Raw genomic sequence first — 57446 nt, forward strand, 5'->3', positions numbered from 1 at the left:
TCTTCAACCACTCAACATTCACTACTTTTTTGTACTCTCTATCATTTACCAAAACCGTTAGATGAGCGATATCATCAGTGCTTCCTCCAGCAAGATGCATGATCTCTCGAATATAGTGAAAGAGATTGGCCACCTCTTCCTGCACGGTTTCCGGCATCTCACCTGTTTCTGGATTGGAACCAATGAGAGCTGATGTATAAACCATGTTGCCTGTTTTGACTGCAGTTGGAATCGGATTTTGATGTTCGGAACCTTTCACGTGCAACACTTCCCGCTTAGCCAAGTTGCGCACATCCCTTGTGATAAATTGTCAAGACACAACTGAAAGTCTGAATGAAATTCACATACCCTTTTGTTGATAGTACTCCTTGGCACCTGCGGCTAGTGGTACACCTGCCAATCCTTTCGTAGCATTGGCTAGTTTGCTGTTTTTGGCTGCTGACACTGTCTGCCCAATAGGTCCGATGTTTTGCCACAGAGCCTTGGTCAGTTCATAGGCTTCTTGTTTCGGCATACTGGCAGGAACTACCAGCATAATGTTCTGTGCTACTGTATGGACCGGGGAAGTCTGTTTGTCGTAGGCCCCAGCTTTGATCGTATAGGGATAGAGCCAGGGATAATTCTTCTGCAGACTGGAAATCTGACCCGAGCCAAGGCTCAACAGTTGACCGTTGGCAGTCGTGAGCATTTGCGTCACAGCCGATGTTGGAATACCAGCGGTAATAAACGCACCGTCCGCCTGGTGGTTCTTCATTAAATTCACAGCGGATGTGAACCCAACAAATTGCGGTTTTACATCTGTCAGTTTCAAGCCGTAGGCCTTGAGAATGGATTGTGCAAGCACCTTGGTTGAGCTGCCAGGTGCGCCGGGGACGAAACTCTTTCCTTTTAAGTCACTGACAGACTTGATATTCAGCCCCTTTCGAACAATCATTTGTGCGACCGACGGATATAGGCCTGCAAGAACCCGTACATCCTTGTAAGGCTTGCCTTTGAAAGCACCAGTTCCAGTATAGGCCTCGTGAAGGACGCCAATCGTCGTAAAGGCAACATTAATCTTTCCTTGTTCCAGTAAATTCAAGTTTTCAACACTGCCATTCGTTACCTGAGAAGCCGCGTGAACATGGGACAGCTTTTGACTCCAGATTTTCGCCAGTTCTGCACCAAAAGGATAGAATACACCGGTGGTTGTAGCCGTACCGATATTCACTTTGTATGTGGCCGTCCCACTCCCTGTACCATTGCTGTGACCGCCGCCATTGGTAGTTGTGTTGTTGCTTTGACCACACCCCGCCAGAGAAACTCCCAAAGCAATAGTTGCCATTGGCACTGCAAAATACTTGATTTTCATCACATAGACCCTCCCACAGAATTTAGTTTGGAATTTTCTGAAAAATCATCCTGATGCTTACGTCATCTATCACATCCTTAAATGGCTGTGATGGAACGAAGAGTCAGCTTCTGCCACAGTATGACCGCAGCAAACAGAACTAGCCCCACCACACCCGTTTGATAGCCAGGAAAGATTAACAAAACCCCTGCAGCGAGAAGCATTAGCCGTTGCGTAATATTCAAGCGCTTGAACAGGTAGTTGGAGAACGATGAGGCAAAAGCCGTCACGGCAATGACTCCGAGAATGGCGGATATAAAGCCCGCTGCAATGCTCCCGCCGTGAAACAGGAGAGCCGGATTATAGAGAAAGAAGTACGGAATAACCAAACCGATGAATCCAAGTCGCATGGCTGCGAAAGAAACCTTGGAAAAAGGTTCTTGAGCAATGCCCGAAGCCACCATTACTGCTAAGGCTACAGGGGGAATAATGTCTGACAACGCAGCGTAGAAAAAGGCAAACATATGTGCGACCAAAATTGGAACTCCCATTTTCACTAACAGGGGAGCCGCCACTGTTGCGGTAATAATATAGGAAGCGGTAATCGGTACGCCCATCCCGAGGAGGATGCTTATCAGCATGGTTAGCAAAGCCACAAGGAACAGGTGGTTGCCAGAAAGCATCAGAATATTGTTTCCCAAGGTCAACCCCAGACTCGTCAGTGCAATGGTTCCTACAACCACACCAACAATGGCACACGCGGCGCTAATCGTAAGAACGCCTTTTACGCCGTCTTCCACCGCTTCCACAATCTCACGAAATCCCAAGCGGGTTTCCTTGCGGAACCAACTGGCAACAATAATCGCCAGCATCGCCCATGGCGCCGCGTAGAGTGGCGTCATACCATCCACTAGCAACACAACTATCAGTAACACCGGAAGGAGCAGGTGGCCTCGTCGTTTGAGAACATGAATGACGTTCGGAATCTCTTCTTTGGAGAGTCCGGAAAGCCCCAGTTTCTTGGCCTCAAAGTGCACTGACATAAAGGTCATGCTGTAGTAAAGGATAGCCGGGACGATGGCGGCCAGCATGATTTCTCGGTACGGTACTCCAATGAACTCTGCCATGACAAAACTGGCTGCACCCATAATTGGAGGTGCAATTGTGCCCCCCGTGCCGGCAACAGCTTCCACGGCTGCTGCCACGTGTCCCGGCAAACCGTTTCTTTTCATCAGCGGAATGGTCACCGTCCCTACAGACGCCGCATTGGCGACGCCGCTGCCATTAATCATACCCATCAAGCCGCTGCCGATGACTGCTACTTTTGCCGGGCCCCCAGATGAACGTCCCGTCAGGGCGACAGCCAGTTCATTGATAAAATCAATGAATCCACTCTTCCGAAGAAAAGCACCAAAGAGGATAAAGAGAAAGATGTAAGTACTCGCTACTCCGAGAATGACACCAAATATGCCCTGCGTGCCCCACCACATGACGTCGATGACCCGCGACAATCCAAAAGACGACGTCTGCAGGATGCCGGGAACATACTGTCCCAAGAAGTTGTAGAGCAGAAAGACCAAGGCGAGAATGGTTAACACTGTTCCTGCCGCGCGTCGAGCGGCTTCAAAAGTAATCACGACACCCAGTGTGCCAAACACGTAATCCAAGTGGTTGTGCATACCGCTTGCTGCATAGATATCATAGCGATAAAGGAAATACACAACGGTCACGATAGATGCGGCGATGAGCAGCATATCCCACCATGTCGGAAGTCTCCTGTCGCTCCTTTCTTTTTTGGAAGCGGGGAACAGAAGGAAAATCATCACCACGAGAAAACCGAAAAACCAAACCCGGGTCTTGATGGTCTCCATGACACCGACACTTGAGACATAAACCTGAAACAGTGCCCAAATCACAGACAGCACAGTTATGATGCGAACCATGGGACCTGCGTATTTACGCAGATGGAACACAGATTGCGCCTCGTCCGCAGCGTCATTCTCATGATGCTCGGTGGTGGCAGGCGGGGTTTCCTTTTGCAAAGGGATCTCCTCCTTCTTTTTCAGCCTTGTTGATGGCCAAGACTAGAACGCTTTCATGAACCTTTATCTGAGACAGGGAGGTTTCAGCCTCACATCCCTTTTTCATCCTGTCTCATTGCCGCCAGCACCTCTCGGAAATCTGCGGGGGTCTGACAGTGAAAAAACTCCTGTAAATCAGAATCAGCAATGTGCTTTAATTTAGCCTGGGTACCCTCTGACATAACAGTGTCAAGTCCTAGACTCTGCAGTGTTTTCTGAACTTCACCCATTTCTGCAACGCGCCGCTCTGCATGGTTAACAGTACGAGTCATCAGCAAGTTCACCGTTTCCTCCAAGTCGCTGGCAGTCATCGTCTCGCTCAGTGAACTCATCACGATATCCACCGCATCGTACTCCCGAGCCAAAGCGAATGTTTCGAAAAACAGCATCGTTATGCCTTTCATAAAAATGGATCTCGCCATCTTTATGGCGGATGCCCTTCCCGGCATCGTTCCGACACTTGTCATGTTCATTCCGTACGGCGCACCAAACGCCTCAAACTGAGAAACCCCGCTGCCGCTGAGAAGCATCGGAACCTTATGACCGTGCTTTGGTACCGCATCCATGACTGCCGCATCTACTGACGAAATCTCTTTCGTTTTGAGAACTGCTGCAATCTCTTCCTTCGCCATGGGTGAGGTTGCGTTCATATCCACATACACGTGATTTCGCGTTAGGTACGCCGAGGTCTCTTCGGCGATTGACCTTGCATATTTGGCACTGGTAGCGCAGACAATCAAATTCGCTTCGCGACACAGTGTGTCTAGGCCCGGCAACAGTTTGACAGACAATTCTTGGGCCCGTTGTCGGATAAGCAGGCCATGCTCTGGATGATTCGCATTGACATCAAAGGCGCATACCTCGTCCAGCCCTTCAGCTATCAATCCCTTGGAAATCAGGTAGGCCGCCTCACCAAAACCAATAAATCCTATTTTCATGGAGAGTCACCTCAATGGCGTCATATTGTGTCCTGTGCATCAGTCATCCACATAGCGGACGTTTTCCTTTTCCAGGACACCACGCAGGTTGTAGAAATCGATGCTCAATTGCCCGTTTTCTATTTTCTCCTTGGTCTTGTCTTCTTTCTCAAGGCGGTTCAAAGTCAATTTCTCAGTTTCTTCAATATCTTCTTTCCGAATTACCACAACGCCATCTTCGTCTGCCATGACCAGGTCTCCGGGACCGACGGTGACGTCGCCACAGATAGTTTCGGCATTGACCCATCCGCCGCGGACCTTAGTGGTCCCCTCGGAACAAATAGCTCTGGACCACACCGGGAATCCTAGCTCGCGAATGCGGGCCGCATCCCGTATCCCCGCGTCAATGACCAGTCCCTTGACCCCCCGTTTCATGAGGGCACGAACAATCAGTTCACCAACCATACCGCAGTTACTGGGCGAGCCGATGGTGGTCACCACCAGAATGTCCCCCGGCTGACAGGCTTCAACAGCCGCGTGAATCATGAGATTATCTCCCGCATAGCAGGTGGCCGTTACCGCAGGACCGCAAACCAGAGTATTGTCTATGAGCGGACGCAAGTCATGGGCCATGAGCCCCTGTTTGCGCTGAGCCTCATAGACTGTAGAAACATCATAGATCTCATAGCGTTTGACGACGGCCTTACTGGGCCTGTCAATGTTGAGTCGAACGAATTTCTCCATTAGACAAACTCCCCTCCTACGTATGGATAGAAGCGCGTAAAGGTTTCAGCATACTTGTAGGTCTGGTTTCCAGAGATTCGACGAGCGTGATTCCCCCGCATTTTGGCTCTGTCCTTGTAGTAGTCAATCAAATGAGGCTGCGCCTCAAAACACTCCATGGCCCGTTTTTTCTGTTCGTAAGCGTCTGTGATGTCGATAATCATGTCATGCTTGTAATCACTCAGTTCCGTCTGGTGCGGTTCGTAGCCAAAAATCTGAGGTTGCCGTAAATGCGGAAGGCCTTCCATCCTGACGCCCGCGGACGTTGCCAGTACGCTGGCTTCAAAGACGTACTGAGAGACCGTGTTGTGGTCGGGATTTAGCACATCGTTTTTTGGATGAGTCACAATGAACTGCGGCTTGACCTCTCGCATCTTCCGCACAAGACGCTCCATTCTATTGTTGTCGATAAACATGTGATAGTCTTGATAGTCCCAAATTTCGAGATTCGTAACACCCAGGTGTTTGGCTGCGCCTTCAATTTCGCCGCGGCGAATCTGCTTCACGTTCTGCTCGGTCTGGCCTTCCAGTTTCCACAGTGCTCCAGACTCACCCCTTGCACCATAACTGAGTACGACCAAGTGCACATTGGCACCGCCATTGACGTAGGTTGCAATTGTTCCACCGCACCTCCACACAAAATCTGCTGCGTGGGCGCTCACAACAAGTAAATTGGTGTGTTTGTTCATTCAAATTCCTCCAGTTGGATCAGTCTTCGACAAGTTGTGTTGGATTGTGAACGGACATAGTCCGAATTTCCTCTTCAGAAAAGCCGTTGTCCAGCAGTCTTTGGGCGAAGTCCATCAAGCCTTCGTCAGGGAAGGGTGCTGTCGGTTGTCCTAGATCGGTGGACAAAATGCAGTGCTGCGGTCCCACGTAGCGAATTTGTTCATAAACGGTTTCCCATGCCACCTTGTTGGTGTTTGGCGTGGTGAAACAGTGTTCCATATACGCTCCCATGTCTGCCAACTGTTTCTGCTCTTCTTTGGTATAGAAAGTAGACGGGAAATTCGGGTGGGTAATAACTGTTTTTACGTTCTGTTCACGAGCGGCTTTCACTAAGGTGAACACTTCCTCTTTGCCCAAGTGGCCCGATGCCAGAATCATATGGTGTTCCTTGACCGCATCGATGATGTCGTGCAATTCGGCTTTCAAGTTCCCGTCCTCTAGTATCGAAATACTGGCGGTCACTTTACCTTTGGCAATAAGTTCCTCCTGCAGTTTGGCCCAGAATGGTTTTTTCGTGTAGTTTCCACCACGGAAGAAGGCTTGTTCGTTGGCGGAATCGAACGTAGGCATCCACACCACTTTCGCACCATCTCGTCCAGCCATGTCGACAGCCGTGGCATTAAGCCCTCCGACCGCATTGTTCAAGGTGATGGCTCCAATCGGATTGACCTTTGGATACGATTTCTGTGCCAACCGAGCCCTTTCAGCGGTACAAAAGTAGTGTGACTTGATGGCAAATCCCTTCATACCTGCCATTGACATCCGCTCGGCCATGTCTAAGTCGTCCAGTTTACGATTCATGACATCCGGCCCCGTATGTACGTGCAGGTCATAAGCCCCTTCCAGTAATTTGCGAATCTCCATAATTGCTGTCCACTCCTTCAGATAAGGTAATGATAAAATTCCTTGATGGTATTGCGGACATTGCCAATGTGCACCTGGATTGCCTGTTCCGCCGCATCCTTGTCTCCGCGTTCCAGGGTTTCATAGATGGCCGTGTGCTCTGCCATCGAACTGTCGTTACGCCCTGGAATGAGAATAGTGCGGAAGTGGTACCGAAGCAGTTGCGTCTTAATGCTCACCACAAACTCCACTGCCTGTTTGTTCGTGGATGCCTCATAAATAATGTTGTGAAATTCCTTGTTTAAATCTGAATAGTGGTCCAGGTCATTTTCATCCACACACCGTTGCATCTTATCTAACGTTGCTTTAAGCGCTTTCAACTCTGCTGCAGTAATATGTTCTGCAGCGGAAAGTACAATGAGGCGCTCGAGATAAATGCGAATCTCAAAGTAATTCAGAACCTCTTCCAGAGTGAAGGACCGAACCACCGCACCCTTGTTTTTCTCAATCTCTACCAGACGTTCCCGCTCCAGGTGCAACAGCGCAAGGCGAATTGTGTTCCTGCTTACACCGAGGTCCTGAGAAAGCGTCGTCTCCACCAACTTCTGAGCCGGTTTGTACACATTGCTCAGGATTCTCTCCCTAATCATTGCGTATGTCGACTGTACCTGATCGCTCATGTGCTCCTCCCCATTGCGGTCAATATTGTTGAACAATTTCGTCCGCATTATTGAATGCAATAGTGATTGTAATATTACTATTCAAAGTTGTCAAACTGTTCAACAAAATGGGTTCTCAAGGCGAATACTGTATTGTGCTTCACAAGGATGGACGTTTGAGGTTATTGCTAATCTAGGCTTGGAATGAAGGGGCACAAGCAGTGGAAATGGTCATTCACGGTGGACACGGTCCGGGGGATCGCAGTCATCTCTAACCGCCCGCGGTCTCCTAGCAAGAGAGTTTCCTTAAACGGACGGCAGCAGAGAGTATCGATGGGAATATGTTCCCTACCAGTTCGAATGATGAAAAGTCTTCTTATCCAATCTAAGCAGCACCGACGAACTTCCGGCACTCATGGGCGCATTTGAGACACATACGACCACATCGTTGTGAGTGTGAATCACGAAAATGTAAACATTCGTTACTGCATGACTCACAAACCTTCGCGCATAGCTTCACCTTTTTTCTAGCAAACGGGCTGTTGGATGACAGGGATTGAGCTGTATCTTTACAGGTTTTTGCACACTCCCTGAGGAGTTGTATCTGTCGAAGACGCTTGGAGGTGTCAGTTGCCTCCAGAAGAATAGTAATGGTTCTATGACACATATGTTCGCATTCGTGAAGTGTTTTAAGAAGCCTCTCACTGTAGTGGGTTGCCCCATCTTGAAGGTTAAATGAGTGACTGGGTTGAGCAGCCGAGTGAGCCATCAAATCCTCAGACGAGAGAGGGTGTTGCATCGAAGACTTGTGCATGTGATCTGCACGGTGTGCCGGTTGCTGACTGTTGTCGTTCATATTCTTCTCCTCCTGACTTAGTCTCGAAAATCTATACGATAGGTATGCCCTGTGTCTTTGTCCGTGTGCGAGTCTGAAGGAAAATTGGGTGTTTGCCGTCAGTGAACCCTAGAATTAAAGGAATTCGTCCCGTCTCAGTCTAATAACCTTTAATAATGCTCCAGTAGATAAATAGACACACAGTCTTCAGCGGCCGTCAAGGACACCTCATAGCTGTGGTAAGACAAAACTGAATTGTTATGTACATAGATATACAATAAGGGGTTTTTCAATTGTGCGTAATTGGCAATGGAGGTCAGCAAGGAGGTAATCGCTCTGATAAAAAATATCCTATGTGGATTTATTGCGCTTGCTGTTATCGTTTTCACGGTCTATGCAAATTATAAGAGGCGACATAAACAAGGCAACAAGCCTCCTCGAGGTCTAACCAAGGAACAGGAGCAGCAACTGGAGATTGAAAGAAGTCGGCATGCTCCCCCGGGATTATAAGGAACTTCTCTTCGTGACTGATAGAACTGCATACGTATCCAGCCTCCCGTGACGAGTGAACTTCAGGAAAAGGGCAGGCTAGCGGCGTGCGCCATGAAACGTTATCCCGTGGTCGCCGATAGATACGCTTTGGCAATCGTCTCTAAGTTCTCCTTGGAGGTGGTTCCCCAAACGTAGATACCAACTACCAGGCTCCCTGTCGAATCGTACACATGAAGAAAGTTTTCATTCGGAATATAAACTCCAAAATTCTGTCCCAAGTTGATTTTCTCACTGTTTGACGGGTCTTTGATGGTTGGATGCATCCAAGGCGTTTGGTTTGATGCCGTCATCACTGAGTCTTGTTCCTGCATAACAACAACTTTTTTATTTGAACCATTCGTGTATTCATCGAGATACACCACCAAGGGCGGGCTGTCATTCGAATTTGGTACGTTGCTTTTCGATGATTTGTTGGCTTGTAACTCCGTTCCCGAACTAAATACCCTGTGCCAGCCCGGAATATCCTCTGGCTCGGCAATTGGGAACGTGGCGATTGTCCGTGCCTGGGGTAAGGTTAACTTTTGGACGGTTGTATTTTTGGGATGAGGGAACTTCGAGGGATGCATAAAGAATTGTACAGTTGTGCTGATATCTGGTGCTTGGGAAGTTGTCGGTGATTGGTCAAATCGAAACGTACCATTGTGCCAGTTAAATGAAAAATACGAGAACCCAACCAGAACTGGAATGGCTGTTGCAGCGATTCCAATCAAAACAGACTTTCTTTTTGGCAAGAATCTTGTTTTCAAAGGCTTGGGTTCCTTGGAGCAAGCCCTTCGAAGGACGTTGTCTCTGAACTCACCTTGATTGTATTTGGGATCAAAATGATGCTTTGCGTTTTTCATTTCTTGTTCTATTTGCACCTGCACCCTCTCCTTCTAAGATTGTTTCGAGTTGTTTGCGAGCCCGTGATAATCGTGACTTAACAGTGCCTTCTCGGACTCCTATGATGGACGAGATGTCGTGGACTGAGAACTCGTTAAACTAATACAGGATAATCGGAACTCGAAATTTCTCTGGCGGCATGAGAATGCTATCATGAACCCTTCTTGAGTCATGATTCTTCATCGCAGTGTCTTCAGCGCTACGGACCGGGGCTACCTCCGGCATTGAGGAAAAACTAATTTCTCTCCATGTTCGCCTTTGTGCTGATACGCACTCATTAATGACAATACGGGATAGCCAGGGTAATGGGTTATTTTTGTCTCTCAAATTGGCTCTCGACTGATAAGCCTTTACAAATGCATTCTGTACCATGTCTTGTGCAGTCACCCAATTCCGGGTATAGGCATATGCGAGACGAAGGAGTTTCTTGTCGTACTCGTTCATCCATAACTGGAGTGTTTCTGTAGGGTCCAAATCCCGTTTCACCTCCCCCAGCTACGTGTATGACGCACTTAAGTGATTTCTGGTTCCCTGAAAAGTAAAGATTAACACCTAGTATGAACCACAGAACAAAATGGCCGCCTCCCCATCGTTGGTTGGCGACCTATTTGCTTTCTTCAATTGTCATACTAACATGCTGTGATGAGCGGCATTTCACCGGGTAAACTCAAATGTCCAAGGCCGAACGTCATGACCTAAAACACCTTCTGCTCCTCCTGATGTTCTTTCAGCATCTCCACCGCCTCGCGGAAGCGAATGGCATGAATCACTTCCCGCTCCCGCAAAAACTTCAGACTGTCCTGAATGTCTACGTCATCTGTGAGGTCAATAATGTGTTCATATGTGGCCCGCGCCTTTTCTTCTGCGGCAATATCTTCGTACAGGTCTGCAATCGGATCTCCCTTAGAAGCAATGTAGGTAATCGTAAAAGGATTCCCTGCTGCATTATGGTAGAACAAGGACATACCGTGGTTTGCGTAGTGTTCGCCGAGGCCGGCTGCCTTCAATTGATCCGGTGTCGCATCCTTCGTCAGTTTGTAGACCATGGTGGCAATCATTTCGAGGTGGGCAAATTCTTCCGTACCAATGTCTGTTAAGAGGCCAATGACTTTGTCGGGGATGGTGTAGCGTTGATTCAAATAACGCAAAGCGGCGGCCAGTTCTCCGTCTGAGCCGCCGTACTGTTCAATGAGATACTTCGCCAGTGTTGGGTCACACTTGCTGACCTTCACTGGATATTGAAGCTTTTTTTCGTACATCCACATTGCACAATCCTCCGTTTCGTGCCCTGCGGGCGCCATCACCAACGGCAACCAGCTGGCATGCTCACTATCCTCATCTATATTCCGACAGGACAAAGAACAGACGTACCTCTGCGAAACGGTTTGGCGGATAGGGACAAGAATAAGCCCTCACCCTTGTGCTTTAAGCTTACATTTCTTCAAGCTGTCTATTGCTCGAATTGCCAACGACGTTGCGGGCCAGCTTCTGGTACTGGGCAAACATCGCGACACGCCATGGTAAAATCATGCCAAATGCTAGGATGAAGAAGAGTGATCCCGTTTGTTCCAACGTCATATACTGCTCAATATACTGGTGCAGCACCATGCGAATCACCAGCAGACCCAGCAGAATGAAAATAAACGCCTTGGAGCGCTTCATACAGACTTCGCCATTTTCCACATACATTTTGGACGTTGCAATCAATGGACCGCTGAAAAAGACGCCTACCAAGAAGGCGATGATGGCATATTGAACAGGATCGCGGGTGATTGGCGCCAAAAACATCAAAAACCCCGTGCTCATTCCAAGCGGCGGTATCAGGATTTTGCGAGCATTAGTAGGCTTGCCGCTCCCGCGCATCCGAACCACGATGATTGTTAATGCTCCTATGATAGTAACGATGGTTGCTAGTAATTCAGCCATGGAGTTTGACATGACATCCCATCTCCCAGTTGTCAAAAATATAGCGTATAAGCAGAACGGACTGCTTAACGTAAATTGTATCTCGACAATTTGTACTATCTCAGTGTAGTCCTTCTGTTCATGAAGTCAAACACAGCAGGGACCTTGTAAGAAAAAGTTCACACTCTCACATTGCTTCACGTTCCCGAAGAGCTTGTACATGTTAAGTTTGAACAGAGGCCATGCATCATCGGCTGGCTGCAACAATCAGAAAGGTCTCTCGATTGCTTTTCGAGAGACCTCTTAGACGCCACTCGGCAGCGCGGTATGCAAGCTCAGCGCTCCTGTCGCTCAACCTACACCTGCCAGGGCCACGGGCTCTCCGTCCACGCCCATCTTTGCCCCGTATGATGTGCTCCTGAGCCCGAGAGGATACCGAAACTTGCTTCAAACTGCTGTGCCAGTGTTTGCTTGCGCCTTTGAAACTGGTTGAACTGTGACAGGGCCTGTTGGTCTTCGGGGTGTGTATCCAGGTACAGCACCAAGTCGTTGACCACAAAGTCAACAGCCTGTAGTTCATGCAGTATTTGGTAAAATTCCCTAGGCATTGCTTCAGCCATGATGACCACCCCCTGTATGAGGCGGTCTGTAAGGACTGTATAAATCCGGCCAGAGTGTTCCTCTTTTCAAGGCCTCCCGGGGCGGGAACTGCCGCAATCCCGTGGGTTGAACTGTAATGTATTGGTTGGGAGGAACAATGTAAGCTTTAGGGTCTCTCTGCGGGCACGGGTCAAGTGGACTGTGGTAAGCGCGATAGGTTCGCCATTGACGATCCACAACACATCCTCCTCTAGTGAGAGTGTAAATATCAAGGAAATCTCTCACATGAGTCTATGCTGCGGAAGAGCGCGGCAGAACGAAAAGCCAGTGGTTTGGTTAGACAGTTGCTGCACAGTCAGTTCAAAATCAGTGCAACGACAATTCCGACGACACATCCGCCCAAGACCTCAACCGGCTTATGCCCGACGTGTTCGTTGAGTACCGGCCAATCAACCAGCCACCACGGGGATTTTGCTACTTTCAGAGGGTGCATTCCATCTACAATTTCCTGTTTTGCACGTTCCATTTGTTCCTGTACAGGACCTCTGATATGCCTGCCTTGAAGGTCGTTCAGAAGTCGATTCAACACAGCAGCGTGGCGGCCAGTCTGCCAGCGAACTCCAGCTGCATCATACATCACGATGAACGCGATGAAAATCGCAAGTGCAAGTGCAGGATTACGGCCGCCTTCTCTCAACCAGAGTTCAGTAACCAGAGCAACCACCAAAGCTGTATGTGAACTCGGCATCCCGCCTGACTGACGCATGCGCTGCCAGTCAATCCGGCGCAGACGGGCGATAATCAAGAGCGGCTTTAAAATTTGGGCGACAAGCATAGCAATGAGCGGACCTATCCATATATAGGGTGAAGACTCCAGCACACTTACTGCTCCTTTCCTGCTGAGATTCTACCATCTCAAAGCTATTATACCGCGATGGACAAGTATTCGCTCAAGGTCCAGTACTATCCGATGCGCCCTTTATTTAAATCTACCTTTTCTTCAACTTCACGCTGCCGAAACAAACGCTGCAACGGAGCGAAACCGTAAAAAAACGACATAAAGATGAGAATGAACGCGGCCAGGTAGAACGGTGCAGAGGGAGCGAGCCAGGTCCACAGCTGTCCGCCGAGAAACGGTCCGAGAGCCATTCCAAGGCCCTCAACAGTCATAAAAATACCCCACATCACTGCACGCCTTCGCTGTGACACACTGTTGGCAATGACGGAATTCCAGCTAGGTAAAATGAGCGCGTACGCAGCACCTAGTACAATAACAGCAAGGGCCACATGTATCAACGTATGCAAATGTACAAGAACGAGTATGGTGCAGGCGGCTAGGACAAAACCTGACAGAAGAAATGCCTTGTACCCAAGTCTGTCAATCATTCGACCAAGAGGAATCTGCAACAATACCGTCGCAGTTCCCCCCAGGAGCAGGAGATAGCTGTAGGTTTGCCCAGACAACCCCAATTGATATCGTACGTACAGGACAAACACAGGCAAGAGCAATCCGAGAGCAAAAGTCTGAACGAACATCCCGGGAAATAAGAGCCGCAAATCGCGGGCTTCTGCAACAATTGTATGTATACTCAGTCGATTGGCAGTGCTGCTGCCTTCACCTGCTTTTTCTTCACGACTTCTGATTTTTGGTCGGCTCATTGTAATCATCGCAATCAGGGCTGCTGCCACCCACACCAAGAGAAGAACCGTAAACCCGGCTCGGACATGGTTTCCCAACAACCAGGCCATACTGACTGTGCCGATGCCGACACCGACAAGCCAGGCCGAAAACACAGACCCCATGGCCGTTGCATGAGAACCCTGAGGAAGACCTGACGTAACCCGAGAGATAACAACGGGCCACACGGTTGCCATGCCTGTACCGAACAGAGCGGAACCTATAATTAACGGCATTGCAGCCTGTGCGCGTACGACTGACCACAGGCCAATCCAGCCGAGTCCTAAAGCAATCAGCAGCACATTGCGTTGCCCGAATTTGTCAGTCAGCCAACCTGCTGGACCGCGAAGAGCAGTATCAACCGCGTAGTGAGCTGCCAAAGCGTAACCAACAATGGAAGGAGAAAGACCTAGCACACCACGGACGTAAATTGGTAAGATAAAAAAGAGCAGTGCTCCTCGGACGAATTCTGAAAGTCCAAGGATGAACAAGGACGATAGCCGCATTGGTGTAAAGATCTTTGCACTACTGTGCGCTGTGCTGATTCTTCCCGTCACTGTCTGCCTCCTAACTACAATTACAAAGGAGTACGAGCCGTGCACTTGATTAATCATCTGATTCAAAACTGGGGATACTGGGGACTCGTCGGGGGCATGGCGCTGGAATACTCCATTATTATTCCTGTACCTGCCGAAACAACCCTCACCGCAACCGGTATACTGTATCAACAACATACTTACCACTTCAAACTGATATGGCTCGTAACTGCCGCTTCCATGGGCACCTTCTCAGGTGCCATGATAGCATATTTTATTGGTCGAGCCTTAGGTCGACCGTTTTTGGAGCGTTTTGGCAAGTATGTTCGTTTGACACCAGCACGAATTGACAAAGCCGAACAGACATTCCAGAAATATACGATTCCCACATTGGCAATTTCGCGTTACATCGCATTTGTTCGAATTTTTGTGCCTTATATTGCCGGCATCAATCGCATTCGATTAAGAATTTTTGCGCCAGTGATTTTAATTGCGTCCATCTTCTGGACTACCACTTTCATTCTTGCTGGTTCCGTCATTGACAGAGCGATTATGCAAGTCATTCACCATTGGAAGTCAGAAGTGATTCCTGCCGTTCTAATTCTTATCGTGCTTGGCGGTACATATTGGTGGTTCCACCGCTGGATGCACCACAAAATGAACGCTCAACTGGATGGCCAAGACGACAGCAGCCAAAACGACAGCAGCAAAGACGACAGCATCAGCAGCGCTAACATCAGCGACGACGACGGCAACAGCAATGTCCCTGAATCCGACAAGGATACGTCCGAGCTAAAAGCTGAATCTCAGGACCTTCCATAAACACAAAAAATCGGCAAAGACGCGCGGCACAGCGGACCTCATGCATGTTCAGTTTCTGCTGAACAGGAAGGAGCTTCCGGCTGGGCCGCTGTGTCCACCCGGTTGTCCGCAATGCCCGCAACTTATCCGTTATCGGTTTAGCCTTTGACGGAGCATTTCATACATCAGGATGGAGCCGGCCATGGCTGCATTCAGGCTTTCTGCCTGACCTGCCATAGGGATTTGAACTGTGTCGTCTGAAGCCTCAATCAGCTTCTCCGATACCCCAGTTGCCTCACTCCCGATAATCAGCAGTGTGGGCTTCGTAAAATCCGCCACATAACAGTGATTGGCTCCTACCGCCTGGGTGCTGATAACCTGTCCGTCAGGCCATGTCTCAGACCAAGTATGAATATACGGCAGAGCATCGATAGCCTGGACACGTAAGTGAAACAGTCCTCCCATCGTAGAGCGAACCACCTTGGGTGCAAAGGGATCGACCGTTCCAGTAGTGCACACAACTTCTTCCAAGCCAAAGGCTTCGGCCGCGCGCAGCAGTGTACCTGCGTTCCCGGGGTCTTGGACTTCATCCAAAAGAAGTACATGTTCCGGGTAAGCGGGCGAGGTTGGCGGCAAAGCCGCAATCACGATAACACCTTGAGGAGTCACAGTGTCTGATACCGCAGCAAAGGCTGCCGGGGACATCTCCACTATTACAGTATTTCTTTCTTTGGCTCGTGTCAAAATCCTCTCGGGCACTTCATCCGTCCCGACATCCCACAACAGATACACCGGTTCCCAGCTTGACTGAAGCAGTTCCTCCACGAGGCGCAATCCCTCTACCAGAAACAGCTGCTGTTCCTTGCGACCCTTCTTATTCTTCAACTTACGCCATTTTCTGACCTTCTCGTTGGCAGGCGATTCGATAAACATGGTTCACCTCAGGAAAAGTCCCGGCCGCCTGTGGCGACCGGGACACCCATTTATATTGTTGTTATGCTTCAAGCTTTTGTTTTGCAACAGAAGCCAGTTCACTAAACGCTTTTCCGTCTGCAACTGCCAAGTCCGCCAACATCTTACGGTTTACCTCAACTCCCGCAAGCTTCAGTCCATGCATGAACTTGCTGTATGACAAGCCGTTCATCCGTGCAGCTGCATTGATTCGTTGAATCCACAGTCTGCGGAAATCGCGCTTGCGAACGCGCCTGTCTCGGTATGCGTATTGGTAGGACTTCATAACCTGCTGCTTCGCTGTTCTAAACAGACGATGCTTTGATCCGCGGTAACCTCTTGCAAGCTTTAATATCTTTTTATGTCGACGGCGAGTCACCATGCCGCTTTTCACACGTGCCATGTCTAAGTTCCTCCTTTATTACATCAAGCCATTGTTGCATCAAATCATGTGTTTAATGCGGCGATAATCGCTAGCCGAAATTACTGTGGTACCGCTCAAGCGGCGCTTACGCTTGGAGCTCTTGTGTTCTGATTTATGATAAGCGAAAGCATGTGCGCGCTTTAATTTCCCTGAAGCGGTTTTCTTCAAACGCTTCTTCGTACCGCTGTGCGTCTTCATTTTCGACATTTTGGCATCCTCCATTTCTATAGTTGCGCGTCTCCTCAATAACCTGGATGCACAGGCGAACTAGGCGCAAACCGTACAAACAGGTCACAGTGACTGGGTCAAGGTGCAGCCGGAATCAGGACGTCGTCTGTTTTGGCGCCAAAATCATAATCATCTGTCGGCCTTCCAACTTTGGCATCCGCTCAACAATGGCATCTTCTTTCAAAGCCACGGCGAGCTTCATCAGCAACTGCTGTCCGAGGGAGGAGTGCGTGATTTCACGACCGCGGAACCGGACTGAAACTTTCACTTTACTCCCTTCACCGAGGAACTTTATCACGTTTTTCATTTTCACGTTGTAGTCGTGTTCCTCGATATTCGGTGTCATCCGCACTTCCTTGAGTGTGATGACTTTTTGATTCTTGCGCGCTTCCTTCTCTTTCTTGCTCTGTTCATACTTGAATTTTCCGTAGTCCATAATGCGGCACACAGGCGGTTTCGCATTTGGAGCTACATTGACCAAGTCGAGATTTTGCTCTTCGGCTTTCCTGCGCGCGTCACGAATATTCATGATTCCCAACTGACCACCGTCTTCATCGATGACACGGACTTCGCGAGCGCGAATCGTATCATTGACTTGAAACCCGTCCTTGCTAATATGCTGTCACCTCCGAAAGATTCTCTCACTGACGCTTATCGTTACTTGACAGAAACGAAGAGGCGCGGGCAAATCCCGCGCCTCCACAACCATTTCAAGTACGGTCCCAAAATGGTGAATGGTCTATAATACGATAACCCGTCGGCATGAGCCCACAAGGTGAGAAGCGGGATGCTTCTTCTTGCACCGATCTAAAATTTGTGAGTGAGTCATAGATAAGTTTAGATCAAAAGTCATGCTGCAGTCAACCTTGACTTACTGCACTAATAACTCCTTGTTCACCACTTCTCGATGCAACACCTCGCTGAACTGCTGCAGAGACATCTGCCCCAGGTCTCCTTTTCCGTACTTGCGAGCACTGACCAAACCGCCTTCGCGCTCGCGTTGGCCTACAACCAACGTATAAGGTACCTTGTGAACTTGCGCATCGCGAATCTTGTACCCGATTTTTTCCGGGCGAATGTCCGCTTCAGCACGAAATCCGGACTCACGAAGCCGGTCGACTACTTCCTCTGCGTAGGCTTCAAACTCTTCTGCCACAGTTGCTACGCGGACTTGGGTAGGAGCGAGCCACGCCGGAAACGCCCCCTTGTACTGTTCCAAGAGGAAGGCAACAAACCGCTCCATGGTACCCACTACCCCGCGGTGAATGACAACCGGGCGGTGGGGCTTGCCGTCTTCGCCAATGTAGGTCAGGTCAAAGCGGTTTGGCAAATGGAAGTCCAGTTGAACAGTCGACAAAGTTTCGTCTTTGCCCAGTGCCGTGCGCACCTGCACATCAAGCTTTGGTCCGTAGAAGGCCGCTTCCCCGGGTGCTTCGACGTACTCGAGTCCCATCTCATCCATGGTTTCTTTCAGCATCTTCTGCGCAAGTTCCCACATTTCATCGTTTTGCACATACTTCTCTTTATCCGTTTTGTCACGGTACGACAACCGGTGGTAGTAATCATCAATGCCGAAGTCCTTGTACACCTGCTCAATCAGCTGCACAACTTTGCGAAACTCGCTTTTAATCTGATCGGGACGCAAAAATAGGTGAGCATCGTTCAAAGTCATGGCACGCACCCGTTGCAGCCCGGCCAAAGCACCAGACATTTCATAGCGGTGCATCATGCCAAGTTCGGCAATCCGCAGCGGCAAATCACGGTAACTGTGCATCTCATTGCCGTAAATCATCATATGGTGCGGACAGTTCATTGGACGCAGGACCAGTTCCTCGTTATCCATCTGCATCGGAGGATACATGTCTTCATGGTAGTGCTCCCAGTGCCCGGAAATCTTGTACAACTCAACGTTGGCTAGGTGGGGAGTGTACACGTGATGGTACCCCCGCTTCTCCTCCAAGTCCACGATGTAGCGCTCAATGGTTCTGCGAATCTTTGCTCCGTTTGGCAGCCACAACGGGAGTCCTTGTCCAACTTCTGGCGACAACATGAAAATGCCCAGTTCCTTGCCAAGCTTCCGGTGATCCCGTTCCTTAGCCTCTTCCAGCAACCGCAGATACTCATCAAGTTGCGGGGACTTGGCAAATGCCACCGCATACACCCGGGTCAGCATCTCTCGGTCGGAATCCCCGCGCCAATAGGCACCTGCCAGAGACATCAGCTTAAACACCTTGATTCTGCCTGTGGACGGTAAGTGCGGTCCTCGGCACAGGTCGATAAATTCGCCCTGTTGATACACAGTAATGGTTTCGGACGCAGGCAGATCGTTGATGATTTCCACTTTGAAGCGGTCATCCCGTTCGCGGAACATTTCCAGAGCCTCGTCCCGTGTCAGCACCCGCCGCTCCACAGGGTAGTCTTCCTTCACAATCTTCTTCATCTCAGCCTCAATGGCGGGGAAGTCTTCCGAGGAAAAATCGTGATCGGCGAAATCGTAATAAAAGCCGTTATCAATGACAGGACCAATGGCAAACTTGGTTCCAGGATACAGCCGTGCTACAGCCTGGGCCATGACATGCGCACAGGTGTGGCGCATCACATCGACGCCTTCTGGGTCCTTCAAGGTGAGCAGTTCAAGTTCAACGTCTGATTCCAGAACGCGGTTCAAATCCACCACCTTGCCGTCTGCTTTTGCCGCCACTGCATCCTTAGCCAATCTCGGGCCAATCGCTGCTGCTACATCGTAAAAAGTAGTGCCTTCAGGAAAACTCTTTACGGTTCCGTCTTTGAGTCGAACACTTCTATTCTCAGCCACTCTTCATCACTCCTGTATTTGTGTATCTGTCAGTCCGCAGCACAAGGTCTACTCCCGCGGTTACAGCCAAGAACAAATAAAAAAACGCCCCCGCCCCGATGTTGTTCATCAGGACGAGAACGTTGTTCCCGTGGTTCCACCCAACTTCGACTGTGACTGCTGTCCGGCTGTTGTTGTTGTTCCGCTTACGCGTCAGCCGTCAGCTTACAGTCCTCATTTTGCGTATAACGTACGCCCCGAGACTCGTTTCACAGCGCTCTGCTGATTCCCGGTCCAGCTTGGAAAGTGGTGTCCGATACGTTAGAGGATGGGGAGGCTTTCAGCCAAGGCACTCCTTCTCTTGTCACCGTGAACGTTCGGCGCATCTTTCCGCATTGCCAAGTATGTCGAAATTTTGTATAAGATTCTACCCATCCGCCCCGCGAAAGTCAAGGCCAACTCTAGGTCAATTCATTGCCGGCAATCGTCTTGCAGGTCGAGCAGTTATGGCACCGCTCCACCCGACCCAAAAAGACTCTTTCACATGTCTCTGCAAAACTCGGCCACGCGGCATACTGAGTCAAATCGTGCAGAACAATCCGACACGGCGATCTCGTCACCAAAATACTCATCGCCAAATCCTCAGCATTGACCTCTTCGTCGGGACACGCCTTGGCTGCCGCCTCAACAACAGCCTCATCTTGGTACAACTGACCTGCTTCATCGGAAATCCAGACTCGTTCGTCTGTGCAAAATACGTGCAGTGTCTGTGCTGAAGGAGGGTTGGATTCAAGGACATAGCGAAGCGTTGCGACAAACTCTTCGTACTCCGCATCTGATAAAAACTGCTCTACCATCTCCTCCATACCCTGTTCCAGGAGTTTCACATACCCCTGAACGCGAAAATGGACAATGCCTTGAATGTCAATCCAGTTTGAGGCCGCGGCCTGGCGAAAAGAACGGACCAGCTCAGCCTCAATGTCTGTCAGTACGCTTGCCAAATCAGGTGATTGTACCCGATTCTGCGTTAACGCATGGGCTACCAGCAAGCTTAAATACTCGCGCTGATCACCTTTCAGAAACGGATGCTGTTGAACCAAGTATTCCTCCAGGTAAGACCTTTTCCAGTCATCTAACATAAACTGCGTTAGACACTTTACAAACGTATCAATATCATTCTCCATTACTGTTACTTGTAAAATCGTTTCCGCTCGCAAGACGTCCGTTTGCATGACGTCAGTGTCATGCTCATCAGTCTGTAACGGAAAGCCACATCCCGCCAACTTGCTCTTCAGGGCATTTGTCCCCCGTTTAGATTGAATGTGTATTTTCGCCACACCCATCAGTCCTTCCGATATGCATCTAACTGACAGTATTGAGCGGCGCAGTGAAAAGATATTCCTCTAAGCGGTGAAAAATTGATAAATCCCGACAATATTTTTAAGACGTAAAACCGCCGACACAAATCTGTGTCGGCGGTTCACTCTGGTGCGACTGACAGGACTTGAACCTGTGGCCCCCACCGTGTCAAGGTGGTGCTCTCCCTCTGAGCTACAGTCGCTCAATTGGACAGAGCTAATCTTAGCACACACCGTAAAATGAAGTCAATCGAGAATGAACCCGTGCTTTGCCAAACTATTACGGCAAGACTAGCAACACACATCATCCAATTTACTGACCAGAAATCAATCATGCAGCACGCCGCTTGCATCCGCCTGTTTTATACCGTATGAACGGACAATCTGGCGAAGTGAAGGCTGATGCCGCAAATGTAGAGATAAAAGCCGAAAGCGCCGAAAAACAGGCGTAAATCCCGTTCACAAATATTCTGAACCTAGTCCTGGAGACGGGATTGCATCAAATTCCACACCTCAGGCAACTTCTTTGCCACATTTACCGCTCGGTTGCGTTCGTCCACGTAGGCATGCTCAGTCTTGCCTTCTGTGCACAGCTCTCCCGCGGCATTTACTACGCGGTAGGCCATTTCAATTCTGGTTCTCGTCAGTTTTTCCATTCTGGCTTCTACTTTGACTTGGTCTTCAGCTCTCAGTGTTTTAAAGTATCGGCTCTGAACTCCAAGCACTACCAAGACAATGCCATTATCGTGAAATGACTCCATGTAGGAAATTCCGTTTTCTTTGAGAAAATGCATTCTGGCAACCGAAAACCAATCTATGTAGACCGGGTGGTACACAATCCCAGCGGGATCACATTCGCCCCATCGCACTTCAAAGTCTGTTGTCACAACTTTTTTCACGCAGATTCCTCCTCCAGATGGTTGACGTTGACGGGGATTTTACAGCGCAGCCACCGTACGACAGCAAAATCTTCAAATCTCCGAATCTGTGAATCCCGGTTTCAAGTATAGCATGTCCCAGGAAATGTTTCGTACCCCGAAGAACACCCCGCCTAAAGCAAATCGACGCCAATGCCACGGACAGAATTCGATTGAAACCTATGGAAACCCAAGGGAATTAAGACCAGGCCTTTTCGCCGTTCAAGAAGTAGCGTATAATCTTTGTCTGTGTCCACAGTTTGTTCAACAAGAGACGGCATACGAAACCGCAAAACTGTGATACTGTAATTGCGGTGAAGAAAGGAAGTGTCTTCGCGTGATTCGTACACTCATGAAATCCAAAATTCATCGTGCTGTGCTGACGGAAGCTAATTTGAACTATATGGGAAGTATTACTATAGATGAAGACTTAGCGAATGCAGCGGGACTCGTTGAGAATGAACGGGTTCAGATTGTAAACATTAATAATGGGGCACGGCTTGAAACCTACGTCATTCTTGGCCAGGCGAAATCTGGTGTGATTGGTCTCAACGGCGCCGCAGCCCGTCTCGGTGCTCCCGGAGACTTGGTTATCATCATTTCTTACGCCATGTACGACGAAGCAGAAACAAAGCAACACAAACCTGTCGTCGTCATGGTAGACGAGCATAATCAACCTGTGCAAACAGACCATAAGGAAACCAACCCTTTGTCGTAAGTACAGACAGTTCACGGATTGGCAACGCAGACATTGACTTGTTTACCCGCAACGTGATAAACTCACGTTGCTAACTTGCCGGGGTGGCGGAATCGGCAGACGCAGCAGACTTAAAATCTGCCGGGCCAAAAGCCCGTACCGGTTCAAGTCCGGTCCTCGGCACCATATAGAGCAAGGGATTCAGCAAGTTGCTGAATCCCTTTTTGTAACTTCAAAACCAACGTCGTCACGTGGACCAATGCTTGTTCATTCAGACAACCCTTCTAGTCTACTGACGCTTTAACACCTGTGTCCAAACCTTGCGTTCTTCCAAGAATGGGTCTTCCACGACACGGCTTTGCGTATCCAGTAACAACGTTGGCCGCGTCGATGCATTGGACTGGGGCCAATCAGGAATGTATTCGTTACCTGGAGTCCCATGGTGTGCAAATGCAATCCAAGTATAGTGCATTTGTGATGCCATGTTACGAATGTCCTCCGGTGTCCCCTCAATTTGAGACAGGGGATAGTCCACATTGTTAAATACAAACGGAAGTTCAAAGGCATGGGAAGCCTTCCAGGGCCGCGTTCCCCAATCAAATCGATAGACCCACAACGGGGACTGGTTGGTATTTTCGCCTATGAACTGTTGCAGAGGTCCTGCAAATGCCAGGAATGTAGTGAGTTGAATTAAGCTGTCCTCTAGTTCACCCTTCTCCCGCCCTTCTACGTACAACCGCTGTATTTCAGGGGGAAACGGGCCCAGTGGCGGGAATGGACCAAAAGGAGCGTTAAACCGTGCGATGCGGGAAGCGTCGTCTAGGTTTCGCCAATTTAAATCACGATTAAAATAGAAGGCAATCTCCCTCAAGTTCGTGCCGACAATCATCGGTACGTCATGCAAACTACCCATTCTCATGTTTTCCTCGAAAGAAGCCGGAATCACGACTCCGTCAACCATAGGTTTCCACAGTCCGATGGCTTGCGTCGCTTCAATCAGTTGCGATGCGGGCATATCCAGTAGAGCGACCCAGTTGTCGGGACTGATACCCGCAGATGACAACACATGATGTGTGAGCTTCGCTGCAGAGGCTTTATCGTACATGCCCAAGCCGCCGAGCATAATTCCACTTTCCAGAATCGCTTGTTGAAATAGTCCCTTTGCCTCCGGCATGCAGAGGAGGGCACTGATGCTCATCGCGCCGGCAGATTCGCCAAATACGGTGACGCGGTTGGGATTGCCGCCAAAACCGGTAATATTATCACGAACCCATTTTAGGGCAGCCACTTGGTCAAGCAATCCCGAGTTTCCTGAAGAAGCATACTCTTCGCCGGCAATGCCGCCCAGGTATAGAAATCCCAAAGGCCCCAATCGGTAATTGACTGTGACTAGAACAACATCGCCATTTGCGGCAAAAGACGTTCCATCATAGACTCGCTGTTGACCGCTTCCCCCACGAAATGCACCGCCATGCAGAAACACCATGACGGGCCGCATTTTATGGTCCGCTGCAGGTGACCAGATGTTCAGTCGCAAGCAGTCCTCGTCAAGCGTTTCTGTTTCCGTTTCAAACAAAGGCATTCGGGTCTGATGAGCAACGGGTCCAAACACAGACGCGTCGTAAACGTCACTCCAAGTCTCAGGAGGCTGTGGCGGATGAAAACGAAGCTTTCCAACAGGTGCCTTGGCGTACCGTATTCCACGCCATACTATGACTGGTCCTTCCTCTATCCCCTTTACTTTCCCGTATTCAGTATCAACGACAGTCAAAGCCATAGCTGACCTCTCCTTGTACTCAAACCGGTGCTCAATCCACGGTTTTGTGCTATGTTAAAGTTAGCACAACCTACGGAAATATCAAACAATTCTAAAGTAATGGAGCCATAGTCTCCGTCTGCCAAACGGATTGAACACCATCAAGGACAATGTGTGCCTTGGATTATAGGATGTGTACTTTTGATTGTATTTTGATAGAAGTCATATAAACCATGGATGATATGGATTGGATTTGAAATTTTTTGCTTACATATCCATCTGTAAAGCGCTAAGCTTTCGGAATTTCCACAGTAAAATTGTTCCTTACTTACGAATATAATGTACATAAACTGTGTCGCTTGCGGTGTTTGCTTGAGTTGCTCGTTTGGGTTGGTTGTTTTGCTGGAAAGGGGTTTAGGTGCGTCATCATGCTTGCTGCTAAAATTCAACAGGTGACCGGAGAACGGCCGCCATCAGTCTCATCAGTCCGACAGAAGTTTCTTAGAAAACCGACATTTTGGATTGGTGCGCTCATTGTCCTTGGGTTTCTATTGTTTTGCTTTCTTGGTCCGATTCTGGACCCGTCAAGTCCATTGACTTCTCATCCGGGTGCTTTCGGGCAACCGCCGTCTTTGAAGTGGCCGTTGGGAACAGACGATATCGGTCGCAACGAAATGATACGGCTGATGTATGGAGGACGCCTGATGCTTTTAATTGGCTTGCTGTCGGCAATCATCTCCACCACGTTGGGGTTCTGGGTCGGCGTGTTATCCGGATTTTACGGCGGGTTGGTGGACCGGCTCCTCTCGTGGACCATGGACATCGTCACCAGCGTTCCCCAACTTGTGCCGTTACTGCTATTCGAAGTTCTGGTAGGGGCTTCGCCCACAACCATGATTGTGGTCGTGTCATTAACCTCCTGGCCCTTCGTCGGCCGCCCGGTTCGAGCCGAGGTGATGTCACTTTCTACGCGTGAGTTCATTATGGCAGCAGGGTCGCTGGGAGCAAGTCGTCGTCGCATCATCGTGCGTCATCTCCTGCCTAATCTCTGGTCTACCTTACTGACAACAGTCACTTCTTCCTTCGGAACGGCAATTCTTGTGATTGCCACTGCAAGCTTTCTCGGATTCAGTCTGCCGGCCCCCAACCCTAATTGGGGATCTATGATTGCCCATGGCATACATGTAATCTACGACGGGTATTGGTGGCTCTGGGTTCTTCCTACGGCCTTTTTAATCCTGCTACAGTTAGCAGTCCACTTCATGGCTGTCGCCGCCCGTGAAAGCTTGAACTCTCAGTCGGAGGTGGCATCGTGATTCGTTTCGTTCCCCGCCGCACCTTAGAAGCGGTCCTTGCATTGTTCGGATTCAGTCTCATCATGTTTTTCGCTCTGCACATCGACCACGTCAATCCAGCCCGGGCTATGTTGGGACAAAACTGGACGCCAAGCCGCGGTGCTGCATTGAACCGGGAACTGGGGCTGGACAAGCCTGTGTTCGTCCAGTACCTTCTGTGGGTACGAGCTCTCTTTCACGTGGGAGGATTGGGAGCCGTCGTGAAACGCTATTTGGTCCCTAGTTTAGTACTGCTCAGCGTGAGTATTGTAGTGGCTTTTCTGGCTTCAATCGCCATTGCTCAGTGGCAGATCCGTACCAATGGCAGTGTGATAGACCGAGGACTTTCAGTACTGACAGGAATGCTGAGTGCGGTGCCCGGTTTTGTCATTGGAAGCTTACTGGTGGTTGTTTTCGCGATTGATGTCCCCTGGTTTCCTGCCAGTTCCTTCACCCCGCCTGGAAGCAGCCTGTTTCATAGGGTGTACTACCATGTACTGCCTACGACGGCATTGGCTCTCAGTGTCATTGGTCCTTGGACTCAGCAACTCCGGGCATCGTTAGGCGGCGAGGCAAAAAGCGATTACGTCCGGATGGCGCGATCGAAAGGTGTGTCACAGTCCCGAGTGATTGCCCGTCACATGAGACGCAATGCCTTGCTGCCGTTTGTCAGTCTGGTCGGCTTATCACTGCCAACGATGTTGAACACTTTGATTGCTATCGAAATCATATACGGAGTACAAGGCGCCGGGTACGCGCTGATTGGCTCGCTGAACGCGTCCCTTTTCGCCAATGCCACAACTATTGCCCTGGTCTTCGCATTTCTAAATATATTGGGCAGTATGGTGACCGATTTCGTGTACGGGTTAATTGATCCTCGCATTCAATACCATTAGACGACAGGAAATGGACAGCAGGAAATAGACAACAGGAAAAAATCCTACTGGAATTCAAATCACTCAGCTTGAAGCGGCCGCAGATTATCTAGAAGAAACTTGCGCAAAGCCCCCGTCTGCGCGGCCGCTTCAATGACATTTACTCCTGCAGCCATCACCCCCATGTGAATACCATCCATTGCTGAAAGAGTAAAACGAGCAATGACATCCGCAGGCAGCAGAGGAGCAAACTCCCCGATGGATATACCCGTTTGGAATATTTCGGTGAATGAGGTTACAAAACGCTGATAGCGCTCAACGACCCATGTCAAGCGTTCGTTGTCATCCCTCGTCTCCAACACAAATTCAATGTGTGCTCCAATCTCTAACGGCGCGTTCTCATTGTAACGTTCAAAGGGATCCAAAATGTTTTCTACTAAGGCCGGCCAAATAGGGCGAGCCTGTAAAATGTCATCGTAGAGCTTAAAGACACTGACATCTTGTGCATCGACCACAGCCCGAAACAGTTCGCTTTTGTTGCCGAAATAGTCATACACTGCTCCCCTGCTTAGACCCACTTCATCAATGACATCCTGCATTGTCGTCTTTAAATACCCAATGCGATAAAACACGGTCTTAGCTGCAGCAATGATGTCAGCCCGTCGTTGTCTCTTGTGCTCTTCCGTCACTTTTGGTGCCAACGTTATCACCCGGTTTCATCCAGTTTTTTAAGATAAGAACTCCTACAGCAATGATAGCCAAAGCTGTACCCGTAATCAAAAATCCGTCAACTGGTCCAAACAGTGTAATGATGGCGCCTCCGACAACCGGGCCCAGCAATGCGGCACCTGTAGTGAAACTACCAATGACACCGAACACCCTCCCTGTCAGCTCTACGGGTGTATCTCTTTGCACTGCCGCTTGAAACGGAATAAACACAAAACCCGCTCCGATTCCCGCAATGAATGCAAGCATCGGTATCAGCCACCAAGCCCAATGGAACTCAACGAGGCATGCAATACCGCCGTAACCAACTGCCAAACCGACAGAACCAATTCCCATCATGTAGACAGAGGACACTTTTTTAAACTGGTTTGAGATGAGAGCGGTAATGAGAGTCCCGCCTCCGGCTGCTGCCATCAAATATCCGAAGAGATTTGGAGTGAAATTCGGGAGAAGTCGTAACAGAGTTATAAATTGAGAATCCGTTAACTGAATAATGAGGAGAATGATGGAAAGGAGAAAAAGTCCAACAAGAAGAAACCTCCGCTTAAGAATGTGATTCCAGCCAACGCGAAATCGTGCTAAAAACGATTCGTTCTGTTGTTGTTCTGACCCTCGAATGCCTTCATCCTGACTGTCCTCAGACTCACTGTCCGCAGTCTGTCGATGCGCATGGTATTGTCCTGTGCTCAGGTTAGGTGAAGTTTCATGACCTTGGTGCACCCTCATAGTAAACAGCAGCAGGACGGTCGATATGATAAAAGACGCGCCATCCAAATAGAAGGCTGACATTGCACCAAATGATGCCACCAGCAAGCCGCTTAAGCCCGGTCCAATGACCTTCGTGATTTGGTTAACGGCTGTCTTTGTCGCTGTCGCTTGATGAATTTGATGGTCTGGAACAATTTCTTTGAGCTTTCCTTGTTCAGCCGGCGCAAACAGAGATTCAAAGCTGCCAATGGCAATTAAGACAAGAAAAAGAACCCATAGCTTATGGGTGGATGGAATGGCCATGACTAAAGCAGCCATGACGAGGTTGGAAAGCATCATGATGACGGTTCGATTAAAGCGATCGGCCAGAACACCCACAAACGGCCCGAGCAGTATCATTGGCGTAGAAAGGCACAACATCATCACAGCAATCATGCCTGGTGACGCATGCCAATGCACACCAACCAGAACGATAAGGGCAAGAATATACAACCAATCTCCCAAGTTGGAGACGGATTGTGCAGAAATGAGCACCAAATAGGGCCTATTCTTAATCAGCGGTACAAACGATACAGAAGTCTCATCATCCATAAAGTCACTCCTCAAACCAAAATAAAAAAACGACACAAATGTCGTTTTAAGAGTATAAGCATTTTTTCATCCTGTCAATCAATTTCTTGTGTCAAGATTTATTTCCCAAGAGCCACTTCCTCTTCCTCCTCAGGAAGAGTGATTCCTGTAATCGCGAGCGTCCTTGCAATTGCAAAGGCCAGCAATAGCGAATTAGCCTGCTTTTTGAAGCTCTCCGCCATTAAGAACTGAATGAGTACGCCGATACTGAAAAACGCAACGAAATTAGCCCCCATGACTTCCATATCTCGTTCCAGTTTCGATTTGGCTTTTCCTGTCGAGAGAGTACGCTCAGCTGTCCTCGTAACCCACCTTTTTTTGTTTGTTCGTTTCTTGGCAGTCTTCTTAGTCTTTCGCTTATGATTCCCTGCTGTTTTGATGGCGGAGGACACCTGTAACAACTCCTTTTCAAGGAGTGTAGACACTACCATACTAAACATTGGTATTCCGGCACTTAAGCAGGTGTGTCGGCTTGTATCATTCACTTCATCTGTGCATTTGACGTTGACCTTCTCCTCAGGTGACACATTTACTGTGACAAGTTGGTCACACGAACTTGTACAGCCAATACCGCTAACAATCCTGTGACAATTCCACACGCGGCATTCTCTTTCCATCACAGTGCTACTGCGGCCTATCAGGAGGGGGTCTTTATCAAGTCAAAAACGACAGACCAAAAGGACCGTCGGCACAAGGAATATGACTCTGTCGTTATCAGTGCCGTTACCACGCTAACCTTCCTCATTTTGCTCGAGGGTCTCCTTGGTCCCGAGTTCAAACGCCAGTGCGGCAAGACGATTGTAAGTTTCGCGATACTTGAAATCATGTTAGATATTTTCGTCATTTCCCCAGAAATAGACCTCACGGAACGGTGAACTGTAACCCTGCTCACAACACCTAATCCTGCAGTTCTCCTAATTCCGTAGCTCTATAGATAATGGTGCGCAATCGCCCACGCGACCACTGCTCCCATAATGATGCCTGAAATGCCCACAAGCAGTGAAATCATGCTGGTTACCCACACTGGATTGGATGCGGCTGCTCCCCGCAGACTCTGAATCATCTTCTCGTTCACTTCATGGGTCAACTTTTCGTGCAGTTCTTGGTTTTGAGTGTGAAACGTCTTCAAATCACTTTTGAGGTCCTCCAGTTTTTCATCGTGATGATCAAACCTGGCCCTGGTATATTCCCGAAGATTCACCTGTTCTGCGCGAGACTCCTGCGTTACGTTTTCTAAGTTTACCGTCTTTTCTTCCAATCCCCGTATGCGTTTTTCATGGTGTTCCTGCTGCTTTCGTACGTCTTCTAACTGTTCGTCGTAGTTCACCGTGCTCACCCTCTTGCGTCTTGGACTGATAACGCGGCAAGGGCAGATGACCTCTTTCTGCCCTGCTCACTTGTAATCTATGAACAAGACACCCTGCTAGACACGGCAAACATATAGACTCCTAGAGATAGACTCACAGCAGCTAAGGGTGGACATCAAGCTTCTTCATCCGCAATCTTCTCAGTGAAATACCGGGATCGGCTATAAGCATGCTGAGAAAAATACACGCCCCGCCGATCCAACCCAAAACTGACAGTTGTTCATCTAAAAACAGCCAAGCAACAATGGCTGCAAAAACGGGTTCCATGGAGAAAATAAGTGCAATTTGAGCCGACCCAGTATACTTCTGAAACACATTTTGCGCCCAATAGGCCAGTGATGTGCCGAAGACTGCGTTAATCATGATTGGCCACAACACAGAGGGTCGAAACCAGGGAGACCATTGAAACAACTCAGAGCTGTGGGAAGATACTATGCTGCTAAAGAGACTCCCTGCAGCAACAACGCCCAACTCAACCACTGCAAGCGCTAAGGAATCAGACAGATTCCCCCATTTTTCTACTAGCAGGATTTGCAATGCAAGAAACAGTGCACACATCAGGACGTATATATCTCCCGGCTTGACCAAAAGCAGGTCATATCCGGATAACAAGGCTAATCCGATGACAGCCAGAGCGACTCCAATCCAGATTCTCAGGCTGGGCAAGTGTCGTAAAAACGGGATGGACAAAATCGGGACAAGGACAACGTTTAATCCTGTCAAAAAGCCGCTCACTGCGGCTCCCGTGGTGCTCAAGCCCAAAGTCTGCAGACCATAGGCTAGAAACAGTGACAGGCCCAGCGCTGCGCCAACAAACCATGTCGATTTTCGCAGCAATGCTGTGCGCGACGGTCCTGACATGAGGGCAATCAGCAACAATACAAGTGTTGCCAGGAAAAATCTAATGGTCAGAAAGGGAAACACGTGCACGGTCTGCAAAGCGTCCTTTGTTAAAGTAAAAGTCGCCCCCCATACCACGGTAATAAGAAGCAAGGTAGTGTTTGCAAACAAGCGATTTGGTTTCATTCGTATAATTCCTTTTGCAGTGGCAACGTTATGCTCGAAAGGAGCGATGGAAGTGACTAAGCGACACTATGAAACAAACCATCAAGAAGGTCTCTCTCAGGATGAAATGGAGGGATTAGCCATAATCCAGGAGCAGATTCTCGATGCCTACAATGCCGGAACCAGTGACGAACCCGACCTATTTGGAAAGACCAAGGGTGTCAATGATGTACCTTCCGAACACACTGATGAGGATTCCTGAAGCACCCGTAAACCTGTGAAAGCTAAAAGACGTGTGTGAGCCCTACTCAGCTTGAAGTCTCATTCCAGCCCAAAGTATGTCTACGATTTCACGCGCGATCCGCTTTGGATCGCGTTTTTCATAGTCTTCCCGGAGTTTATGCGAATCGCCGGCTGACAGTGCCGAGATATACACATGGGCCAACATAGTTGGAGAATAGTCTCCAACTTCTTTGTCCTCAATCCCCTTTTGAAAAGCATCTATAACAACCTGAACCAGTTGTTCTTCTGCCGCTTTGATGCGTCCCAATTGCTCGTCACTCAAGGCGCTGCGGGAGGTTCTTAAAACGGCGTCCAAGTCATGTCGCGATGCACTGATACTCAGGCGGATTTCGGCAATTTCCAGCAGGCGGTTATAGAGTGGTTCGTCATGGTGCAGGATAGCAGCCGTCTTTCCTTGAATGGAACGCATCATGCGTTCCATCGAAGCTGTAAACAACCCTGTCTTGGATGAAAAGTAATAATATATCATCGCTTTTGTGATACCGGTTTGGCGAGCCACCTCATCTGTACTCACACCGTCAAATCCAAGCTCCATAAACAATCTTCCGGCAACTTCTAGTATTCTATCTGCCGTGGGAGTTTCCATTGAATCAGCCCGCGGTCTACCTGGTCGACGACCTTCTTCTGTCAATACTGTCACCTTCTCGGTACTCACAAATAATCTGTTCCCTCATGGATTTTCCAAAGGTATAAATTCAAATCTGCTAATCAGTTTAGCATATCCTTTGCTTTCTTAGAATCAGACATGAAGGAACTATTCGTCTATATCAGACCACTCAGAGTTCGCGTGCCTCTGTGTCATTATGCGTATGCCCTGATTGAATTGTACCCTGCAGTCTTGCTGCTTCCATCATATCCTACATTTGAGACAATGCGGAGGTGTAATGCATTTTTGAGTAATGCTGTGATTCAGGAGATAACTTCATATCACCGAACCGCCCCGTTTTTCCTCAAATACACCTCTGACATAAAAAGAAAAAGGATGATGGGGATAATGGACTGGACATTGGCCTTTCTAACGTTGAATGTCATTGGCATAGCAGCCAACCTCGACAATACGACAGTCGGTATTGCCTACGGGACAAAAGGCCTCCGGGTTCCATATTGGGTGAATTTCATTATTAACATCATGGGCTACGGTTTTGCCTTTGTCGGCGGCTTGTTTGGCCAAATGATTACGAGGATTGTATCCGTCGAGCAGACAAAGTGGATTGCATGCATTGTGCTTGTTAGTATCGGTCTCTATTTCTTGTATCAGGGCTACTTAGCACCACGCTTGTTTGCATCCCGGGCACAACCACCTGCTATGCTGCGGCCAGGATGGAGGCAAGCCATTGCGCTCGGATTCGCTTTGTCTGCAAGCAATCTTGTTACGTCATTTGGCGCCACGGTGGCTGACTATGCCAACATCTGGTGGACATCGATTAGTATCGCTCTCTGGGGCTACATTCTGTTTTGGCTGGGAAACATTATTGGCATTGGCGTCTTTGCTCGCTTGTTTGGAAAGTATTCTGCACTGGCTGCGGGCATTGCTCTGATTCTCGTAGGCATTGTCCAAGTCCGCTAAACCATTCCGTACACGGCCGCCACCATCGCGTACTACCGCACAACACTGTTTTGTTCGAACGTGCGTCCCCAAAAGCTGACACAACAAGCTGACAAAACCTACAAGAGGTTGACACATCCGCGTTGCAAACCTACAATTTGTAGAAAAACAGAGGGGATAGCCATGGAAAGAGGGGCTCTGCGGAAAAAGGCACTCTTGCTGGTTCGTCAGCAGGGGCCGTGCAGCGCAAGTCAGGTTCGAACGGAACTTTGTAAAGATCAGGAGATTTCATTAAACGCAGTTCAAACGGTACTGAACCGGCTTGTTGAACAAGGACTACTTATCCGAAATGGAACGCGCCGCCACTTCACATACGAGGCAAAGCCGTCCGAAGAGACTGTAAAACAGCGCGCAGAACAGGCTGCCATGGATCTTTTGCTGCAGTCAGGAGATGTCGGTTTAGCCCACTTCGTTGATACCTTGGATAAAATACAGCCGGATATGGTTAAAAAACTCGAACAAGTACTTGAACAACGGCGTACCAAAGGAGAGTAGTCATGAGACGCACATCTATTTTGTCTCAATACAGCTATTGCTTCACCGCTTTGGGCATCACTGTGTTAGTTGTGGTTTCCTTTGGCTTCGGTATGATCAGCGAGGTTCGGCACGTTTTGTGGATTGAAACAATGGGAACGATTGCATCTGTCCCACCTTGGCTCTGGATTACCGCAACAACTTCCGTCCTTATCACGACTGTAATTTGGTACCGCATTGCGGTAGGAGCCATTCACTACTCTCTGAGACGAAACTCACTTGTCAGAGAGATTACCAATTGGTTAAGTCCACTGTCAGAAGAACTCATTCCCCCTGACATCCTTCATACCGCCCATTGGCACATCATTGAGGATTCCAAGCGGTACGCCTTTACTTGGGGTATTCTTCGACAGAACATCGGTATCTCAAGAGGACTCTGGGAAGCCCTTGACTCAGCCGGCCGAAGAGCGGTCATGTATCATGAGTCCGCTCATGCGTCTGCTCGTGATCCGCTGCAACAAACCATCCTTCAAACCCTGTCGTTATCTTTCGGGCCGCTCGGTATGACCCAACTGTACAACCGCTATCTGGTGAGAAGGGAAATTCTGGCTGATGTTCGGGCGCTGGACGCAAACGGCGGTAACGATGTCCCCCTCATTACGGCACTCTTGACGGCCGTTCAATCGGAGCCGGGTCTTGAAACACAGGTGGGTTTGACGGGAGCATTTGAAGCCAGGGTTGAGTTCATTTCCACTGGCAGAATTCCGACTTGGTGGGATACCGCCTTGAGACTGCGCTTCGTTCCCACACTCCTGGCTGTCTCCCTAACCATCGGCCAAGGCGTCTTAATTTGGTGCCACTGACAGGAACATTACGAAAGCCAAGCCGTATTGGTCTCATTCGGATTAAGGTTTACCTCGATGCGCGAGCCTGCCTCGCACGTGTTCCCGCCGCCGCGTCCCATCGACTCGCGACGGCGGGCCACCCGGACATAGGAGACTCCAGATTCGAGAAAGTTAGACTTCCCTATTGATTTAGGCGGCTAACTATACTACATTATGTAGTATAGTTAGCTCATTTCATTTTGGGAGGTTATAGAAAATGAATAAATACTCGGCTAGACATCTCGTTATTCCTGCGGCGGCGCTGGTTGGTATCCTCGCAACCGGTTGCGGAACCGTTTCAGCAACCCCCACTTCTTCGTCGACAAATTCCTCTACTGGGGCAAACATGACGAATGGAACATCGGCATCGAGCAGCGGTAATTCGACAGGAACAGCCGCTCCAATGTCTGGCATGAAAGGCGAACTGTTAATTGGAGCAGCTGCAAGCAGTCCAATGAAGATGCAAGGTAACGGGAACTTCTACATCGAGCATGCAAGTTCCGGAAAACTCAGCACAATTGCACTGTCTAAGGGAGCTAATGCCTTCCGTGCTGCTATCGACGGAAATAAGGCTTATGTCCCGACCAAGCAGGGCAAAACCTATGTCATAAACCTTCAATCCGGCAAAGTCACAAGCAGTTTTTCGTCTCCCAAAGGAGCGCGTATCGCAAACACGGCTAAAGCGGATCACCTGCTCCTCATCACTGGCAACAGTTCCATCACAGCGTATTCCCTTCCTTCACTCAAACAAAAATGGCAGTTGAAGACGGGCGGGCAAGCCCTTTCTATAGCAGGTCAGACAGCCTACTTGTCAGGTCAAATGGCAACCAAAACACAGATTGTCGATTTGAAATCGGGGAAAATTACGGGCTCAATTCCCGTAGGTCACATCGAAGACTCTGTTTATGACAAGCAGCAGCACACGCTCTGGTTGGCCAATTGGAACAATGGTCAGATGACGATTGTGAATACGAAGACGAATAAGGTTGAGGGTTCCGTTACAAAGAAAGAAGGCGGAGGTTTCAATATGAAGAATATGATGAAGTCGTCAGGCGGTTTCATGCAACTCGCAGCGGGTCCTGCCGGAAAGAGGGTCTATGCCGCATCTTTCAGCGGAAACATTATGGTTTATAATGCCGCTAAAAACACCTTTGCAAAAGATATTCGTGTTGGGAAAATGTCCATGTTAAGCGGACTTGCCATCAATCCTTCAGGCACTGTGGCCTACACGACGGTTGAGAACAAAATGGAAACGGTCGCAGTATCGTTGAAGACGGGGAAGATCAAGCACACCTACCCCAACCTGATGTCTAACAGGTGGTTTGTCATACATTAAACAGTCATTGATTCACGGTACAGGTGAGTGGTTACAGCGCCTCATCTGTACCAGACCTTGTTACAGGATTTTCTAAGTCCACCTACCATAGAACAGTTTCATGCTTCATAGAACGTCTTCATAGAACAGTCTCATGCAACAGCTTCATGCAGAGTTTAGAACAGCTCGTTACTCCTGCTGTATTCCTACACAATGCGAATTTTTGAAGGGTCCGTGACGATGGTCAACTGGCCGCATTCCGGACATACCAGGCACGGAACTGCTCCCGGATGAAAGTCTGAAATCATATTTCCAGAACGAGCAATTCGAAGAACGGAAGAGCCGGAAGCCTGTTTCGGATGGCTTTCCTTACGGCCTTCTTGAGACGTTTTTTCAGCCGTGTACATCCTTGCAAATACATCCAAGCTAATCAATTCCTTCTTATCCACACCGTCAGGCAGCTTTCCCTCAGGAAAAATCTCTCCCAACCACCTGTCTGCTGCACCACAATCTAGGCACGGGTTTGGGGCCTTCTTCGCCATTATGCTCCCTCCTAAAATAAACACTATCGAAACTGGTTCGCACAGAGCGCAAATAAAAAACCGCGTTCACACGCGGATTTCGGTCTGAATAAGTATTTTGGAGGCGCCAGCCGGATTCGAACCGGCGAATAAAGGTTTTGCAGACCTCTGCCTTACCACTTGGCTATGGCGCCATAGCTTTCCGGGCGTCTACGTGCGATACTTAATGTGCCTCTGCAAAAGCAATCATGGTGGCTCGGGACGGAATCGAACCGCCGACACGAGGATTTTCAGTCCTCTGCTCTACCGACTGAGCTACCGAGCCGGGCAAAAGTGGAACAGTCATGAATATACCGTAGATTGTACGGAGTGTCAACAGATATCGGAGGTTTTTTGAAGCTGGCCCGGGCCTGTCTCCAGCACGGTTTTACGTCTCATGACTCCATTTAAGTCTTGGACGCGATTGACCTAGGAAATAAGCTAACGAGATGGATAAATGACACGTCTCTGACGATGGGGATGTGGACCCCTTCAGAAGAGATCAAAAAAGAATTAGCCACACTCAACATCCCGAAGGTACCCGTCTTCACTGGTAAAGTACCGATTTCTTTCTTGAATAACAAGTTGGCCAAAAACCGGGAACTCACGCTAATTGGTTATGATAAATTACAAATTCCGCGGTACAAAGTTGTGTACCGTGTGCATCACACATGACACTAAACGTCATAGGAAGTACCGTGAGTCAAAACTCTAAAAAAGCCTTCGCACACCATTGCCGTGTACGAAGACTCTCTCATCTTCTTTGGTGGAGAATAGGGGATTCGAACCCCTGACCCCTGCGCTGCCAGCGCAGTGCTCTCCCGCTGAGCTAATTCCCCGTGAGCGGAACAGTCACTATTATACTGGTTATCACAAAGAAAAATCAAGCCCTCTTTTTTAAGAATCCAAAATACATATCTTACTGTATTTGAGGACATGGTAACTCAAAGATGCAGATTTTGGCTGCTGAGTTCATGTCCGAAAACCTCGGGCAGAGGAGGTACATTTTTATGAAGAAATTTATGACAATGGGCGCATTGCTGTGTGTCCTGGGGGCAAATGCTCCTGTAGCTTTGGCGAACAGTTCTGTTCAACAAACAAGCTCCGCCCATTCTCATGCTGACGGCGTCTACAGTGTTGCTGCTGAGCCGTTCACCTCGCCCCACCACACGACCCACAACTGGCAAATCGAATCCAGTATTCAAGTCAGCAGAAGTGTGCTTAAAGAAGCGTACTTGGCTAGTAGAGAAGCGTATACAAAGAAACTGGAGAAGTATGCGAAAGTAACGCCCAGAGATGCGCAGAAGAAGATATCTGCGACTCACCCGAAGATGAATATTGAACACGTCCAACTCCGCAATATCCGAACGAGCCTGGTTTACATGGGACTTGCAGTGAGCGACCAGGACAAGTATTTGGTCATCATCGACGCGGGGAACGGAAAAGTGCTAATGGACAGACAGTTGCCTACGCACCACACCCGAGTCTTCTCAGACAAATAAGGAACTCGTTCGATAGCACCCCGTTGCAGCAGCAAATTTGACCTACAGGGGAGGTTATTCAACTGCACAGAAAGTCAAGCACAGCTTGTTCCTTCGTCCTGACAAGACTACTGTCATCAAACCCTTTGGCGTCCTATATACTGAAAAGTGGGGGATACTAAAAGAGCGAGAGCATTAGCTCTCGCTCGCAATCCTTTGCCCAATTGTAAGACCTAAAGCGCCCTAACCTTGACCTTATCCAATGCTATGGGTCCGACACCGCGGGGAACCTCAATGGATTCACTCTTGGTGGCACCCAGCCACTGGGTTATATAGTCGCAAGCCACATTGGGATCAATGCGATCGCCGCAGGTATACACATCAACACTTGCATACCCATGCTCCGGAAAACTGTGAATCGTTAAGTGAGATTCAGAAATAATGACAACTCCGCTGACACCTTGCGGTGCAAACTTGTGAAATGCAACTTCCCGGACTTCTGCTCCTGCTTCTAGTGCTGCGTTGACCATAGTCCGTTCAATACTTTGGAGATCATTCAGGCGATCTTCTGCACAACCCCAAAGTTCAGCAATTACATGACGACCCATCGTATCCATTCGATGACTCCCCCTAACCACAGAAGATCATGCTCGTTTGAGCATGCGGTACCGCACCATTACCACGGGGGAAAGTTAGTCCTTTGAGGTCCTAACCCTTTAAGTAACGGTGATACCAAATATCAGTTTCTTTCTAACACCCTACTGTGGGCCAAACATTACGACTGCTAGTATAAGATGAACCCTGACAATTTGCAACAACAATTTGCGCCAACTAATGTTTTGTTTTCAAACAATCGTATTTGCAGGATTTCACCCAGTCAGCAACATCATTTGGCTTGTCCCGTTATGACATCATACGGATTCCTACTGATATTCTGTACTTTGGTTCACATATCCATGCAACGGCGTCTTTACAACATCCTCACGAGCCCTCATGTCACTGATATCAGCTTGGCGGCAAGCGCCAACACAGCAGCAACCGTTGATATGACACCTAATGACTTAAACACTTTCGGGTGATAACGCCAGCGCAGAATGCTTAAAGTGACCAGACTTCCAGTGATAAGTCCGGCAATATGCGCAGAATTGTCGATATTGCTGTGCCAAAAGCCGTAAACCAAATTAATCACCAGCAACAAAACCAACTGATTTCGAACAACCTTTGGCAAATATCCCTTGAAAGACAGTACCAGTGCTGCGGCAAACACACCAAAAATGGCTCCTGATGCGCCTGCGGCAACTTCATTTCCCGGTAGAATCCACAGACCCACCACGTTCCCAATGAGCCCCGAAATAAAGTAGAGGAAAGCGAACGGCCACGCCCCAAAAAACAGTTCAATTAAGTACAGACTGGCTAAGGAGACCATGTTCAACGTAATGTGCATAAAGTTCATGTGAACAAACATGGCAGTAAACAACCGGTACCACTGCCCGTGCCAGACAGCGTTAGCATAAAAGGCGCCAGCCCGAGCCAAGCCATAGACGCTTCGGCCCGTCATTCCTTCAACGAGCACATACCAGACAACATTGACGCCTATCAAAGACCAAGTCATCCATGCTTTCTTCCACAGTTGATTGGAGGCAGCACGTTTTTGGGGTGGCCCACCTGCGACTCCACCTTCCAAATGAATCCTCCTCTATGTGAAGTGTATCCTTCTGGTTTTTCATCAAGTGAGCAAAGTCTGATTTTGAGTGCAAAACTCGGATCGTCATGGACGCTCCGTTTACGAAGGTCGATTTCCTTGCTTTGTTTGCTGTTGAACATATGCGCCTAAATCGTGATCGTCGAAGTCAATCGCGTCACGGTTTAACATAATATAATCAATCGACGTTCCGGTTTGATCCGCTGCAAACTCCAACACATGTCTGCGCCGCAGTGTCGGTTCAGACCAGAAATCAGTAAAATAATTGTCAATCCTATGAAACTGCTTTTGCGATAAACCCGGAATCAACTGTATAAACGCTTCACCCGGGAGTTCGAGAATATCATAATTCTTTCCATCAAATTCGACATTCAATCCCAGCCGCATTCACGCGCACATCCTTTCTTCTATAAGCTTTCTAACGCGTGCCGGTAGCTGCTTTCCCTGCTGTAACATTCCTTCACAGAGAGGTTTGAAGCATTCTGCTTCATTTTCTGCTTCATCCAGTATACCGAATGATGAACAGGCTCACAATTCAGGATAGGGTTTCTGAATACGAGTGGATGAATTGAAGTAAACATAATTGCGCAAAAATTGACTCCTAGGTACAATAAACATGTAGACGATCCACCCATACCGTTTTTACTATACAAGGAGGCTTAGTACAGGGTGAATTCGCTTAAAACTTGGACATTGATGGGCATTTTGACCGTCATTCTCGTGTTGGTCGGACGCTTTATCGGTGGTGCAACAGGGATGCTGTTCTTTCTCTTGCTCTCCGTTGCGATGAATTTCTTCAGTTACTGGATGAGTGGGACGATGGCCATTCGTATGACAGCATCGGTTCCGGTAAGTGAGCAGGAGCAGCCTGAACTGTACCGCATCGTCCGACACTTGGCTGGACGAGCCAATCTGCCAATGCCTGAGATATACATTACCCCTTCACCTCAGCCCAACGCTTTCGCGACGGGACGGAATCCGCAGAATGCCAAGGTAGCGGTAACGGAGGGGATTTTAAGGACGCTGTCTCCGCGGGAACTCGAAGGCGTCCTGGCCCACGAGATGGGTCATGTCCGCAACCATGATATTTTAATCAGTTCCATGGCAGCGACCATTGCAGGGGTTATAACAGGAATTGCCAACATCCTTCAATGGGGAATGATTTTCGGTTTCGGACGAAATGAAGAGGATAACGGAGGAGTCGTCGGCGAATTAGCTACCATTATTCTGGCACCGATTGCTGCGACCGTCGTTCAACTGGCAATATCGCGATCGCGGGAATACAAAGCAGATGCCACAGGAGCCCGTCTGGTGGGAAATCCGAACCCATTAGCTGACGCACTGGAGCGACTCGAAACCTATTCTCAGCACATTCCCAGTGGAGTAAATCCGTCCGCAAGCCATTTGTTTATTGTCAATCCGCTGCGCGGGGAATCACTGATGCAGCTGTTTAGTACACATCCTCCGACAGAGGAACGCATCAGACGCCTTCGGCAGATGCGTGTATTGGGATAAAAACCTTCTGGTAAGTGACCGTTAAGAAGGGCAGGGGAGAATATCATCCACCTGCCCTTTGTCTATTTCCATTATCCCATTTCCAAGCCATCGTTCAAACAGGCCGTGTGTAAGCGGCAGAGGCTCCCTCCCGCCCAATACATAAGGAAGAATATCTCGTCTGTGCAATACTGTTCTGTGCGAAGGACTTTGCTGCGGCACTTGCACCGTAGGTCCCGCTTGAACGAACATCCGCATACTGCGAACCATAGCTGTACAACCCTGACTGCTCAAGGTCACCGGCCTCTTGCGTATCCCTGCCACTCGGTCTGCTGTTTGACGGCTCTGATTGATTGTTCTTACCGGGGCCGTTTTCTTCGTCAATCAGCGTTTGCAGTTCATCCTCTAAATTTTGTATCAAACTTTCCGCTTCTTGCAGTCTCTGCTGTAATTGAATTAAGCCTCCAACCACTTCGGGCCCCCCCGTCTACACATCGGATTTTTCATATTTTACATTATTGAAGGAGGCTGTATACATCATTTTTTCCCGCGACTCTCATTGTCTCCAGATGAGCTCTCGGTGTCTGCACTTCGTTCGTATCCTGTATCATGCATTGGATGCATAAAAGGGGCAGGAGGCCTGCCTTCCAGCTTTTCCCGAAACACGTTTTGGCCCGGGTCCGAATCATCGTCTGCCCACTCATCACCCGACATGATAACGGGATCGACATCCTTGCTCCAGTGATCGAGCGGCGTCTCCCTCCATTTTGGCACCTGTTCTCCTTCGTCTCGTTTCGTCACTGTAACACCCCCTTGCCTATATAGTGCTGCACCCAACAAGAGCTATACGTTGCAACTCATAGTTCGTCCCGCCTCCACATATCTATGATTAGTACCTCCTGTACCGTAGCGTTACAGGACGATAAGGGAGCGTTGTCGTATGTACGCTGTACACTACGATCGGCTGTGCGGGTGGATTTTCCTGTTCTTCTCCATCGCAGGATTCAGTTTCGGGCATGTTGGAGAGTATATGCAGCTCAGTCTAGTGGAAGATACTGTATTCCTGATTCTCGGTGTTCTCCTGATTGTTTCAGCCCGATCACGTTACCGCTACGCAGTTGCCGCTGCCTTCAGCTTGGGATTGCTGTGCACCGTTTGGGGACTGTGGGGAACCATTTCTCCTGCCTCAGTCCCTGGCTCCGCCGATCCGCTGGAGAATGCGGTGCGAGTGGTCCTCGGAGCATGGGGAGTGTACACGTCTGCCCAAGACATTCGAGCATGGCGGCGCCTTGGGCGGTCATAAGTCGGACCGAATCGAGCATACTAAAGCCGGAGGCTTGACCTCTACTTATACTCGGTAAGGGGGACGACTGAATGCAACTGAAGGACATTATGACTTCCAACGTGACGTATGTAAGTGAGTCCGATACCCTCGAAAAGGCAGCACAATTAATGCAAAGCATTGACTGTGGTTCTTTGCCAGTTGTGGAAAATGAGAGGATTGTAGGTGTAATCACCGACAGAGATATTGTCATTAAGGGTGTGGCAAAAGGCAAGGCGAATGCTTCCGTAAGAGAATGCATGACGCAACAGCCGGTGACTGGCACACCGAATATGGATGCTCACGAAGCGGCTGATTTAATGTCTCAGCACCAAATTCGCAGACTGCCTGTCACCGACAACTCCGGCAAACTTGTTGGAATTTGCGCAATCGGTGACCTTGCTACCGTTGATATTCACATCAACGAAGCTGGCGATGCCTTGAATAAAATTTCTCAGCGGACCCCTTTGCAGTAAACGCTGCAGCAACGGCAACGACGCTAACCGAGCTATACGGCTGAGAAAAAGGGCTGCTCCTGTTCACTTGCAGTGAACTCAGTGAGCAGCCCTTTTTACGGTTCTAAATGGTATTGCGCTTTTTGCAGGTCCGAATGGTGTAACTGTCAACAAAAGAACCCTGCGAGAGTACGCAGGGTTCTTTTAAGAACATATTTGAAATTATGCGCGGCCTGACATTTGCTGTTCAGCCAACGCCACCAACTTACGAGTAATGTTACCGCCAATCGAACCCGTGTCACGAGTTGTCATGGTTCCCCAATATCCATCAGAGGGAGGAGTGATGCCTAATTCCTGGGCTACTTCATACTTCATCTGGTCAAGAGCTTTCGCAGCGGTTTTGACTACTGGTGTATTGGATTTCTGACCTTGTGCCATGCTATCACCTCCTTGTAAACGTATTATGTCCATGTCCGCAGTTGATACACAGTTACATTTTGCTCTTGTTTACTTATTTTGCCACACGACTAATCGAGATGATTTCGAATGGCATAAATAGCGGCCTGAGTCCGGTCCATCACATCCAGCTTCAAAAACAAGTTTCCTACATGCGTTTTCACCGTCTTAATCCCAATCCCAAGCCAGTCCGCAATTTCTTGATTATTCTTGCCCCTTGCAATGCCCTTCAGAACTTCTCTTTCTCTCGGAGTAAGGTCCTCCCAGACAGGTTTATCTCCTGTTTGCTGCAACTGTCCGATAACCCTTTGCTGCACTTCAGGGTCAAGTACAGATTGACCGCTCGCAGCAAGCCGCACTGCCTCCAGCACCCGGTTTGCGGAACTGGTCTTCAAAATATAGCCAATCGCTCCGGCTCGGAGACTCTGCACCATCTTGGCGTCGTCAAGAGAACTCGTTAAGACAATGACTTTACAGCTCAGCCCTTGGCCGACAATGGCCGCAGTTGCTTCAACGCCGGACATCCCCGGCATTAAGAGGTCCATGACAACCACATCTGGTTTAAGGGATACTGCCAAATCAACGGCTTCCGTACCGTTTTGAGCCTCAGCAATAACCTCTATGTCTGATTCAGTCTGCAAGTAACTTTTGATGCCCATTCTGACAACTTCGTGATCGTCAACCAACAGTACTCGAATCACTGCCGTCTGCCCCCCTTCTGCCCCACAACACGCGGTATAGATACTTGCACTGCTGTACCCTGCTCACGCCTCCACACGTCAAAACTGCCGCCGAGCCCCATGGCTCTTTCCTTCATCGACCGAATCCCGTACGAGTCGCCCTCAGGACTTGGTCTTTCTGTTTCAATTCCAATTCCATCATCCAAGATGGCTAATTCAATCACATCGGCAGTTCCACGCACGGAAACCCGCAAGTTCGACGCCTCAGCGTGCTTTAACACATTCGAAACGGCTTCCTGAAGAATCCTGAACAATTGCTGCTCGATGGCTACAGGAACACTTTCGTTCAGGTCCCAAGTCAGTTCGGTTCGCAGACGATGGCGGTCTGTCACAGCCTCCAAAAACGCCTCTATCGCTTCGTGAAGCGAACGTCCCTCTAGTTCCACGGGGCGCAGATGCAATAGGAGCGCGCGCATCTCCCGTTGAGCCGCATTGGATAGCTCGTTCAGTTTCGCGAGCGTGTTCCCTAACTCTGGAGAATGAGAATCAAAGTATCTCTGCGCGGCAGCAGACAACATCGTGAGCGCAAACAACTGTTGGCTAACGGAATCGTGAAGTTCACGAGCAAGTCGCTGGCGCTCATCCAGTACTGCTACACGTTCAGATTCTGAAGCCAACTGTTTGTTCTCCTCAGCCAGTTCCTGCAGCTTTTGCACGTACGATTGAAGCTGTCGCCCCATACTATTAAACTGTTCTCCCAGTTGGTCAATTTCGTCCCCAGTACCCATAATCGTAATCCTATGGTTCAATCGACCAGACGCCAAAAGCCCTGCTGCTTCCTCAATCTCGTATAAACGCCTTCTGATGAGTTGTGCAAAGAAGTACCCCAACCAAACTGAGACAAGGAGGACTGCAAGCAATGCAACCAATAAACCGACTATGGTGCTTGCCGACAGCACAACGTGAGACATCGTCCCAAGGACAACCCCGACAACGATGGCGGTCAGTACGGTAGAAATCAGTGTAAGATAGATAAACGCTGTTCGAATGGACACGGCTACACCTTCATTATTTGGACGTCTCCGATTTTCAGTTCTATATTTATGAACACCTTGGTATCGGCTTCTTCAAATTCTTCATCCTCATACTCAACGTTCGGATGCATACCCGAGTGGCTTTCGCCAAACATCTTGACGTCCCCAATGTTGATGTCAGACACAATGTGAACGGGTAAGCCATAAGGAACAAGAACCCTGACATCCCCAATCCAACCGCCGATGTTGATGTGATATGTTCCAGATTCAGCACGTGCCGTATTCAAATTCACCCTGACATCCCCCACCCCGTTCCAGAGTGACAGGTCTTTTAACACCCAAGGCTGTTGTCCTACATTCAGGTCCCCGACCCATTTCCGGTTCACCGTGTGCTGCTTCTTGCCGGTATAATCCGTTGCGTCGATAGTAAATGTTCTTTTATCACCGGATTTGCTCCAACTCCGGACAAAGCGATGTTTCTTCCAGTGTTTTGGAAGTACCATTTGCAATCCCACAAATACAATGAACAGACCCCAAAACAAATTCCAACTGCTGGTTCGGTTCAGCGACGGCCACAGTCCCGCATTGCGGACGGCAAGCCCGAGTCCTAATGTGAGTGCAAACACAGACCAGACCGGAAACCGCCTGCTGGTATTACCCACGACACCGAAGAGTCCCACTACTGCCAGAGCGAGGGGCCAAAGTACATCCGGCCGGAGCAGCGCTTGATTGTTAATCCCTACATGCAATTGTTCTAACAAGAACAGTACTCCAATTACAAGAATGAGGATCCCAATCAGTGATGGTCGTTTCATCATCATCGCATCCTTCTTTGTCACTTCAAACAGTCTTTGTCACTTCAAACAGTATTCGTCACTTCTTCGTCACTTCAAACAGTTCCAAAACGGCTTTACAGTCTGCTGCTGCCGTCTCATCGCTGCCTTGACCTTATCGTACTGGGTAAGACAAGGTTCCACAACGGACTCTGATTCCCTTCACACTCAGACTTTAGTCCTAGTCCCTGCCGTGTTATCATATGAAGTGTGTACTAGTGACAAAATTGTGTCACCTGCACATTGCTACTCCAAAACGAAAGGAAGATACATATGCCGCAGGAAAGAGCTAACGCGTTTGACTTTGCTGGAACATCCGTCACTTTAATCGGACCCGAACAAAAACCAGGCAACAAAGCGCCTGATTTTACAGTCATTGCTAACGATAGAAGTCCCGTCACGCTGGCAGATTCCAAAGGGAAAGTCAGAATCATCAGCGTTGTTCCCTCTCTGGATACGGGCGTTTGCGACGCTCAAACCCGTCGTTTTAATGAGGAGGCGGCAAAATTAGGTGAACACATTGTGATTCTCACGATTAGCGCCGACCTTCCCTTCGCACAAAAACGCTGGTGTGGAGCTGTCGGTGTGGATCAGGTCCAAACCCTTTCAGACCATCGTGCCATGTCTTTTGGAGATTCATACGGTACGCACATTAAAGAAGAACGCCTGGAATCGCGCGCAGTTTTTGTGGTCGATTCAAATGACGTAATTCAATACGTTGAATACGTCCCCAGCGCAGGTCAACACCCGAATTACGAATCCGCCTTAGAGGCCGCTAAAAAAGCGAAGTAAGTCAGGATGATAATACGTAAGTAATCCAGGTGCTTGTCTCCCATGTGGGAGACAAGCACCTGTTTTTGCGTACACAAGCAGACACGGAATAACCAAATTGAATTGCGCACACAATAGCCGCAAACTATTTCGAAATGTGAGGGATCATTCGTGAAGACCGGCACAAAGAAATTCGCCTCGCTGTTCTTGCTCACCACATTCTCGATTGCAACAGCGGGTTGCGGCACTCAAATCAGCAACAACGCCACGACAAATACCTCTAACGCAACAGGAGGAGCCAGAGCCAGCAAGACGATTACTATCGCATGGCTCCCGTGGACAGAAGATGTGGCCACAACACACCTGTGGAAAGTCTTGTTAGAACAGAAAGGATACACAGTGAATTTAAAGGAGTTGGATGTGGGTCCGCTTTTATTGGGGTTGTCAAAGGGAGGAGTCGACGCATTCTTTGACCTCTGGCTGCCCGCAGAGCAAAACAATATTAAAAAGTACAAAAGCAACATTTCGTATTTGACAGACTGGTATACCGGCGAGTCCAGTGAAGGGGTTGCAGTACCCAAGTACATGACGAACATCAACACCCCGCAAGAACTTAATGCCCACGCAGCACAATTTAAGCATCGTATCGTTGGCATTGACCCCGGGTCTCAAGAAGAAAACTCGGTGAAAAAAATGGTAAAGGTCTACGGAATGAATCATATTCACGTTCAGGACAGCAGCACGCCGGCCATGCTAACAGCGCTGAAACAGGCAGTAAAAGCCAAAAGACCCATTGCAGTGGTCATGTGGACACCGCACTGGGCCTTTACGAAATACAACCTGAAATACATCAGCGACCCCAAATACATTGTGAAGAGCAAAACCACCAACAAGATACTAGTAGCAGCGAATAAAAAATGGGCTAAGGATAATCCCACTGTCAGCGGCTGGTTTTCCAACTTTAAACTTACTCCTAACCAACTCGCTTCATTAGAGGAATACATGAAGAACACCAAAGATAAGGATTCAGCCGCGAAAAAATGGATAGCAAAGAATCAGTCACTCATCAGCAGTTGGTTTTAGTCCAAAGGCGAACTGTGGGGACCGGTATTTTACCGGGGTTTGCCCTTTTTCTTCCGTTTCGTTGTATTCCTTGGGTCAACCCATAGGGTTGGTCCTGCGGAACCATTTATAGCAGAAGCGTCGTCTGTTTGATCCGCTTCGGCTGCGGCCTCCATCTGCTGACGTATGATATCAGGTTGAAGGGCCATCGTGTCCGCACAGAGACCTCTTCGAAGGCTTTCCAATCGGAGAACGCCATCAGGTGAAATGTTCCCCAGGTTTGCTTTGGAGCCCAGTGTCTGAACGTGATATACCTGCTGCCGATACAGAGGGGCCTCCCAAATGACGTGATTTGCAAGCGGACCCATACCGTCTACGAGAAATTTCGCATCCTGTTCACGTACATAACCGTCTGCGTCATAGATGCCGCAACCGAGACCGGATTCCCGGCCCTCAACAATCACGTAGTCTGCTCCGCTGAGGATGTCGCTGCGCATCAGATGCAATCGCTCAGACATACTTAACTGGTCATCATCTATCTTCTTTCCGACCTCAGTAAGAACGATAAACCCCGCTTCTCTGGCCGAGTGAATCATTTCTCTGCGTGTTCGCACGGGTAATGAAATGGTCCCGTCGGAAATCTCGACTGCCCGCATTCCAGCGTCATAGACAGAGTCAAGATACTGTTCCCATGCACCGTTGGCATAGGCGATTTCAAAAGCAGTTCCGCCTGGGTACAGCAATATATCATATTCTTGGCACAGACTGATTTTATCCTGGATTCTTTCTGAGGGAAGAACTTTTCCACTGCCATAGGCCAGCTTCCAAAAATCCACGTGGTTTGCCGCCAGTTCGAAAATACCTCGCATAGCGGAGATTGGAAGTCCGCTGTCAATGACCATGGTTAACCCGGAAATTCGCGGTTTTTCAACTCTGCCGGGGACAACGTCCTGCAACAGTTCGGTCCAGTAGGGGTGTTCCACGAGCCATCCGCCTCCTGTGATGAATTCATTGCCCACAGTATATGGCGAATGCCCCAAATGCGTGTCGAGCCGAACGAGGCTGCCAAGGCTAATGGACCAGCATCAAGACGGCCGTTACCAGCAACACTGCACCAGACAGCTTGTCCGCTGATACATTCACACGACTGCCGATGAAGCGGCCTATCTCCAGTCCGATGAGTGTCATGCCTAAACTCACAACCCCAAAAATTAAAGCAGCAAGTCCCATTGGCAAAGTCATCATGCCCAGAGCAAAACCCACTGTAAGGTTGTCCAAACTCAGGGCGGCGGCAAGAACCAAGGTGCGAACACCAAGGGTACGAGCAGGCTTTTCATCCTCCCCGTCACCCGATTTCAACAACGAATAAATCCCGACTACGGCGAGGATGAAAATGCCAAAGAATTTTGCCTTGTTTCCGATTAACATTGAGAGGTCGCGTCCTATCCACATCCCCAAAACAGGCATACCTGCCTCGAATACTCCAAATATCAAAGCAATCATAAACTGCCTGGTCCGGGGAATTTGCATTGTGCCAAGTGCAACGGATGCCAAAGCGTTGTTTAACCCCAAAGCCAAACCTAACATACCTAGTTGCCAAATCATGGCGTGAACTCCTTCGTACCCTGGTGTCGCAAACTGAGATGGGATTCATCAATGTGCTTTCATCCTCCCATACTCCAATTCTGGTTGCAACTTACCACCTGAGGACTACAATCTCCCCGACTTGATAATGGACCAGATCAACCAGACTCCCATCAGTACAGCCACCACAATAGCTCCATCGGTGATATGCATAGTAAAACTCGACAAAGCGGGCTTAGACACCGCTGCAGCCAGCACGACCCCTGCAATAAAGATGCTGAGTGACAACAGGATAATGCTAAAGGACAGGCGGTTACTGATTCTGTCCAGTTTCTTCAGTACCTGCTCCAATTCAGGCGCACGTACTCGGATGTCTATTTCTCCCTTTCGCAGGTGTTGACTCAGCTGGCTTAGGGTCTGCGGTACTTCTCCAAGAAAATCCGTTACCTGCAACAGCCGCTCTCCCAGTTTTTTGGCAAGCCGGGCCGGATCAACTTTGTCTTTCAACAGTCTTTTCCCAAAAGGTTCCGCCACATCCATAATACTAAATTCGGGGTCGAGCTCTTCAACAACCCCTTCAATCGTCAACAGGGCCTTGCCCACTAACGTCAAATCTGTCGGAATTCTGATTCCATGCTCATATGCCACGCTAAACATGTCACGGATGGATTCGCCTAAAGATACTTCACTTAATGGAACATCATAGTACCTGTCGCGAAGGTCATCGATATCCCTGGTCAGCTTTGACAAATCTACATCGGAGGGAACGACCCCCATGCGGAATAATGCTCGTACAATTAAGTCAGTGCTCTTTTGCATCAGCGCAATAATAAGTGACGCCAGCTCATCACGCATCTCCTGCGAGAGTTTTCCCACCATTCCAAAGTCCAGGAACAAAATCTGGTGGTCGGGTAAAGCAGCAATGTTGCCGGGGTGCGGGTCTGCATGAAACAAGCCATGCACCAGCAACTGCTCAAATACGGCTTTAGCAGCACGTTCTGCCAGCAAATCACGATTGTAACCTGCTTCTTCAAGCTTATCTACGTTGCTCAGTTTGATGCCCTCTACATATTCCATCACAAGCACCTTTTGCGTCGTATACTCCCAGTAGACCTTTGGAATGTAAACATGGGAGTCCCGCTGAAGGTTCTCTCTCACCTTGTCAGCGTTTCGTCCTTCCTGGACATAGTCCAGTTCTTTGGTGACGGTGCGTGCAAGTTCATCCACCACTTCCGTGACGCGGTAATGGCGCGCTGACTCCACGTGCTTTTCTGCCCGTACAGCGATATCCCTCAAAATCTCCAAATCTGTTTGAATTTGTGTTTCGACACCGGGACGCTGCACCTTTACTGCAACAACTTCACCTGTTTTCAGAACCGCTTGGTGAACCTGCCCCAGACTGGCGGCCGCCAGCGGAGTCTCTTCAAACATCGCAAAGGCTTCTTCAATTGGAGATGATAGTTCGTCTTCAACAATGGACCGTACCCGGTCGAACTCAAATGGGGGAACTTCATCTTGAAGTTTACCCAGCTCCGTTACAATGTTTTTAGGCAATAAATCCGGTCGCAAACTTGCAACTTGTCCAACCTTGACAAACGTAGGACCCAGCCGCTCAAGTACAATCCGCATCCGCTCATGCGTAAGCAGGGTCTCCTGTCGCGACATTCCAACAAAAATACGCCGGGGAAGACGCAGGATGTCTGCTAAGCCAACTCTGTCAATGAACCATGCGAAGCCATTGCTGACAAGCACTCGAGCCACTTCTCGATATCGCTGAAAGTGACGCACGCGTTTCGCAATCATTCCGGAATACCGCCTTTCCCTGCCTTCACGCAATATAGCCTGTCTTTTCTCCATTGTACCGCACGTCCCTCTCTGACTGTACCCATTCCCAACGTATTGATGCCTGTCAAGAAAAATTCTCAATCATGAGAGGTTTTTTTGATGCATAATAGAATCGTCTAATAACTGAAAGTGCTTTCAAATCCGACAGAATGGGGTGGCGCGGTTGCCGACACAAAACTTTGGATTAAGTTTGATTTTTCGCTTGGAGCTGGATCATTCGAAAATCAGCTTCGACAAATTAGCAGGACTCATTGCGGGGTGGGGCGGCGATGTCATTGCACTGGATATGATACGTGCTGGGAAGAACACATCAACGCGCGATGTCACCATCAATGTACCTGACCGAGACCACGGAGTAGACATGGTGACGAAACTTGAAAACTACAACGGGGTTCGAGTCATTAACGTTTCCGACAGAACGTTTCTGGTGCACCTCGGCGGAAAAATTGAGGTGACGCCAAAGACCTCTGTCAAGAATCGAGACGACCTGTCGCGTGTTTACACGCCCCATGTAGCCCGGGTCTGCGAAGCCATCCGTGATGACCAGTCCAAGGCACATCAACTGACCATTAAGCGAAACACTGTTGCGGTGGTCTCGGACGGAACGGCTGTACTCGGTCTTAAGGACATTGGTCCCTACGCTGCGATGCCTGTAATGGAAGGCAAGGCAATGCTGTTTAAGCACTTCGCAAACGTCGACGCGTTTCCAATTTGTCTCGATACGAAAGACCCCGATGAGATTGTGCGAACAGTGAAGAACATTGCTCCTGGCTTTGGAGGCATCAATCTGGAAGACATCTCTTCTCCCCGATGCTTCGAAATTGAAGACCGTTTACGAAAGGAATTGGATATTCCTGTATTCCACGACGACCAACACGGTACAGCGGTCGTTCTCCTTGCAGGTTTAATCAACGCCCTTCGCTTAGTCGACAAAAAGATGGAGGACTTGAAGGTCGTTATTATGGGGATTGGTGCTGCCGGCATTGCTTGTACAAAGATGTTGCAGGCGGCGGGTGTGAAAAACATTCTCGGTGTGACGCGCCACGGAATTCTGCACAAGGACGGCACCTATGAAAATCCAATGTGGACGTGGGAAGCACAAAATACCAATCCGTTCGGTGAAACTGGGATGCTTGAAGATGCTATGAAGGGGACCGATGTGTTTGTGGGACTGTCGGGTCCCAACGTGCTAAAGGTCGATTATGTAAAAACGATGGCCCGCGATCCCATTGTGTTTGCCATGGCCAATCCAACGCCTGAAATCCAACCGGAAGAAGCGGAGCCTTATGTCCGCGTAATGGCGACAGGGCGTTCCGACTACCCGAACCAAATTAACAATGTCCTGTGTTTCCCTGGCATTTTCAAAGGCGCCTTAGCAGCCCGCGCACACACGATTAACGAAGAGATGAAATTGGCCGCGGCACAGGCCATTGCGTCGGTCGTAACGGAGGATGAACTGTCTGAGACCTACATCATCCCTTCTGTCTTTAACTCAAAAGTCGTCGAGGCCGTGTCGCACAATGTGATGCAGGCTGCATACGACAGCGGGGTTGCGAGACGGGATTCTCATGACTTTGGGTCGAAAGACAATTTTTAAGTCAAACACAACCTGACTGAATGAACGCTGCAGCAGCAGTCTGTAACTCACAAGCACAAGGACAGGGTAAGTTCCCCGTCCTTTTGTTTTTTTAGACCTGTCTCTCTACACTCTTATCGCTGTCCGATATCTAGCAATTAGCGTACCAATATTGACATATGTCGTTATTTTAAGAATAATATATTAACTTGTTTTATGCATCGAGGAGGAATTTTTCCATGACCGTTGCTTCGTCCAATCCGAAAAATGCCTGGCCGGGTTTACTCCACAAATATGCAGAGTGGTTGCCAATTAACGAAAGTACTCCAAGGCTTACGCTTTGTGAGGGAAATACACCGCTGATACCGTCAGAGGTAATCGGCCCCCAAGTTGGGGCCCGTCTGTACTTTAAGTTTGAAGGGGCAAACCCAACGGGATCATTCAAGGACAGAGGCATGGTTCTTGCTGTAGCCAAGGCCGTCGAGGAAGGGAGCAAAGCCGTTATCTGCGCCTCGACAGGTAATACGTCTGCTTCTGCAGCAGCATACGCAGTGAGAGCAGGCGTCAAGGCCGTCGTTATTATTCCAGAAGGCAAAATCGCATTGGGTAAGCTCGCTCAAGCAAAAATGTACGGTGCAGAAATTGTGTCTATTCGAGGCAATTTTGACGAGGCACTCGAAATGGTTAGAAGCTTGTCAGAGTTACTGCCGCTGACAGTGGTCAACTCAATCAACCCATACCGGCTCCAAGGACAGCAAACGGCCGCCTTTGAGGTCTGCGATGCACTGGGTCACGCACCTGACAAACTATGTATTCCTGTCGGGAACGCAGGGAATATCAGCGCTTACTGGATGGGATTCTCGCATTACCATGAATCCGGAAAAACTGACAGCCGGCCGCGAATGTTCGGCTTTGAAGCCGAAGGTGCAGCCGCGCTCGTCTACGGACACAAAATCGACAATCCGGAAACCTTCGCTACGGCTATTCGCATCGGAAACCCTGCGTCAGGTGACTTGGCCTTGGCCGCGGCAAAAGAGTCTAAAGGTGAAATCCAAGCCGTTTCCGACGAGCAGCTTGCAGAGGCCTACACACTGCTTGCACAGGAAGGGATCTTTGCCGAGCCCGGTTCGGCAGCGTCTGTAGCTGGACTCCTCCAATTGAGTCGGCAGGGCAAGGTTGTAGAAGGGGAGGAAATTGTCTGTGTGCTGACGGGAAACGGCCTGAAAGACCCTGATTCTGCCATCCGCTTAAGCCGCGGCAATCCACACAGCGTCGATGCGGACACTGAGGAAGTACGGCAGCTGCTGGAGCAGTGGCTATGATGCCAAAGTTCAGCGTAGACATTGCTGCCACCAGTGCGAACTTGGGGCCGGGTTTTGACTGCATGGGCTTGGCCATCAATCGCTACAACCGCTTCACCATCACACCGGATGAAATGTTCTCCATCAATGCCAAAGGACCTGCGGCCCCTGCCATTCCAAGAACGAAAGATAACTTGGTGGTGCAGGGCCTCGAACTCCTGCTCCATCACGTTGGTGCCGTACAAACCCCAAGGCGATGGCGTATCGACATCCAGGCAGACATTCCCGCAGGCTCAGGGCTCGGGTCCAGTGCGTCAGCCATCGCGGGCGGAATGTTGTTGGGAAATGAAATGGTGGGATATTATGAGCCGCGCCGGCAGATGTCTCGCTGGGAAGTGGTTCAGCTTGCCACAGCAATGGAGGGGCACCCGGATAACGTCACGCCAGCGTTGCTTGGAGGGGCATGGTTAAGCGTATACGAGGAGCACAAGCTCCAATCCTTCGCACTGTCACTCCCAGAAAACCTTGTTTTTGCTGTCGGAACCCCACAAATCCATGTGTCGACAGACGAATCGCGCAAGGCCTTGTCGGCTTTAGTGCCGCGCCATGACGCTATCTATAATACTGCACAAGCTGCTCGACTCGTCTTAGCCCTGGAGCGACGCGACTTGTCTCTGCTTCGAGACGCTTTTGGCGATAAGATTCACGAGCCATACCGAACACCCTCGCTGCCCTATTATAAGGAAGTCGTTGCAGCCGTCCTTGATGCAGGAGCCATCACCGTTACGCTGAGCGGCTCAGGTCCCACGCTGCTGGTTTGGTGCGACAGCTCAGAGAGTGCAGAATGTGCTGCCGAGGCCATGCAGCAAGTGTGGTCAGAGCATAGTGTGGCTGCAGTCTGCAATACGGCCCTCCCGGACAGGACAGAGCCCGCAGTGTACCGATTAGATGATTCAAGGGAGGCAGATGCATGAATTTGGCAATTGGTTTGTTAGGATGCGGTACTGTTGGTCAGGGTGTGGTACAGTTGGCGCAAAAACGTGCAGATATGATTCGTAATTTAACAGGAACAAGACCTGTGATCCGCAAAGTCCTCGTACAAAACCCGAACAAAAAGCGAGCCATTGAAGCAACCACCTTCACGTACACGACAAGGCCCGAGGACATTCTGCATGACTCGGACATACGAATTGTCGTTGAAGTCATGGGTGGTGTAGAACATACAAAGGACCTTATTCTCGAAGCCTTGCGCTCTGGTAAACACGTAGTGACTGCCAACAAGGATTTGATGGCAGTACACGGCCCTGAGATTTTGAAAACAGCTGAAGAAAACAATGTTGAAATTCTATACGAGGCTTCTGTAGGCGGAGCTATTCCTTTAATTCGACCCTTAAAGGACTCATTGACTGCAAATGAAATTACTGGATTGAAAGGAATCATCAACGGTACGACCAACTATATTCTCACCCAAATGACGCAAACCGGAGCCAGTTTTGCAGAGGCGCTGAAGGAAGCGCAGGACCTTGGCTTTGCGGAAGCCGACCCGACTTCCGATGTGGACGGGCTTGACGCAGCACGAAAATTAACGATTTTGGCCTCGTTGGCGTTTTACGCAAGGGTTCGCCTGGACGAAGTCGAAGTGCAGGGAATTCGCTCTATTACTGCTCGGGATGTGCAGTACGCTGCAAAACTAGGCACTGTGATTAAGCTGGTCGCAGTCGGAAGCGACAAAAGTGGTCATTTGTCTCTGTCAGTCAGGCCCGCTCTCATCCCAAAGCAGCATCCATTGTCACAGGTATCGGGGTCATTTAACGCGCTCTATGTGGAGGCAGACGCAGCGGGAGACCTCATGTTTTACGGACGCGGTGCAGGGTCCCTGCCTACTGCGAGTGCAGTCATGGGCGATGTGATATCCCTTATGAAGGACATCCAAATTGGTGTGTCCGGCAGAAGCGCCCATATGTACATGCCAGCAAAGCATATAGATGTTTCTTCAAGTACGCCCATGCGGCACTACATCCGGCTGACAGTAACAGATGAGCCCGGCGTTTTTGCGCGAATCGCCTCTGGGTTTGCACAAGCGAACGTCAGTATGGAAACGGTACTTCAGCAGTTATTAGAAGATGCGACAGCCGAAATTGTGATTGTGACCCACGCTGTCGAGCACACAGCCCTGCGGAAAGCACTGCAATCGCTGGAGTCTTTGACCAGTGTCCAAAAGATTCACAATGTACTGCCCGTGGAATCTAATCCTGTGTAAGCCAAACCTGCCGTATTCCCAGCATTCACGCAAGTATTAACAGAAAATTTACCAACTATAAATATTTCCTGAAGATTTCCTTTACAATGACCCGCTATTTATAGAGTAGCAAGATTACTTTGTCCAGGAGGGGATGTTCAGTGAAATCGAAGCTCAAAACCCGTAAGTTCATGACCTCATTGTTGGTGTTATCCACAGCTGCAGCTGTCATGGGTGTTGGTGCCATGTCACCGAAAAATGTCTTTGCAGAGTCAAATACACCTGCCAAAAGCTTTTTCAGGAATCCCCATTCCAAAATCAAACATGTCGTATACATTATTATGGATAACGTCCATCAGAGTGATATCCAACAAATGCCGGACGTCATGAAATTTCTTCACCAAGGCACTCTGTTCACCAATGACCATACAGTTCTGGATTCTCATACCCAGGATGGAATGCTGTCTGATATGTCAGGCAAATACCCCAGTAAAACCGGTGTCATTGACCAAGGTTTTTTTGAAAGAACTAAGTCCGGGCTAAAATATAGCAGTTTCGCATATTGGAACAGTGCTGATGCGGATGGGTACCATCATGTCACGGCCGCACCAAACTGGACTGCATTTAACCAACACGGGTTGAATGTGGGGGCTGTCGGTGCACCGGACATGGAACTGGAAAGCACCAAAGAAGTGACTTCAAAGATGATGACCGCCTCTGACCAAAACAAGAGTGATTACTTGGGTGTCTCCGTACACCATTCCAACGGAACTACAACCTTCGGGTCCCCCAATCTGCCTTATGTATATAACGCTGCTTCTTGGTCTCAATCAAACAAGACGTTAGGGGCTTTTCCCGGCTGGAGTGACAAGACAAACTTGAGTTGGTCCCTGCAAGCGACGTACGAGATGCAAACGCACGGCGTACCCGTTACATTCACATATCTGCATGACGCGCATCAAGTCAATGGAAAGCAGGCGCTTCCTGGAACGTACAAAGCCACTTTAAAGAACTACGATAACGCACTAAAACAATTCTTCACGAAAATGAATCAAGCGGGACTCAATCGGACGAACACCCTGTTTGTGATGACCACAGATGAAGGCGATCATCTGATGCCAAAAGGTGAACTTACAACGAACTTGACCGCGTGGTTGGCAAACAACTCCTTAAACCAGCAGAGTGCGAGTAGTATTACGGTTTACGGGGACAGCGGAGCATTGGTTTATTTAAAGAATAAGAGTGAGTTACCAAAGACCTTGGCTTCTCTCACAGCAGTTCCTGGTTGGAACTATGTTGCCGACCCGACGGAACTGCAGGCGTTGCACATGAGCGTCTCGGCTGCACCGGACCGTAACCCTTCCTTTGTCTTATTCAGCAAACCGAACGTCTACTATGGCTACAAAGGACCAAAGACGTGGAGCTATAACTCCAATTATCTCTGGAATCACGGCACTGTCAGCCCTGACATTCTCCACATTTGGGCGGGCATGGTGGGACCTGGCATAAAAGCGGAGCACACCTCCAACCAATGGATTGACCACACCGACATCATGCCAACCATCTTTA

At 49.2% G+C, this 57446-nt stretch carries 64 protein-coding genes, 5 tRNA genes, 1 pseudogene and 1 other annotated feature (2 of these 71 cut by a window edge); of the genes and pseudogenes, 22 read left to right on the plus strand and 48 right to left on the minus strand.

Features of this window, described 5'->3' with window-relative positions; genetic code table 11:
- The 17 genes and pseudogenes from GI364_RS16755 to GI364_RS16835 all read right to left on the minus strand — a co-directional run.
- Positions 1–283: the 5' portion of a RidA family protein gene (locus GI364_RS16755; RefSeq protein ID WP_198850381.1), read on the minus strand. The gene continues 98 nt to the left of window position 1, outside the view; 283 of the gene's 381 nt are visible here — the first part of the coding sequence; the start codon lies at positions 281–283; the stop codon falls past the left edge of the window.
- A gap of 57 nt (positions 284–340) precedes the next feature.
- Positions 341–1351 carry a TAXI family TRAP transporter solute-binding subunit gene (locus GI364_RS16760; protein WP_198850382.1) on the minus strand — a complete coding sequence of 337 codons (1011 nt, stop codon included), beginning with the start codon at positions 1349–1351 and terminating at the stop codon, positions 341–343.
- Positions 1352–1428: 77 nt separating this feature from the next.
- Positions 1429–3372: a TRAP transporter permease gene (locus GI364_RS16765; protein ID WP_233095838.1), complete on the minus strand. Its 1944-nt coding sequence runs from the start codon at positions 3370–3372 to the stop codon at positions 1429–1431.
- A gap of 89 nt (positions 3373–3461) precedes the next feature.
- The gene (locus GI364_RS16770) at positions 3462–4349 is read right to left on the minus strand and encodes a DUF1932 domain-containing protein (protein ID WP_198850383.1); all 888 of its coding nucleotides are present in this window, start codon (positions 4347–4349) and stop codon (positions 3462–3464) included.
- Positions 4350–4388: 39 nt separating this feature from the next.
- Positions 4389–5072, minus strand: coding sequence for a 4-carboxy-4-hydroxy-2-oxoadipate aldolase/oxaloacetate decarboxylase (locus GI364_RS16775; protein WP_198850384.1), 684 nt, complete (start codon positions 5070–5072; stop codon positions 4389–4391).
- A complete protein-coding gene (locus GI364_RS16780) occupies positions 5072–5800 on the minus strand; it encodes a PIG-L deacetylase family protein (RefSeq protein ID WP_198850385.1) in 729 nt (242 codons plus the stop codon). The genes GI364_RS16775 and GI364_RS16780 overlap by 1 nt, the downstream gene beginning before the upstream one ends.
- Positions 5801–5819: 19 nt before the next feature.
- On the minus strand, positions 5820–6704 hold the full coding sequence (locus GI364_RS16785) for a DUF6282 family protein (protein ID WP_198850386.1): 885 nt from the start codon (positions 6702–6704) through the stop codon (positions 5820–5822).
- A gap of 17 nt (positions 6705–6721) precedes the next feature.
- On the minus strand, positions 6722–7363 hold the full coding sequence (locus tag GI364_RS16790) for a GntR family transcriptional regulator (protein ID WP_198850387.1): 642 nt from the start codon (positions 7361–7363) through the stop codon (positions 6722–6724).
- A 1425-nt stretch (positions 7364–8788) separates the two neighbouring features.
- Positions 8789–9589 carry a hypothetical protein gene (locus tag GI364_RS16795; RefSeq protein WP_198850388.1) on the minus strand — a complete coding sequence of 267 codons (801 nt, stop codon included), beginning with the start codon at positions 9587–9589 and terminating at the stop codon, positions 8789–8791.
- Positions 9546–9698: pseudogene (locus GI364_RS25470) on the minus strand (sigma factor-like helix-turn-helix DNA-binding protein); the annotation flags it as partial. The pseudogene GI364_RS25470 and the gene GI364_RS16795, both read right to left, overlap by 44 nt.
- Before the next feature lie 12 nt (positions 9699–9710).
- Entirely contained in the window at positions 9711–10085 is a 375-nt protein-coding gene (locus tag GI364_RS16805) for an RNA polymerase sigma factor (RefSeq protein ID WP_198850389.1), read from the minus strand.
- Positions 10086–10306: 221 nt separating this feature from the next.
- Positions 10307–10876 (minus strand): manganese catalase family protein, encoded by a 570-nt coding sequence (locus tag GI364_RS16810; protein ID WP_198850390.1) that lies wholly within the window; start codon positions 10874–10876, stop codon positions 10307–10309.
- A gap of 166 nt (positions 10877–11042) precedes the next feature.
- Positions 11043–11549, minus strand: coding sequence for a CcdC family protein (locus GI364_RS16815; protein WP_198850391.1), 507 nt, complete (start codon positions 11547–11549; stop codon positions 11043–11045).
- Positions 11550–11872: 323 nt separating this feature from the next.
- Positions 11873–12136: a spore coat protein CotJB gene (locus GI364_RS16820; RefSeq protein ID WP_198850392.1), complete on the minus strand. Its 264-nt coding sequence runs from the start codon at positions 12134–12136 to the stop codon at positions 11873–11875.
- Positions 12129–12353: a spore coat associated protein CotJA gene (locus tag GI364_RS16825; RefSeq protein WP_198850393.1), complete on the minus strand. Its 225-nt coding sequence runs from the start codon at positions 12351–12353 to the stop codon at positions 12129–12131. The genes GI364_RS16820 and GI364_RS16825 overlap by 8 nt, the downstream gene beginning before the upstream one ends.
- Before the next feature lie 118 nt (positions 12354–12471).
- Complete coding sequence (locus tag GI364_RS16830) at positions 12472–12996, minus strand: divergent PAP2 family protein (protein WP_233095839.1); 525 nt, start codon at positions 12994–12996, stop codon at positions 12472–12474.
- Positions 12997–13079: 83 nt separating this feature from the next.
- Entirely contained in the window at positions 13080–14351 is a 1272-nt protein-coding gene (locus tag GI364_RS16835; protein ID WP_198850394.1) for an MFS transporter, read from the minus strand.
- 39 nt (positions 14352–14390) lie between these two features.
- Between GI364_RS16835 and GI364_RS16840 the strand changes: the two genes are divergently transcribed.
- Positions 14391–15152, plus strand: coding sequence for a DedA family protein (locus tag GI364_RS16840; protein ID WP_198850395.1), 762 nt, complete (start codon positions 14391–14393; stop codon positions 15150–15152).
- A 129-nt stretch (positions 15153–15281) separates the two neighbouring features.
- Here GI364_RS16840 and GI364_RS16845 read toward each other — a convergent pair whose 3' ends face one another.
- The 8 genes from GI364_RS16845 to GI364_RS16880 form a co-directional block, all read right to left on the minus strand.
- On the minus strand, positions 15282–16064 hold the full coding sequence (locus GI364_RS16845) for a TrmH family RNA methyltransferase (protein ID WP_198850396.1): 783 nt from the start codon (positions 16062–16064) through the stop codon (positions 15282–15284).
- 61 nt (positions 16065–16125) lie between these two features.
- Complete coding sequence (gene rplT / locus GI364_RS16850; protein ID WP_198850397.1) at positions 16126–16485, minus strand: 50S ribosomal protein L20; 360 nt, start codon at positions 16483–16485, stop codon at positions 16126–16128.
- Between the two features lie 39 nt (positions 16486–16524).
- On the minus strand, positions 16525–16713 hold the full coding sequence (rpmI, locus tag GI364_RS16855) for a 50S ribosomal protein L35 (protein ID WP_198850398.1): 189 nt from the start codon (positions 16711–16713) through the stop codon (positions 16525–16527).
- Positions 16714–16828: 115 nt separating this feature from the next.
- Positions 16829–17350 carry a translation initiation factor IF-3 gene (gene infC, locus GI364_RS16860; RefSeq protein ID WP_198854081.1) on the minus strand — a complete coding sequence of 174 codons (522 nt, stop codon included), beginning with the start codon at positions 17348–17350 and terminating at the stop codon, positions 16829–16831.
- A gap of 50 nt (positions 17351–17400) precedes the next feature.
- Positions 17401–17539, minus strand: a sequence feature (ribosomal protein L20 leader region).
- A gap of 66 nt (positions 17540–17605) precedes the next feature.
- Entirely contained in the window at positions 17606–19549 is a 1944-nt protein-coding gene (gene thrS / locus GI364_RS16865; protein WP_198850399.1) for a threonine--tRNA ligase, read from the minus strand.
- A gap of 440 nt (positions 19550–19989) precedes the next feature.
- Positions 19990–20865 (minus strand): sporulation protein YtxC, encoded by an 876-nt coding sequence (gene ytxC / locus GI364_RS16870; protein ID WP_198850400.1) that lies wholly within the window; start codon positions 20863–20865, stop codon positions 19990–19992.
- Between the two features lie 149 nt (positions 20866–21014).
- Positions 21015–21089 (minus strand) — tRNA-Val (locus tag GI364_RS16875).
- A gap of 273 nt (positions 21090–21362) precedes the next feature.
- Complete coding sequence (locus tag GI364_RS16880) at positions 21363–21785, minus strand: acyl-CoA thioesterase (protein WP_198850401.1); 423 nt, start codon at positions 21783–21785, stop codon at positions 21363–21365.
- Between the two features lie 355 nt (positions 21786–22140).
- Between GI364_RS16880 and panD the strand changes: the two genes are divergently transcribed.
- Together panD and GI364_RS16890 are read left to right on the plus strand one after the other, a co-directional pair.
- A complete protein-coding gene (gene panD, locus GI364_RS16885) occupies positions 22141–22521 on the plus strand; it encodes an aspartate 1-decarboxylase (protein WP_198850402.1) in 381 nt (126 codons plus the stop codon).
- A 77-nt stretch (positions 22522–22598) separates the two neighbouring features.
- A tRNA-Leu gene (locus tag GI364_RS16890) sits at positions 22599–22686 on the plus strand.
- Positions 22687–22789: 103 nt separating this feature from the next.
- On the opposite strand, the gene GI364_RS16895 is transcribed toward GI364_RS16890, so the two are convergent.
- Positions 22790–24277: a carboxylesterase/lipase family protein gene (locus tag GI364_RS16895; protein ID WP_198850403.1), complete on the minus strand. Its 1488-nt coding sequence runs from the start codon at positions 24275–24277 to the stop codon at positions 22790–22792.
- 407 nt (positions 24278–24684) lie between these two features.
- Here GI364_RS16895 and GI364_RS16900 point away from each other — a divergent pair, with 407 nt between their 5' ends.
- Both GI364_RS16900 and GI364_RS16905 read left to right on the plus strand, forming a co-directional pair.
- Complete coding sequence (locus GI364_RS16900; protein WP_198850404.1) at positions 24685–25572, plus strand: ABC transporter permease; 888 nt, start codon at positions 24685–24687, stop codon at positions 25570–25572.
- Positions 25569–26486 (plus strand): ABC transporter permease, encoded by a 918-nt coding sequence (locus tag GI364_RS16905; protein WP_198850405.1) that lies wholly within the window; start codon positions 25569–25571, stop codon positions 26484–26486. The genes GI364_RS16900 and GI364_RS16905 overlap by 4 nt, the downstream gene beginning before the upstream one ends.
- Positions 26487–26545: 59 nt before the next feature.
- Here GI364_RS16905 and GI364_RS16910 read toward each other — a convergent pair whose 3' ends face one another.
- From GI364_RS16910 to GI364_RS16920, 3 genes are all read right to left on the minus strand, one after another.
- A complete protein-coding gene (locus tag GI364_RS16910; RefSeq protein WP_198850406.1) occupies positions 26546–27175 on the minus strand; it encodes a TetR/AcrR family transcriptional regulator in 630 nt (209 codons plus the stop codon).
- Positions 27120–28490, minus strand: a complete 1371-nt coding sequence (locus tag GI364_RS16915) for an MFS transporter (RefSeq protein WP_198850407.1) — start codon at positions 28488–28490, stop codon at positions 27120–27122. Before GI364_RS16915 ends, GI364_RS16910 begins: the two co-directional genes overlap by 56 nt.
- A 98-nt stretch (positions 28491–28588) precedes the next feature.
- Positions 28589–28921 carry a hypothetical protein gene (locus GI364_RS16920; RefSeq protein ID WP_198850408.1) on the minus strand — a complete coding sequence of 111 codons (333 nt, stop codon included), beginning with the start codon at positions 28919–28921 and terminating at the stop codon, positions 28589–28591.
- Positions 28922–29113: 192 nt separating this feature from the next.
- On the opposite strand from GI364_RS16920, the gene GI364_RS16925 reads away from it, so the two are divergent.
- Complete coding sequence (locus GI364_RS16925; RefSeq protein WP_198850409.1) at positions 29114–29404, plus strand: hypothetical protein; 291 nt, start codon at positions 29114–29116, stop codon at positions 29402–29404.
- Positions 29405–29457: 53 nt separating this feature from the next.
- Here the strand turns inward: GI364_RS16925 and GI364_RS16930 are convergent, their stop codons facing one another.
- Both GI364_RS16930 and GI364_RS16935 read right to left on the minus strand, forming a co-directional pair.
- Complete coding sequence (locus GI364_RS16930; protein WP_198850410.1) at positions 29458–29856, minus strand: hypothetical protein; 399 nt, start codon at positions 29854–29856, stop codon at positions 29458–29460.
- A gap of 142 nt (positions 29857–29998) precedes the next feature.
- Positions 29999–30922 carry a DMT family transporter gene (locus GI364_RS16935; protein ID WP_198850411.1) on the minus strand — a complete coding sequence of 308 codons (924 nt, stop codon included), beginning with the start codon at positions 30920–30922 and terminating at the stop codon, positions 29999–30001.
- A gap of 52 nt (positions 30923–30974) precedes the next feature.
- Here GI364_RS16935 and GI364_RS16940 point away from each other — a divergent pair, with 52 nt between their 5' ends.
- Entirely contained in the window at positions 30975–31163 is a 189-nt protein-coding gene (locus tag GI364_RS16940) for a DUF4025 domain-containing protein (protein WP_198850412.1), read from the plus strand.
- Between the two features lie 42 nt (positions 31164–31205).
- On the opposite strand, the gene GI364_RS16945 is transcribed toward GI364_RS16940, so the two are convergent.
- Positions 31206–31835, minus strand: a complete 630-nt coding sequence (locus GI364_RS16945; RefSeq protein WP_198850413.1) for a TetR/AcrR family transcriptional regulator — start codon at positions 31833–31835, stop codon at positions 31206–31208.
- 363 nt (positions 31836–32198) lie between these two features.
- On the opposite strand from GI364_RS16945, the gene GI364_RS16950 reads away from it, so the two are divergent.
- The 4 genes from GI364_RS16950 (at position 32199) to GI364_RS16965 (ending at position 35504) form a co-directional block, all read left to right on the plus strand.
- Complete coding sequence (locus GI364_RS16950) at positions 32199–32771, plus strand: manganese efflux pump MntP (protein WP_198850414.1); 573 nt, start codon at positions 32199–32201, stop codon at positions 32769–32771.
- Positions 32772–32933: 162 nt separating this feature from the next.
- Entirely contained in the window at positions 32934–33305 is a 372-nt protein-coding gene (locus GI364_RS16955; RefSeq protein WP_198850415.1) for a BlaI/MecI/CopY family transcriptional regulator, read from the plus strand.
- A 2-nt stretch (positions 33306–33307) separates the two neighbouring features.
- On the plus strand, positions 33308–34147 hold the full coding sequence (locus GI364_RS16960) for a M48 family metalloprotease (RefSeq protein ID WP_198850416.1): 840 nt from the start codon (positions 33308–33310) through the stop codon (positions 34145–34147).
- A 238-nt stretch (positions 34148–34385) separates the two neighbouring features.
- Positions 34386–35504 (plus strand): YncE family protein, encoded by a 1119-nt coding sequence (locus tag GI364_RS16965; RefSeq protein ID WP_198850417.1) that lies wholly within the window; start codon positions 34386–34388, stop codon positions 35502–35504.
- Positions 35505–35689: 185 nt separating this feature from the next.
- On the opposite strand, the gene GI364_RS16970 is transcribed toward GI364_RS16965, so the two are convergent.
- From GI364_RS16970 to GI364_RS16985, 4 genes are all read right to left on the minus strand, one after another.
- Positions 35690–36025 (minus strand): hypothetical protein, encoded by a 336-nt coding sequence (locus tag GI364_RS16970; protein ID WP_198850418.1) that lies wholly within the window; start codon positions 36023–36025, stop codon positions 35690–35692.
- A 98-nt stretch (positions 36026–36123) separates the two neighbouring features.
- A tRNA-Cys gene (locus GI364_RS16975) sits at positions 36124–36198 on the minus strand.
- A 55-nt stretch (positions 36199–36253) separates the two neighbouring features.
- Positions 36254–36329 (minus strand) — tRNA-Phe (locus GI364_RS16980).
- Positions 36330–36807: 478 nt separating this feature from the next.
- Positions 36808–36882 (minus strand) — tRNA-Ala (locus GI364_RS16985).
- Between the two features lie 171 nt (positions 36883–37053).
- Between GI364_RS16985 and GI364_RS16990 the strand changes: the two genes are divergently transcribed.
- Entirely contained in the window at positions 37054–37545 is a 492-nt protein-coding gene (locus tag GI364_RS16990) for a hypothetical protein (protein ID WP_198850419.1), read from the plus strand.
- A gap of 212 nt (positions 37546–37757) precedes the next feature.
- Here GI364_RS16990 and speD read toward each other — a convergent pair whose 3' ends face one another.
- The 3 genes from speD to GI364_RS17005 form a co-directional block, all read right to left on the minus strand.
- Entirely contained in the window at positions 37758–38141 is a 384-nt protein-coding gene (gene speD, locus GI364_RS16995; RefSeq protein WP_198850420.1) for an adenosylmethionine decarboxylase, read from the minus strand.
- Between the two features lie 374 nt (positions 38142–38515).
- A complete protein-coding gene (locus GI364_RS17000) occupies positions 38516–39208 on the minus strand; it encodes a rhomboid family intramembrane serine protease (protein ID WP_198850421.1) in 693 nt (230 codons plus the stop codon).
- A 99-nt stretch (positions 39209–39307) separates the two neighbouring features.
- Entirely contained in the window at positions 39308–39613 is a 306-nt protein-coding gene (locus tag GI364_RS17005) for a hypothetical protein (RefSeq protein ID WP_198850422.1), read from the minus strand.
- A gap of 282 nt (positions 39614–39895) precedes the next feature.
- Between GI364_RS17005 and GI364_RS17010 the strand changes: the two genes are divergently transcribed.
- Complete coding sequence (locus tag GI364_RS17010) at positions 39896–40741, plus strand: zinc metalloprotease HtpX (protein ID WP_198850423.1); 846 nt, start codon at positions 39896–39898, stop codon at positions 40739–40741.
- 94 nt (positions 40742–40835) lie between these two features.
- On the opposite strand, the gene GI364_RS17015 is transcribed toward GI364_RS17010, so the two are convergent.
- Both GI364_RS17015 and GI364_RS17020 read right to left on the minus strand, forming a co-directional pair.
- Positions 40836–41192, minus strand: a complete 357-nt coding sequence (locus GI364_RS17015; RefSeq protein ID WP_198850424.1) for a hypothetical protein — start codon at positions 41190–41192, stop codon at positions 40836–40838.
- Positions 41193–41257: 65 nt separating this feature from the next.
- Positions 41258–41521, minus strand: a complete 264-nt coding sequence (locus GI364_RS17020; RefSeq protein WP_198850425.1) for a DUF3905 domain-containing protein — start codon at positions 41519–41521, stop codon at positions 41258–41260.
- Between the two features lie 139 nt (positions 41522–41660).
- Between GI364_RS17020 and GI364_RS17025 the strand changes: the two genes are divergently transcribed.
- Together GI364_RS17025 and GI364_RS17030 are read left to right on the plus strand one after the other, a co-directional pair.
- A complete protein-coding gene (locus tag GI364_RS17025; RefSeq protein ID WP_198850426.1) occupies positions 41661–42023 on the plus strand; it encodes a hypothetical protein in 363 nt (120 codons plus the stop codon).
- Between the two features lie 71 nt (positions 42024–42094).
- A complete protein-coding gene (locus GI364_RS17030; RefSeq protein ID WP_198850427.1) occupies positions 42095–42517 on the plus strand; it encodes a CBS domain-containing protein in 423 nt (140 codons plus the stop codon).
- Positions 42518–42718: 201 nt separating this feature from the next.
- Here the strand turns inward: GI364_RS17030 and GI364_RS17035 are convergent, their stop codons facing one another.
- The 4 genes from GI364_RS17035 to liaF all read right to left on the minus strand — a co-directional run bounded on the left by GI364_RS17035 (position 42719) and on the right by liaF (position 45487).
- Positions 42719–42934, minus strand: coding sequence for an alpha/beta-type small acid-soluble spore protein (locus GI364_RS17035; protein ID WP_198850428.1), 216 nt, complete (start codon positions 42932–42934; stop codon positions 42719–42721).
- An 89-nt stretch (positions 42935–43023) separates the two neighbouring features.
- Complete coding sequence (locus GI364_RS17040; protein WP_198850429.1) at positions 43024–43653, minus strand: response regulator; 630 nt, start codon at positions 43651–43653, stop codon at positions 43024–43026.
- Positions 43650–44687 carry a sensor histidine kinase gene (locus GI364_RS17045; RefSeq protein ID WP_198850430.1) on the minus strand — a complete coding sequence of 346 codons (1038 nt, stop codon included), beginning with the start codon at positions 44685–44687 and terminating at the stop codon, positions 43650–43652. The genes GI364_RS17040 and GI364_RS17045 overlap by 4 nt, the downstream gene beginning before the upstream one ends.
- A 2-nt stretch (positions 44688–44689) precedes the next feature.
- Positions 44690–45487, minus strand: a complete 798-nt coding sequence (liaF, locus tag GI364_RS17050; protein ID WP_198850431.1) for a cell wall-active antibiotics response protein LiaF — start codon at positions 45485–45487, stop codon at positions 44690–44692.
- A gap of 285 nt (positions 45488–45772) precedes the next feature.
- On the opposite strand from liaF, the gene tpx reads away from it, so the two are divergent.
- Complete coding sequence (gene tpx, locus GI364_RS17055; protein ID WP_198850432.1) at positions 45773–46291, plus strand: thiol peroxidase; 519 nt, start codon at positions 45773–45775, stop codon at positions 46289–46291.
- A gap of 150 nt (positions 46292–46441) precedes the next feature.
- Positions 46442–47353 carry a glycine betaine ABC transporter substrate-binding protein gene (locus GI364_RS17060; protein ID WP_198850433.1) on the plus strand — a complete coding sequence of 304 codons (912 nt, stop codon included), beginning with the start codon at positions 46442–46444 and terminating at the stop codon, positions 47351–47353.
- A 29-nt stretch (positions 47354–47382) separates the two neighbouring features.
- On the opposite strand, the gene GI364_RS17065 is transcribed toward GI364_RS17060, so the two are convergent.
- From GI364_RS17065 to GI364_RS17075, 3 genes are all read right to left on the minus strand, one after another.
- Positions 47383–48315: a phosphosulfolactate synthase gene (locus tag GI364_RS17065; RefSeq protein WP_198850434.1), complete on the minus strand. Its 933-nt coding sequence runs from the start codon at positions 48313–48315 to the stop codon at positions 47383–47385.
- A gap of 88 nt (positions 48316–48403) precedes the next feature.
- The gene (locus GI364_RS17070; protein WP_198850435.1) at positions 48404–48937 is read right to left on the minus strand and encodes a manganese efflux pump MntP; all 534 of its coding nucleotides are present in this window, start codon (positions 48935–48937) and stop codon (positions 48404–48406) included.
- Between the two features lie 105 nt (positions 48938–49042).
- The gene (locus tag GI364_RS17075) at positions 49043–50773 is read right to left on the minus strand and encodes an ABC1 kinase family protein (protein ID WP_198850436.1); all 1731 of its coding nucleotides are present in this window, start codon (positions 50771–50773) and stop codon (positions 49043–49045) included.
- Between the two features lie 151 nt (positions 50774–50924).
- On the opposite strand from GI364_RS17075, the gene GI364_RS17080 reads away from it, so the two are divergent.
- The 5 genes from GI364_RS17080 to GI364_RS17100 all read left to right on the plus strand — a co-directional run.
- A complete protein-coding gene (locus GI364_RS17080) occupies positions 50925–52358 on the plus strand; it encodes an NAD-dependent malic enzyme (RefSeq protein WP_198850437.1) in 1434 nt (477 codons plus the stop codon).
- A gap of 218 nt (positions 52359–52576) precedes the next feature.
- Positions 52577–53659: a threonine synthase gene (thrC, locus tag GI364_RS17085; protein WP_198850438.1), complete on the plus strand. Its 1083-nt coding sequence runs from the start codon at positions 52577–52579 to the stop codon at positions 53657–53659.
- The gene (gene thrB, locus GI364_RS17090; protein ID WP_198850439.1) at positions 53656–54612 is read left to right on the plus strand and encodes a homoserine kinase; all 957 of its coding nucleotides are present in this window, start codon (positions 53656–53658) and stop codon (positions 54610–54612) included. The genes thrC and thrB overlap by 4 nt, the downstream gene beginning before the upstream one ends.
- Complete coding sequence (locus tag GI364_RS17095; RefSeq protein ID WP_198850440.1) at positions 54609–55898, plus strand: homoserine dehydrogenase; 1290 nt, start codon at positions 54609–54611, stop codon at positions 55896–55898. The genes thrB and GI364_RS17095 overlap by 4 nt, the downstream gene beginning before the upstream one ends.
- 140 nt (positions 55899–56038) lie before the next feature.
- Positions 56039–57446 carry the 5' portion of an alkaline phosphatase family protein gene (locus tag GI364_RS17100; RefSeq protein WP_198850441.1) on the plus strand. Its footprint extends 395 nt past the window's final position, so the window shows 1408 of its 1803 coding nt (coding positions 1–1408); its start codon is at positions 56039–56041; its stop codon lies beyond the right edge, outside the window.

It is taken from the genome of Alicyclobacillus sp. SO9, from assembly GCF_016406125.1.
In the GTDB taxonomy this organism is placed as follows: domain Bacteria; phylum Bacillota; class Bacilli; order Alicyclobacillales; family Alicyclobacillaceae; genus SO9.

What these genes read in the sequence shown, in the direction of transcription:
- GI364_RS16935 (WP_198850411.1), bottom strand. Translation starts at nt 30,922, where the DNA reads ATGAAACCAAATCGCTTGTTTGCAAACACTACCTTGCTTCTTATTACC.
- GI364_RS17030 (WP_198850427.1), top strand. Translation starts at nt 42,095, where the DNA reads ATGCAACTGAAGGACATTATGACTTCCAACGTGACGTATGTAAGTGAG.
- GI364_RS16780 (WP_198850385.1), bottom strand. Translation starts at nt 5,800, where the DNA reads ATGAACAAACACACCAATTTACTTGTTGTGAGCGCCCACGCAGCAGAT.
- GI364_RS16960 (WP_198850416.1), top strand. Translation starts at nt 33,308, where the DNA reads ATGAGACGCACATCTATTTTGTCTCAATACAGCTATTGCTTCACCGCT.
- tpx (WP_198850432.1), top strand. Translation starts at nt 45,773, where the DNA reads ATGCCGCAGGAAAGAGCTAACGCGTTTGACTTTGCTGGAACATCCGTC.
- GI364_RS16760 (WP_198850382.1), bottom strand. Translation starts at nt 1,351, where the DNA reads ATGAAAATCAAGTATTTTGCAGTGCCAATGGCAACTATTGCTTTGGGA.
- GI364_RS16915 (WP_198850407.1), bottom strand. Translation starts at nt 28,490, where the DNA reads ATGGATGATGAGACTTCTGTATCGTTTGTACCGCTGATTAAGAATAGG.
- GI364_RS16990 (WP_198850419.1), top strand. Translation starts at nt 37,054, where the DNA reads ATGAAGAAATTTATGACAATGGGCGCATTGCTGTGTGTCCTGGGGGCA.
- GI364_RS17035 (WP_198850428.1), bottom strand. Translation starts at nt 42,934, where the DNA reads ATGGCACAAGGTCAGAAATCCAATACACCAGTAGTCAAAACCGCTGCG.
- rpmI (WP_198850398.1), bottom strand. Translation starts at nt 16,713, where the DNA reads ATGTCGAAAATGAAGACGCACAGCGGTACGAAGAAGCGTTTGAAGAAA.
- GI364_RS17095 (WP_198850440.1), top strand. Translation starts at nt 54,609, where the DNA reads ATGAATTTGGCAATTGGTTTGTTAGGATGCGGTACTGTTGGTCAGGGT.
- GI364_RS16770 (WP_198850383.1), bottom strand. Translation starts at nt 4,349, where the DNA reads ATGAAAATAGGATTTATTGGTTTTGGTGAGGCGGCCTACCTGATTTCC.
- GI364_RS16790 (WP_198850387.1), bottom strand. Translation starts at nt 7,363, where the DNA reads ATGAGCGATCAGGTACAGTCGACATACGCAATGATTAGGGAGAGAATC.
- GI364_RS16950 (WP_198850414.1), top strand. Translation starts at nt 32,199, where the DNA reads ATGGACTGGACATTGGCCTTTCTAACGTTGAATGTCATTGGCATAGCA.
- GI364_RS16895 (WP_198850403.1), bottom strand. Translation starts at nt 24,277, where the DNA reads ATGGCTTTGACTGTCGTTGATACTGAATACGGGAAAGTAAAGGGGATA.
- thrB (WP_198850439.1), top strand. Translation starts at nt 53,656, where the DNA reads ATGATGCCAAAGTTCAGCGTAGACATTGCTGCCACCAGTGCGAACTTG.
- GI364_RS16970 (WP_198850418.1), bottom strand. Translation starts at nt 36,025, where the DNA reads ATGGCGAAGAAGGCCCCAAACCCGTGCCTAGATTGTGGTGCAGCAGAC.
- speD (WP_198850420.1), bottom strand. Translation starts at nt 38,141, where the DNA reads ATGGATACGATGGGTCGTCATGTAATTGCTGAACTTTGGGGTTGTGCA.
- GI364_RS17075 (WP_198850436.1), bottom strand. Translation starts at nt 50,773, where the DNA reads ATGGAGAAAAGACAGGCTATATTGCGTGAAGGCAGGGAAAGGCGGTAT.
- GI364_RS16815 (WP_198850391.1), bottom strand. Translation starts at nt 11,549, where the DNA reads ATGTCAAACTCCATGGCTGAATTACTAGCAACCATCGTTACTATCATA.
- GI364_RS16820 (WP_198850392.1), bottom strand. Translation starts at nt 12,136, where the DNA reads ATGGCTGAAGCAATGCCTAGGGAATTTTACCAAATACTGCATGAACTA.
- GI364_RS16965 (WP_198850417.1), top strand. Translation starts at nt 34,386, where the DNA reads ATGAATAAATACTCGGCTAGACATCTCGTTATTCCTGCGGCGGCGCTG.
- thrC (WP_198850438.1), top strand. Translation starts at nt 52,577, where the DNA reads ATGACCGTTGCTTCGTCCAATCCGAAAAATGCCTGGCCGGGTTTACTC.
- GI364_RS16810 (WP_198850390.1), bottom strand. Translation starts at nt 10,876, where the DNA reads ATGTGGATGTACGAAAAAAAGCTTCAATATCCAGTGAAGGTCAGCAAG.
- GI364_RS16785 (WP_198850386.1), bottom strand. Translation starts at nt 6,704, where the DNA reads ATGGAGATTCGCAAATTACTGGAAGGGGCTTATGACCTGCACGTACAT.
- GI364_RS16845 (WP_198850396.1), bottom strand. Translation starts at nt 16,064, where the DNA reads ATGTTTATCGAATCGCCTGCCAACGAGAAGGTCAGAAAATGGCGTAAG.
- rplT (WP_198850397.1), bottom strand. Translation starts at nt 16,485, where the DNA reads ATGGCACGTGTGAAAAGCGGCATGGTGACTCGCCGTCGACATAAAAAG.
- liaF (WP_198850431.1), bottom strand. Translation starts at nt 45,487, where the DNA reads ATGATGATGAAACGACCATCACTGATTGGGATCCTCATTCTTGTAATT.
- GI364_RS17025 (WP_198850426.1), top strand. Translation starts at nt 41,661, where the DNA reads ATGTACGCTGTACACTACGATCGGCTGTGCGGGTGGATTTTCCTGTTC.
- GI364_RS16955 (WP_198850415.1), top strand. Translation starts at nt 32,934, where the DNA reads ATGGAAAGAGGGGCTCTGCGGAAAAAGGCACTCTTGCTGGTTCGTCAG.
- GI364_RS16775 (WP_198850384.1), bottom strand. Translation starts at nt 5,072, where the DNA reads ATGGAGAAATTCGTTCGACTCAACATTGACAGGCCCAGTAAGGCCGTC.
- GI364_RS17005 (WP_198850422.1), bottom strand. Translation starts at nt 39,613, where the DNA reads ATGCGGCTGGGATTGAATGTCGAATTTGATGGAAAGAATTATGATATT.
- GI364_RS17070 (WP_198850435.1), bottom strand. Translation starts at nt 48,937, where the DNA reads ATGATTTGGCAACTAGGTATGTTAGGTTTGGCTTTGGGGTTAAACAAC.
- GI364_RS16900 (WP_198850404.1), top strand. Translation starts at nt 24,685, where the DNA reads ATGCTTGCTGCTAAAATTCAACAGGTGACCGGAGAACGGCCGCCATCA.